Here is a 57,671-nt window from a genome sequence, read left to right on the forward strand (position 1 = left end):
AGCCCGAGGGTTCGCACCAAACCCAGCAGCGGAATCAACAGGAACCCGCAGAGCATGACCCCGATGATCCCGCCCAGGGTGTTGAACGCCACCACCGCCCCGACATCCCGGCCCACCCGATCCTGGCCCACGCACAGGCGCAGGGCCAGGGGAAAAGCGGCGCCAAGCAGCAAGGTCGGGACAAACACGATGCACAGCGCGGCCACCGCGAAGCGCACGCTCATCGCCACCAGCTCGCTGGCGCCCATGGCCAGGGCAACCGCTTCGCCCTGGGTCTGCAGCAACACCAGCCAACGCCCGAGCAACGCCACTTCCAGCAAGGCCAGCAGCCCGGCAGCGGCGATCAACAAGCCGAACACGCCCCACGGATCACGCACCCGCTCGACCCGACGGGCCATCCACACACTGCCAAGGAACAGCCCGAGCAAGTAAGTCGCCAACACCACGGCGAAGGCATAGGTGCGGGTGCTCATGAACTGCACGATGGACTGCGACCAGACCACCTCATAGCCCAGCGCCACGCCGCCGGCGATCGCGTACAGCCAAAGCGCAAGGCGTGCCGGGGCGGCGGGCGCGGCGAGTTCGTTTGGCGCTGATTCAGCGGGTAGCGGGCCCTGACGCTGAAACCACAGCAGTGCGCCGGCGGCGGCCAGCAGGTTGAGCATGGCGGCGAAAATCGCACTGCCGCGCACTCCCAGCGTCGCAATCAGCAAAAAGGCCGCCAGCAGGGTTCCGGCGATGGCGCCCAAGGTATTCGCTGCATACAACTGGCCGCCGGCCTTGCCCGAATGCCGGGGATCGCTCGCCAGTGCTCGCACCAGCACCGGCAGGGTGCCGCCCATCAGCACCGCCGGCAAACCCACCAGGGCAAACGGCAACACCCAGGCCGCGAGGCCAATCTGCTGTTCCAGCCAGGCGAACGGCGCGGCGGCCAGGCTCATCCCCAGGGTCGCTGCGACACCGAGCACCGCCACCAGCACTTCCAGTCCGGCGTACAGCAGCACGGGGCGCCGCAAGCGGTCGGCCAGGCGCCCGAACAGCCAGCCGCCGAGGGCCAGGCCGGCAAAGAACGCGCTGATACCGGTGGTGATCGCATACACCTCGACGCCGACCACTAAAGACAACTGTTTGATCCACAGCACCTGATAAACCAGCGCCGCTGCGCCCGAGACCACCAGCAGCAGGGCCGGGATCAACAGGGCAGGGGCGCGGGTGTGAGAGGCGGGAATGGCCGACGACTTGCTGGCGACTCGTGAAGACATGGGCATTGCCTTGTACAGGACCGGGGAGAAAGCTGCTCGATACTACTATTGCTGCTGCTTGGTGCCAGGGGCGTCGAAGGGATAGATGCGGTTCCACTCTTTGCTCATGTCGACCACACTCCAGCCGCGCTTGTTGGCCTCATCCAGGGCCTTGTCCAGGCGGCCGATGTTCGACTGCCGATCATAAGCCCATTCGCGCTTGGCGTCGGTGTGATGCACCAGGCCCATGAAGCTTTTGCCCGGCCCGGCTGCGGTCCACTGCAGCATCTGCAGGTCACCGTCGGAGTTGCCAAAGGCGAGGATCGGCCGGCGACCGATGACCTGCTGGATGCTCTCCGGTTTGCCCGGACCGTCATCGTTATGGGCGAGCTTGGGCAGGCGCAGGATCGAGGCATCGTTGCCATTGAGCTGGAACTGGGTGGCGAAGGTGGTGCCGATCACCTGCTCCGGTGGAATGCCGTAGACCTGCTCGGCGAAGGCGCGCATGAACTCGACTTCGCCGCCGGAGACGATGTACGTCTTGAAGTCCTGGCTGCGCAGGTAGTCGAGCATTTCCAGCATCGGCTGGAAGATCATCTCGGTGTAGGGCTTACCGGTTTTCGGGTGACGGGCCTGGCTCAGCCAGGTCTTGGCGTTGTCCATGAAGGCGGCGGTGGTGATCCCGGTGTGGGTCGCGCCGATGATTTTCATCAGGCCGTCCATGCCGCTGGCGGCCAGTGCCTGGTGGTCATTTTCCAGCACGGCCTTGAACGGTTGCTCGGTTTTCCATTGCGGATGCTGCGGCGCCATGCGCTTGACCTCTTCCAAGGCGAACAGCACCTGGAAGTACATCGGCTGCTCGCTCCACAAGGTGCCGTCGTTATCGAACACGGCGATTCGTTCTTCTGGCTTGACGTAGTCCTTCGAGCCTTGGGTGGTCACGGCTTCGACGAATTCGATGAGGTTCTTTTTCGTCGGTCCGTCATTCCACGAGGGTAGCGCGTCGGTCGCGCTGGCCAGCAACGGCAGGCTTAGCGCCAAGGCCAACAGCAACTTCAGGCCGTGACGCTGGTAGCGGGCGTTCAGTGGGTTCATGAGTGATCCTTCTCGTGACGTGGATTGAGGGGACGCAAGGCCTGGGGCTCGGTTGCGCGTTGTGCGGCGACCTGAGCCTGTAGCGTAGTCAAGGTTGGCTTGAACTGCGTCAGCGCTTGCTGATCGTCTGCGTCGCCTGCGTAACGGCGGCGCAGCAGCTGTTGCGCCGAGCCGCCGAGCCCACTGATCTTGAGCCCCTTGCCGCTGCGCCGGGCCCACAGATACAGGGCACTGAACTGCGGCGGTTGGCCTTCCAGTTGTGCTGGAATCTGCTGCCAGGCGTAGTCGGCGCAGGCCAGCCAGGCGGCATGCCGGGCTTGGCGGCGCGCCTGCAATGCGCGCCAGGCGCGTTGGCACCAGGGTCTGAGCAGGTAACCGGCAATCACCACCAGCAGCAGTCCTGCGGTCCACAGTAGCCCGTGCCGCGACAGGTGCAGGCGACCCTTCTGGCCCAGCCGCTCAAGGTCTTCGGCAATCGAAAACACCGGTTTATAGCCGGGATTGGCTGCCGCCTCGAAATTCACCGCCGGCACTTCGGTCACACGTATTTGCCCAGCCGCCGCATCCCACCAGCGCACTTGAATCGCCGGTAGGCTGTAGTGGCCCTGGCGCTGGACCTGATAAGTCGCGCTGTCGATACGCTGGCCGCCATTCAGGTGCCCACGGCCATCGTCCAGATTGCTGACCTGCGGGGTTTTCAGGTAGCGCTTGAGGCCCTCGACGTCGCCCAGTTGCGGCGCCGGCAAGGCCATGGCCAGGGCGCCGTCGGCCTGCAAGGTGAGCTGGCGGGTCAGGCTGTCACCGGCCTTGAGTGGCGTGGCCGAAGGCTGGATCACCTGGGTCAGGCGCAGGCCCTGGGCGACTAGCACCGGTTCCCCCGGGGCGAATCCCGGCGGCTGCTCGGCGCGGAACTGCAGCGGCTGGCTCTGCGCGCTGAGTGCCTGGCTGGCCTGGCCCGGCGTCGCCCGTACGGTCAGTGCCGGAATGTCGAAGGCCTGGGCCTGATTGGGGGTGATGAGGTAGCTGTAACGCATGCCCGAGTAGGATTTGCCGTCGAGGGTCTGGGTGGTGTGCTCGGACTCGCCGTTGGGTGGCATGACCAGCGCGCCGTCGAGTTTGAGCTCCGGCAGGTTGGGGGCGCTGGTGAACCAGGTGTCGGTCAGCACCTCCAGTTGCAAGCGCACCAGACCGCCGACCATCACCGGTTCGGCAGGTTGCAGGCGTGCTTGCACCCGCAGGTCGGGTTCGGTGGCATTCGCTGATAGAGCGAGCAGCAGCCCGCCAGTGATCAATAAGGTTTTCATGGTTGGCCCGCCTGATCCTGGATGCGGAATTTCTGCTGGAGGAACTTCGCCGGTGAAGTGGTCAGGTTCTGTAGCCACTGTGCGTCGGACGCCGCCTGTGGCGTTTGCACCGCCTTACTTTGGCCCTTGCCGGCCGGCTTGTCGTACTTGACCTCGTCGGGTTTGACTTCGGGGGCGTTCTGCTCGGCGCTCTCGGTGTCTTTGAGCAGTGCCTGGGCCAGTGCCAGGTTGGCGGTGGCCTCGGGGAACTGCGGTTGCAGTTTCAGGGCCTGGGTGTAGGCGGCGATAGCCGCATCGAACTTGAAGCGGCGCACGTAGATATTGCCCAGGTAAAAGTAGGCTTGCGGCGTATCGAGGCGGGCGAAGGTGGCCAGCGCCAGGTCAAAGTCGGCGGCGTTATAGGCAGCAATGCCTTTCCAGTACGGATCCTCGAACAGCGCGGCTGCCTTTGGAAAATGCTGGTGCTCGAAGGCCCAGCGACCCTGTTGGTCGGGACTGAAAAAGGCATCGGTCAGGGCGTTGGCCTCGGCGTCAGCCGGTTGCCCAGCGAGCCCGACGCCGAGCAGCAGGGCGGCGGTCCAGTTCAGGCTCCAGCCGCGTCGCACGGCGAGGAACGCCAACAGCAACAGCGGCCAGCACAGCCAGTAGCCGGCGTCTTTCCAGTGCAGTTGCTGCTGCTCGGCGCTGGCGCTCTGGAAATGCTGCTGGGCGTGTAGTTCGATCCAGTCCAGATCGTCATCGTTGAGGGTCAGGCTGCCCAGCGGCGCGTCGAGCGCCGAGGCCAGTTGCTTGAGCGCCGCCTGATCGAAACTGCCCAGTACCGGCCGGCCGTTGCTGTCGGTGCGCGGTTGGCCGTTGGCGTCGGTGACCACGCCACCGGCGCTGTTGCCCACGGCCAGCACCAGCACTTGCAGCGGACTGTCGCCCAGGTGCTTGTCCAGTTCGGCCAGTTGCCCGGTGTCGGCACCGTCGGTGATCAGCAGCAGGGTGCCCGGGGTCTTCTCCGCCTGAAGCAGGGTTTTTGCCTGATCGATCACCGCCGCGACGTTCTTGCCGGGTTTCTGCAACAGTTGGGTGGCCAGGGCCTGGATAAAGCTGTCGAGCAGCGCCGGGTCATCGGTAGGCGGCAATACCAGGTGCGCGCTGCCGGCATAGGCGAGCAGAGCGGTACGCGCGCCGCTGCGCCGCTGCAGCAGATCGAGGAGCTTGTGCTTGGTGGCTTCGAGACGGGTGGGGGCGACGTCGCTGGCGTCCATCGACGGCGACAGGTCGACCGCGACGATCAGCGGCGCACGGTTTTCCAGGAAGTCCGGACGATCCTGTTCCCAGGTCGGCCCGGCCGCCGCTAGCGCGCCGAGCACCAGCAGCGCGCAGGTCAGGTGCACCGGGCGCCAGCGATGAGGGTCCTCGGGGGTGATCAGCAGGTGTGGCAACAGATGCGGGGCGATGGTCCCGCGCAGGTGCCGTTGCAGGTCGCGACTGCGCCGCCAGAGCCAGGGCAGCAGCGCGCCGAACAGCGCCAGCAGGAGCCAGGCCGGGCGCAGGAAGTGAAAATCACTGAGGTTGATCTCCATCTCAAGCCTCCTCGGGTTGCCGGCCAGTGTGCAGCCGTGGCCACAGCAGGGCGATCAGGTGATACAAGGCGAGCAGGCTGATGGCTGCGCCCAGCGGCAACCAGAACAGCTCGCGCTTGGGTTGATGGCTGAAGGTCTGGACCCGGTGCGGGGTGATCTGGTCGAGGGTGGCGTAGACCTGATCCAGGGCCTGGCGGTCTTCGGCGCGGAAGAAGCGTCCGCCGGTGGCCGTGGCGATTTGCTCGAGCCCTTGCAGATTGACCTTGGCCTCGCCGCTGGCGCCGGGGTCACCGATGCCGATGGTGTGAATCACCACGCCCTTGGCGGCGGCCATGCTCGCGGCGTGCTCGGGGGTAATCGCACTGCTGGTGTCGTTGCCGTCGGTGAGCAGGATCAGCACTTTTTCCTGCTCGTGGGCCTGGTCGAGCATCTTCAGCGCCAGGCCGATGGCGTCGCCAATCGCGGTGTTGGGCCCGGCCATGCCGATGCCGGTGTCGTCCAGCAGCAGCGACAGGCTGGCGTGATCGAGGGTCAAGGGTGCTTGCGGATAGGCGCCGCTGCCGAACACGATCAGGCCCAGGCGATCGTCCTTGCGCCGCTCGATAAAGCCCTGGACCACTGCCTTGACCGCGGCCAGGCGATTGGTCTTCTGCCCGTTGCTGTCGGTGTAGTCAGGGGTTTCCATGGACTGCGAGATGTCGATGGCGAGCATCAGGTCGCGCACTGGTTGCTGGCGCTCGATGGGTTTTTCCACCAGCACCGGACGTGCCACGGCCACGACCAGCAGGGCCCATACAACGATATTGAGCAACAACTGCAGACGATTGCCACGCCCCCCGGCCTGGTTCGGTGTTTGTCCTATTGCTCGACTCATCGCGGCAAAAAACGGCACCCGCAGCGCACTGCGCGCCTCACGGTAATCCGCCAGGTAGTGATAGCCCAGCCACACCAGCGGCAGCAGGAGCAATAGCCAGGGGTAGTCAAACTGCCACATGATGCTGCTCCAGCCATTGCTTGCAGGTTGCGAACAGCGCTTGGCGCTGCTCGTCGGGTATCGCCAGCAGCGTCGCCTGCGGGGCGTAGGCAAGTAACGCCAGTTGCCGGCTGAAATCCTCCGGCAACGGCGTCGCGCTGTGGCGCTGCAAAAATGCCTGCCACTGATCATTCCCCAACGCACCCGGCCCCCGTAGGAGCGAGCTTGCTCGCGAAGGCGGTGTATCAGGTGCCATTGAAGGTGAATGTGACGACGCCATCGCGAGCAGCCGCAAGCGGGAGACCGCTCCTACAGGGGTGGGTGGTTCTGGCATCGACAGCGCCGCGCGCTTGAGCAACTCCGGCAACTCACGCAGCGCATTCAAATCACTGCTGCGCCGTTGCAACTGCGCCAGCCGCTCCAGCGCTTCGCGCCGATAAGCATCGCGCCGCCACTGCCAATAACGCCGTGCCCCCCAAACCAGCAATCCCACCAGCAACAGCCCTAGCACACACCACCAGCCCCAGGTCTGCGGCATGTAACTGACCGGCGCCGGCAGGGCCATTTCCTTGAGCTGATCGATACTTGGCACCTGGCTGCTCATCGCCGCCCCCCGACGAGCTTGCCCAGCTCGGCACGCAACTGTTCATGGGCCGGCAGCGCGGTACTGAACATCATCAGCGGCACCCGGCTGCGTCGCAGCAAGGTGGCAACGTCCTTCAAGCGACCACTGAGAAAGTCCCCCAGCGGTTGGTGCACCTGGCGCTGGCCCACCGCCAATTCGACCTGCAATTGCCCTTGGGTCACCAGCACCTGGCCGTTGTTCGGCAGCTTGAGGGCCAGCGGGTCGTAGACCTGCATGGCGATCACATCGTTATGCGCACTGAGCTGGCGCATCAGTTGCAGCGTGCGCGGACCGGCGCCGGCGAAATCGCTGATGATGCAGATCAGATGGTCGTGCCCAGCCACGGCCAGGGTCCGTTGCAGGACCTTGTCCAGTTGGTCCTCGCCTTCGCGATCCGGGTTGCGCGCGCTGAGTGCCTGATTCTGCCGGGCAATTAGCGTGCACAACGCTTCCAGGCGTTTGCGGCTGCGCAGTGGGGCGACGCTGTCGATGCTCTGGTCATCGAACACCAGGCCGCCGACCCGGTCGCCGGCGTTGAACACCATCCACGCCGCCAGTGCGCCCAGCTGAGCGGCCAGCGCCGACTTGAAGCTGCGTTGCGAGCCAAAGAACATCGACATGCGCTGATCCACCAGGATCAACGCCGGCCGGTCGCGCTCTTCGGTAAAGGTGCGTACCACCGGCTTGCCGGTGCGCAGCGAGGCGCGCCAGTCAAGGTGGCGCAGGTCATCGCCGGGTTGATAGCGGCGCAGCTCATCGAAATTCAAGCCGCGCCCGCGCAGGCGCGATGCATGATTGCCGGCAAGGATGCTGCCCTGGGGCTGGCGCGCGGTGAAGCTCAGGTCACGGGCCTTGAACTCGAGGGACATCAGCTGCTTCAGCGATACGTACACCAGGCCATCCAGTTCCTGAGTGTTCATCGGCATGGCCTCAGGCGGGAATGGCGACGGTGTCGAGCAGGCGGTCGAGCACCTGGTCGGTGCTGACCCCGTCGGCCACTGCGTCGTAACTCAATTGCAGGCGATGACGCAGCACCGGGTGGACCACGCTGCGTACGTTATCGGGGGTGACGTAATCCTGGCCCTGCAGCCAGGCATCGGCCCGCGCGCAGCGGTCCAGGCCAATGCCGCCACGGGGGCTGGCGCCGATGGCGATCCAGCGCGCCAGGTCGGCATCGTAGTCGGCCGGGTGGCGGGTGGCGTTGATCAGATCGATCAGGTAGCGGTCGATGGCCGGCGCGACGCTGACCGCACTGACTTCGCGGCGAGCGGCGAAGATCACGTCCTGCGGCAATTGGAACCCCGGGGCCGACGCAGTTGTGCCAGCCTGGGCCTGTTCTTCGTCACGCAACAGGCCCAGCACCTGGCTCTCGTTATCGGCGCTGGGGTAATCCAGCAGCACCTTCATCAGGAAACGGTCCATCTGCGCTTCCGGCAGCGGGTAGGTACCTTCCTGTTCGATCGGGTTTTGCGTGGCCACCACAATGAACAACGGCGGCAGCGCGTGGCTGTTGCCGGCCACGGTGATCTGCCGCTCCTCCATGGCTTCGAGCAGCGCCGCCTGGACCTTGGCCGGCGCCCGGTTGATTTCATCGGCGAGGATCAGGTTGCCAAACAGCGGCCCGGGCTGGAACAGGATCTGGTTCTGCCCGTCGACCTGGTGCAGCACCTCGGCGCCGGTGATGTCCGAGGGCAGCAAGTCGGGGGTGAACTGGATCCGGCTCATCTTCGCGTCGAGGTGTTTGGCCAAGGCCTTGACCGTGCGGGTCTTGGCCAGCCCCGGAAGGCTTTCGAGGAGTAAATGCCCGTTGGCCAGCAGGGCGAGCATGATCTGCCGGATCACCTGATCCTGACCGAGTACCGCCTCGGCGATGTTCGCTTGCAGGGCATTGATATCAGTCAGTGCGGTCATGGGGGCGATCCTTTGCAGTGGGACGATCAGTTGATCGGGGTCAGCGCCGGCAGTTTCCACTGGCCATTGGCGACCTCGGGTTTGGGCAGATACAGACGCAATACCGCGTAAAACGGGCCGTGGGGCGCTGGCAGCCAGTTGCTGCGCTGGTCCTTGATCGGCACCGAATGCTGCAGGTACAGGGTCAGTCCGCCGTCGGCGTCGCGTTTGAGCTTGGGCAACATGCGCGAATTGATCAGGTAGCGATTCTGGTGATTGGGCACCAGCAGTTTGGTCTTGCCGTCGTACATCGTCAGCGACCAGAACGCGTCCGCCGGCGGCAACTGGTCCTTGGCGAAGTGCAGGCTGTAACTGCGCTTGGCGCCATTGAGTGGCTTGCCGGTGCTGTCGACGAAATAGCCCATGTACGCGGCTTCATCGGCGGAGTTGCCGAAAATCCCGATGTTGGCGCCGGCGTAGCGGTACAGGTAATTGTTCTGCAAGTGCTCACGGGTGCCGAAGAAGTCACCGCTGCTGAGTTGGTGAGTATCGATTTTTTCCTTCTTGAAGGTCGCAAATTCGGCCTGGGCATCGCTGATTCCGTCTTCCAGGGCCTGGCGCTGTTCATTGCTCAGGGTCTTGAGGTCGAATGGTTGGCCGGCGACGACACCGATTTTGGCAAAGCGCGCGAGGACCTCCTGCTCCGAATCAACGGCCGGGGCGAAGGCCAGCATGAAATTCAGGTACTTGAACAGCTCCGGGCTGTCGCTCATGTGCGCGCTGGGCTTGGGCCAGTTGATCTTCGCCGCCGCCGGCGCTGCCGGTTGCTTGAGGTACTGGCTGAGGGTCTGGACCTTGTAGCCGTTCTGGATGCGCTTGACCTTCTCCAGGTCCTTCTCACCGAACAGCTGAGTGCGATACAGCGCGTAGGCGATGTTGCTTTCGCTGCGCACCAGGCGATCGATGTTGACCGGCTGCTGACCTTTCCAGTCCGGACCGACGATCATGAACCGCCCACCTTTATTGCCGGTGCTGCGGGTGCCCAGGTAGGCGAAATTCTGCGTGTAAAGGTCGATCAACTGCACCGAGTAGTAACGCTCCTCGGCAATCTGCGGCAGGGTCAGCACCACCGGCTCGGCGCGCAGGTCCAGCCAGACGAAGGAGTAGGGCGTGTCGGAATTGGGGGTGATGACCGCCGTGTCCTTGGGCGTGAACACCCGCGCGGTGTTGCCGATATGGTTCAGCGGCGCCTTAAAGCTCGGCCCGCCTTTATCCACGGCCTGGGCATACAGGGTCTTGTACATCTCTACTACCGGGAAGCCGTACAGGTAGGCTTCCTTGGCGATGCTGCGGGCTTCTGCGGGGCTGGCGGTAAAGTCCGCCCAGCTGGTGGCGCTCAATAACAGGCAAAGGCCGCCCAGTAGCAGGCGAGTCGGGGTCAATCGGGTCATTGCACAATCCTGTGGGTGAGCGTGGGTATGGCGTGAACTGATCGTCAGAAATCGACGAGTGCGCTGTGGGATATACCCCTCTGCGCTGTAAGGTTCAACTAAGCAAGTTAGCAGTCAGCACGGTTACGGCCAGTCAGAAGGTTAATTATTTCAATGAATTCGGAAATATCTATCTAAACGTCGAGATAGGCTCGACCGCTCATTCGTGGTTAACTTCGCCTCCTTGCGAGATCCACCGATGGTTCATTACACCCACTACTAATAAGGACACTGATCATGGCTCAAGTCACTCTCAAAGGCGGTCCGGTTCAAGTCAACGGCGAGCTGCCTCAAGCCGGCTCCCAGGCGCCAGCCTTTTCCCTGGTCGCAGGCAACCTGTCCGACGTTACCCTGAAAGACTTCGCTGGCAAGCGCAAAATCCTGAACATCTTCCCAAGCGTTGACACCCCGACCTGCGCTACTTCGGTTCGCAAGTTCAACGCCCAGGCCAATGACATCGCCAACACCGTGGTGCTGTGCATTTCCGCTGACCTGCCATTCGCCCAGGCGCGTTTCTGCGGCGCCGAAGGTCTGGAAAACGTCCAGAACCTGTCGACCCTGCGTGGCGCTGAATTCATCCAGAACTACGGCGTGGCCATTGCCGACGGTCCACTCAAAGGCCTGACCGCCCGCGCGGTAGTCGTGCTGGACGAAAACGACAAGGTGCTGCACAGCGAGCTGGTCGCGGAAATCGCTGACGAGCCGAACTACGAAGCAGCGTTGGCCGTGCTCAAGTAACAGGCATTACAATTATTAACGGCCTGGCTCTGTCCAGGCCGTTTTCATTTGTGCTTCAGTCATTTAGCGAATACCCGCAAAAACAGGCCGAAGGTAAATTGCCGGTAAAGGCGCTTTGCTAATCGGCCGTCAGTGCTTATCGTTCAGCCTCCCGTATAAAGATGCCCACGCGCCCAATGGTTAATCACTCCATGCAATCTTCCGCTCCCCGTCACTCTCGTCGCTGGCTGTTCGGCCTGCTGGTCCTGTTGGTCATCGCTGCCCTGTGCTGGAAATTCTGGCCGGCCGGCAGCGCCAGCAAGGACGCTCCCGCACAAAAGGCGGCGAGCGGCCACGTCGGCCGTTCGGGGAGCATGCGCCCCGGTTTCGGTGGCGCGGCGGGCGCGGTGCCGGTACGCGTGGCGCCAGCGGTAGTGGGCGACTTCCCGCTGTACTACAAAGCCCTTGGCACCGTGACGGCGCTGAACACCATCAATGTGCGCAGCCGGGTCGGCGGCGAACTGGTGAAGATCAGCTTCGAGGAAGGGCAGATGGTCAAGGCCGGCGATCTGCTGGCCGAGATCGACCCGCGTCCGTATCAGAACGCCTTGCTCCAGGCCGAAGGCACCCTGCTGCAGAACCAGGCGCAACTGAAAAACGCCCTGGTCGACCTTGAGCGTTATCGCGGGCTGTACGCCGAGGACAGCATCGCCAAGCAGACCCTGGACACCGCTGCGGCGCTGGTGGGGCAATACCAGGGCACGGTAAAGACCAACCAGGCGGCGGTCAACGACGCCAAGCTCAACCTGGAATTCACCAAGATCCGCGCGCCGATCACTGGTCGCGTCGGTCTGCGCCAGCTGGATATCGGCAACCTGGTGGCGGCCAACGACACCACGGCCCTGGCCATCATCACCCAGACCCAGCCGATCAGCGTCGCCTTCACCCTGCCGGAAAACAGTCTGGATGTGGTGCTCGCCCGTTATCGCAGCGGCGCAAAATTGCCGGTCGAAGCCTGGGACCGTGGCGATACCAAGTTGCAGGCCAACGGTGTCCTGCAAAGCCTCGACAACCAGATCGACACCACCACCGGCACCCTGAAATTCAAGGCCCGTTACGATAACCGCGACCAGGCGCTGTTCCCCAACCAGTTCGTCAACGTGCGCCTGCTGGCCGACACCCTGAAATCGGTGATCCTCGCGCCATCGGCGGCGATTCAATTCGGTACCAACGGCACCTTCGTCTACGCCATGGACGGTGACAAGAAAGTCACCATCCGCCCCTTGAAAATCGGCGCCAGCGACGGTGACCACACGGTGATTACCGAAGGCCTCAAGCCCGGCGACCGCGTGGTGCTGGAGGGCACCGACCGCCTGAAGGAAGGCAGTGAAGTCGAAGTGGTCAACGACAGCAACCAGGTCCCGGCCACCCCGGCCGACAACCTGCACAGCCAGGCCGGCGATACCGACCCTGCAGCCAAGGCCAACGGCAAGGCGCATAAGGGCGGCGCATGAACATCTCCCGCCTGTTCATCCTGCGACCGGTCGCGACCACCCTGAGTATGCTGGCCATCGTCCTGGCCGGCCTGATTGCCTACCGCTTGCTGCCGGTCTCGGCACTGCCGCAGGTGGATTACCCGACCATCCGGGTCATGACCCTGTACCCCGGTGCCAGCCCGGACGTGATGACCAGTGCGGTCACCGCGCCGCTGGAGCGCCAGTTCGGGCAGATGCCCGGCCTGACCCAGATGGCGTCCACCAGTTCCGGCGGCGCCTCGGTGCTGACCCTGCGTTTCAACCTCGACATCAACATGGACGTCGCCGAGCAACAAGTGCAGGCCGCGATCAACGCCGCCAGCAACCTGCTGCCCAGCGACCTGCCGGCGCCGCCGGTGTACAACAAGGTCAACCCGGCGGACACCCCGGTGCTGACCCTGGCCATCACCTCGAAAACCATGCTGCTGCCCAAGCTCAATGACCTGGTCGACACGCGCATGGCGCAGAAAATCGCCCAGATCAGCGGCGTCGGCATGGTCAGCATTGCCGGCGGCCAGCGCCAGGCGGTGCGGATCAAGGTCAACCCCGAGGCCCTGGCGGCCAACGGCTTGAACCTGGCGGACGTGCGCACCCTGATTGCCGCGTCCAACGTCAACCAGCCCAAGGGCAACTTCGACGGCCCGACCCGGGTCTCGATGCTAGACGCCAACGACCAGTTGACCTCGCCCAAGGACTACGCCGAGCTGATCCTCGCCTACAAGAATGGCGCGCCGTTGCGGCTCAAGGACGTCGCGACCATCGTCGACGGCGCCGAGAACGAGCGCCTGGCGGCCTGGGCCAATGAGAACCAGGCGGTGCTGCTGAACATCCAGCGCCAGCCCGGGGCCAACGTGATCGAGGTGGTCGACCGGATCAAGGCGCTGCTGCCGAGTATCACCGACAACCTGCCGGCTGGCCTTGACGTTACGGTCCTCACCGACCGCACCCAGACCATCCGCGCCTCGGTCACCGATGTGCAGCACGAATTGCTGATCGCCATTGCCCTGGTGGTGATGGTGACGTTCCTGTTCCTGCGTCGGGCCAGCGCTACCATCATCCCGTCGATTGCCGTGCCACTGTCGCTGATCGGCACCTTCGGTGTGATGTACCTGGCCGGTTTCTCGGTCAACAACCTGACCCTGATGGCCCTGACCATCGCCACCGGCTTCGTGGTCGATGACGCCATCGTCATGCTGGAAAACATCTCGCGGTTCATCGAGGAGGGTGACAGCCCGTTGCAGGCGGCGCTCAAGGGCGCCAAGCAAATCGGCTTTACCCTGATCTCCCTGACCCTGTCGCTGATCGCGGTATTGATTCCGCTGCTGTTCATGGCCGATGTGGTGGGCCGCTTGTTCCGCGAATTCGCCATCACCCTGGCGGTGGCGATCCTGATTTCCCTGGTGGTCTCGCTGACCCTGACGCCGATGATGTGCGCGCGCTTGCTCAAGCGTGAGCCGAAGCCTGAAGAGCAGGGGCGTTTCTACCGCGCCAGCGGTGCCTGGATCGACTGGTTGATCGCCGCCTACGGCCGTCAGTTGCAGTGGGTGCTCAAGCACCAGCCGCTGACCCTTCTGGTGGCCATCGCCACCCTTGGCCTCACCGTGTTCCTCTACCTGATCGTGCCCAAGGGCTTCTTTCCGGTGCAGGACACCGGGGTCATCCAGGGCATTTCCGAGGCGCCGCAATCGGTGTCCTTCGCCGCCATGAGCCAGCGCCAGCAGGAACTGGCGAGCATCATCCTGCAGGACCCGGCGGTGCAAAGCCTGTCTTCCTATATCGGCGTCGACGGCGACAACGCCACGCTCAACAGCGGCCGCTTGCTGATCAACCTCAAACCGCACAAGGAACGCGACCTCAGCGCCGCCGAGGTGATCGCGCGCCTGCAGCCGCAACTGGACAAGCTGGTGGGCATCCGCCTGTTCATGCAGCCGGTGCAGGACTTGACCATCGAGGACCGGGTCAGCCGCACCCAGTATCAGTTCAGCATGTCCTCGCCGGATGCCGCCTTGCTCAGTGAGTGGAGCGGGCGCCTGGTCGAGGCCCTGCAGCAGCAACCGCAACTCACCGACGTCGCCAGCGACCTGCAGGACAAGGGCCTGCAGGTGTACCTGGTGATCGACCGTGACGCCGCCTCGCGCATTGGCGTGTCGGTGGCCAACATCACCGACGCACTCTACGACGCCTTCGGCCAGCGGCAGATTTCGACCATCTACACCCAGGCCAGCCAGTACCGAGTGGTGCTGCAGGCCAAGGACGGCGAGAAGATCGGCCCGCAGGCGCTGCAGCAGATCTACGTCAAGACCACCGATGGCGGCCAGGTGCGGCTGTCGAGCCTGGCGCGCATCGAAGAACGCCAGGCACAGCTGTCGATTGCCCATATCGGCCAGTTCCCGGCGGTGATGATGTCGTTCAACCTGGCCCCCGGCGTTGCCCTGGGGCACGCGGTGGAGCTGATCGAGCAAGTGCAGAAGGACATCGGCATGCCGGTGGGTGTGCAGACCCAGTTCCAGGGCGCGGCCCAGGCGTTCCAGGCATCGCTGTCGAGCACCTTGCTGCTGATCCTGGCGGCGGTGGTGACCATGTACATCGTGCTCGGGGTGCTCTACGAGAGCTACATCCATCCGATCACCATCCTCTCGACCTTGCCCTCGGCGGCGGTCGGCGCCTTGCTCGCCTTGCTGCTCAGCGGCAATGACCTGGGGATGATCGCGATCATCGGCATCATCCTGCTGATCGGCATCGTCAAGAAGAACGCGATCATGATGATCGACTTTGCCCTCGAAGCCGAACGCAACCAGGGCATGGACCCGGCGACCGCGATCTACCAGGCGGCGCTGCTGCGCTTCCGGCCGATCCTGATGACCACCCTGGCGGCGCTGTTCGGTGCAGTGCCATTGATGCTCGCCAGCGGCTCCGGCGCCGAGTTGCGCCAGCCGCTGGGCCTGGTGATGGTCGGCGGGCTGCTGGTGAGCCAGGTGCTGACCCTGTTCACCACGCCAGTGATCTATCTGTACTTTGATCGCTTGGGGCGGCGCTGGCGGCCTGCGCCGCGGACGCTGGAGTCGGTAGAGCAGCCATGAACCTGTCCGGACCCTTTATCAAGCGCCCGGTAGCCACCATGCTGCTGAGCCTGGCGATCATGTTGCTGGGCGGGGTGAGCTTCGGCTTGCTGCCGGTATCGCCGCTGCCGCAGATGGATTTCCCGGTGATCGTGGTCCAGGCAAGCCTGCCCGGTGCCAGCCCGGAGGTCATGGCGTCCACCGTCGCCACGCCACTGGAGCGTTCCTTCGGCGCGATTGCCGGGGTCAACACCATGAGCAGCCGTTCCAGCCAGGGCTCGACCCGGGTGATCCTGCAGTTCGACCTCGACCGCGACATCAATGGCGCGGCGCGGGAAGTGCAGGCGGCGATCAACGCCTCGCGCAACCTGCTGCCCAGCGGTATGCGCAGCATGCCCACTTACAAGAAGGTCAACCCGTCCCAGGCGCCGATCATGGTGCTGTCGCTGACCTCGGATGTGCTGGAGAAGGGTCAGCTCTACGACCTGGCCTCGACCATCCTGTCCCAGAGCCTGTCCCAGGTGCCGGGCGTCGGTGAAGTGCAGATCGGCGGCAGCTCCTTGCCCGCGGTGCGCATCGAACTCGAACCGCAACTGCTCAACCAATACGGCGTGGCCCTCGATGAAGTGCGTACCACCATTGCCAACGCCAACGTGCGCCGGCCCAAGGGCTCGATCGAGGACGATCAGCGGATGTGGCAGGTACAGGCCAACGACCAGTTGGAGAAGGCCAAGGACTACGAGCCGCTGATCATTCGCTACCAGAATGGCTCAGCGTTGCGCCTGAGTGACGTGGCCAAGGTCAGCGACGGCGTCGAGGATCGCTACAACAGTGGTTTCTTCAACGACGACTCGGCGGTATTGCTGGTGATCAACCGCCAGGCCGGCGCCAACATCATCGAGACGGTCAACGAGATCAAGGCGCAACTGCCGGCGTTGCAGGCGGTGCTGCCGGCCAGCGTCAAGCTCAACCTGGCCATGGACCGCTCGCCGGTGATCAAGGCCACCTTGCACGAAGCGGAAATGACCCTGCTGATTGCCGTGGCCCTGGTGATCCCGGTGGTGTTCCTGTTCCTCGGCAATTTCCGCGCCTCGCTGATTCCGACCCTGGCGGTGCCGGTGTCTTTGGTGGGCACCTTTGCGGTGATGTACCTCTACGGCTTCTCGTTGAACAACCTGTCACTGATGGCGCTGATTCTCGCCACCGGCCTGGTGGTGGACGACGCCATCGTGGTGCTGGAGAACATCTCCCGGCATATCGACGAAGGCATCGCGCCGATGAAGGCGGCGTATCTGGGGGCCAAGGAGGTCGGCTTTACGTTGCTGTCGATGAACGTCTCGCTGGTGGCGGTGTTCCTGTCGATCCTGTTCATGGGCGGGATCATCGAGAGCCTGTTCCGCGAATTCTCGATTACCCTCGCGGCGTCGATCGTGGTGTCGTTGGTGGTTTCCCTGACCCTGACCCCGATGCTCTGCGCACGCTGGCTGAAACCCCACGTACCGGGCCAGGAAAACCGCCTGCAGCGCGGCAGCCGCAAGGCCAACGACTGGATGGTCAAGCATTACGCCAGCAGCCTCGACTGGGTCCTGCGCCATCCGCGCCTGACCCTGTTCAGCCTGTTCATCACCATCGGCGTCAACGTCGCGCTGTACGTGGTGGTGCCCAAGACCTTCCTGCCGCAGCAGGACACCGGGCAATTGATCGGCTTCGTGCGCGGCGACGACGGACTGTCGTTCACTGTGATGCAACCGAAGATGGAAACCTTTCGCCGTGCGGTGCTCAAGGATGCGGCGGTGGAAAGCGTTGCCGGCTTTATCGGTGGCAGCAACGGCACCAACAACGCATTCATGCTGGTGCGTCTGAAGCCGATCAAGGAGCGCAATATCTCGGCGCAGAAAGTCATCGAGCGCCTGCGCAAGGAAATGCCCAAGGTGCCCGGCGCGCAACTGATGCTGATGGCCGACCAGGACCTGCAGTTCGGCGGCGGCCGCGAGCAGCAATCGTCGCAGTACAGTTACATCCTGCAGAGTGGTGATCTGGGAGCGCTGCGCGAGTGGTACCCGAAGGTGGTCACCGCACTCAAGGCACTGCCGGAGCTGACCGCCATCGATGCCCGCGAAGGCAGCGGCGCAGCGCAGGTGACCCTGGTGGTCGACCGCGACCAGGCCAAGCGCCTGGGGATCGACATGGCGATGGTCACCTCGGTGCTGAACAACGCCTACAGCCAGCGGCAGATCTCGACCATCTACGACAGCCTCAACCAGTATCAGGTGGTGATGGAGGTCAATCCGAAGTACGCCCGCGATCCGATCACCCTCAATCAGGTGCAGGTGATCACCGCGGATGGTGCGCGGGTGCCGCTGTCGACCATTGCCCATTACGAAAACAGCCTGGAAAACGACCGGGTCAGCCACGAAGGGCAGTTCGCTTCGGAGAGTATTTCATTCGACATGGCCGAAGGCGTCACGGTGGAGCAGGGCGGCGCAGCCATCGAGCGGGCGATTGCCAAGCTCGGCCTGCCCGAGGAAGTGATCGCCAAGATGGCCGGCACCGCCGATGCGTTTGCCGCGACCCAGAAGAGTCAGCCGTTCATGATCCTCGGCGCCTTGCTCGCGGTGTATCTGGTGCTTGGGGTGCTGTATGAAAGCTACGTGCACCCGCTGACGATCCTCTCCACCTTGCCGTCGGCCGGGGTCGGCGCCTTGCTGTCGATCTATGCCCTGGGCGGTGAATTCAGCCTGATTTCCTTGCTCGGCCTGTTCCTGCTGATCGGCGTGGTGAAGAAAAACGCCATCCTGATGATCGACCTCGCACTGGAGTTGGAGCGGCACCAGGGCATGCCGCCGCTGGAGTCGATCCGCAGCGCCTGCCTGTTACGTCTGCGACCGATCCTGATGACTACCCTGGCGGCGATTCTCGGTGCCTTGCCGTTGCTGCTCAGCAGCGCCGAGGGCGCGGAAATGCGCCAGCCGCTGGGTCTGACCATTATCGGCGGGCTGATCTTCAGCCAGGTGCTGACGCTTTACACCACCCCGGTGGTTTACCTCTATCTCGACCGTCTGCGCCATCGGGTCAACCGCTGGCGTGGGGTTCGTACCGATGCTGCTCTGGAAACTGCGCTATGACCGACCGTTATCCCTTCAACCAGCGCGTGCTCGCGGCCCGTGGCTCGCGTCTGCTGAGCCTGTCCCTCAGTGCGCTGCTGCTCAGCGCCTGCGCGGTCGGCCCGGACTATCAGCGGCCAACGGTGGCAGAACCGGCGCAGTACAAGCAGGCCGAGGGCTGGCGCCAGGCCAACCCCAGCGACTCCCTGGCCCGCGGTGCCTGGTGGGAGTTGTATGGCGACCGTCAGCTGAATGCCCTGGTGGAGCAACTGAACAGCTCCAACCAGTCTGTCGCCCAGGCCGAGGCCCAGTACCGTCAGGCCCAGGCCCTGGTGGCCAGCGCGCGCGGGGCGTTTTATCCGTCGGTGGACCTGAGCGTCGGCAAGACCCGTTCCAGCCAAGGCACCGGCAGCAGCAGTTCGAGTTTGAGCAGTTCCAGCAGCGGTATCCGCGACACCTATAACGCGCAGCTTGGGGTGAGTTGGGAGGCGGACATCTGGGGCAAACTGCGCCGGGGCCTGGAAGCCAACGAAGCCAGTGCCGAAGCCAGTTATGCCGACCTCGCGGCGATGCGCCTGAGCCAGCAATCGGAGTTGGTACAGAATTACCTGCAACTGCGGGTGATCGACCAGCAGAAGCGCCTGCTGCAAGCCACTGTGGAAAACTACCAGCGCTCGCTGAAAATGACCGAGAACCAGTACCGCGCCGGGGTTTCCGGGAAAGACGCGGTGGCTCAGGCGCAGACCCAGCTGAAAAGCACCCAGGCCGACATGATCGACCTGATCTGGCAGCGTGCGCAGTTCGAAAACGCGATCGCCGTGTTGATGGGCCAGGCCCCGGCTGCCTTCAGCCTGGCCGAGACCCAGGACATTCCGGTATTGCCTGACGTGCCGGTGAGCCTGCCGTCGCAATTGCTCGAGCGCCGTCCGGACATCGCTTCGGCGGAGCGCTCGGTGATCGCCGCCAACGCCAATATCGGCGTGGCCAAGGCCGCGTACTACCCGGACCTGACCCTGAGCATGTCCGGCGGCTACAGCAGCAGTACCTCGACCGACCTGATCAGCCTGCCGAACCGCTTCTGGTCGGTGGGGCCGAAACTCAACCTGCCGCTGTTCGACGGCGGTCAGCGTTCGGCGGAAGTCGACCGTAACGAAGCGCTGTATGACCAGACCGTGGCCACCTACCGGCAGACCGTGCTCGACGGTTTCCGCGAAGTGGAAAACTATCTGGTGCAGCTCAGGGTGCTGGGCGACGAGGCCGTGGTTCGCCAGCAAGCCCTGGACGCCGCCCGCGAATCCCTGCGGCTGATCCAGAACCAGTACAAGGCCGGGCTGATCGCCTACCTCGACGTGGTCGTGGTCCAGGCCACGGCCTTGAGCAACGAACGCAGCGTGCTGACCCTGCAACAAAGCCGGCTGATTGCCAGTGTCAATTTGATTGCCGCGTTAGGTGGTGGTTGGGATGGCAAGCTGGAGCCTGATCTATAGGAACGGACGTCAACCCCGTAGGAGCTGGCTTGCCAGCGAAGAGGGTATGCCAGCCACCGATGACGTCGGCTGTCCCTGCGCCTTCGCCAGCAAGCTGGCTCCTACAATTTTGCGTCGACCACAGATTCCGTGGTGCTCGCACAATCCCCGTAGGAGCTGGCTTGCCAGCGAAGAGGGTATGTCAGCCACCGATGATGTCGGCTGTCCCTGCGCCTTCGCCAGCAAGCTGGCTCCTACAATTTTGCGACGACCACAGATTCCGTGGTGCTCGCACAATCCCCGTAGGAGCTGGCTTGCCAGCGAAGAGGGTACGTCAGCCACCGATGATGTCGGCTGTCCCTGCGCCTTCGCCAGCAAGCTGGCTCCTACAATTTTGCGTCGACCATAGATTCGGTGGTGCTCGCACAATCCCCGTAGGAGCTGGCTTGCCAGCGAAGAGGGTATGCCAGCCACCGATGACGTCGACTATTCCTCCACCTTCGCCAGCAAGCTGGCTCCTACAATTTTGCGACGACCATAGATTCGGTGGTGCTCGCACAATCCCCGTAGGAGCTGGCTTGCCAGCGAAGAGGGTATGCCAGCCACCGATGACGTCGGCTGTCCCTGCGCCTTCGCCAGCAAGCTGGCTCCTACAATTTTGCGTCGACCACAGATTCGGTGGTGCTCGCACAATCCCCGTAGGAGCTGGCTTGCCAGCGAAGAGGGTACGTCAGCCACCGATGATGTCGGCTGTCCCTGCGCCTTCGCCAGCAAGCTGGCTCCTACAATTTTGCGTCGACCACAGATTCCGTGGTGCTCGCACAATCCCCGTAGGAGCTGGCTTGCCAGCGAAGAGGGTATGCCAGCCACCGATGACGTCGGCTGTCCCTGCGCCTTCGCCAGCAAGCTGGCTCCTACAATTTTGCGTCGACCATAGATTCGGTGGTGCTCGCACAATCCCCGTAGGAGCTGGCTTGCCAGCGAAGAGGGTACGTCAGCCACCGATGATGTCGGCTGTCCCTGCGCCTTCGCCAGCAAGCTGGCTCCTACAATTTTGCGTCGACCACAGATTCCGTGGTGCTCGCACAATCCCCGTAGGAGCTGGCTTGCCAGCGAAGAGGGTACGTCAGCCACAGATGATGTCGGCTGTCCCTGCGCCTTCGCCAGCAAGCTGGCTCCTACGGGATTTTGCGGTGTGCGCACATGTTGTTCCCGACGCAGTGCCAGCCAGCCCGCCACCCTGTTACATCTTTCCCACACACTAATGGCATTTTGCTCACTTAGCAGGTGCGTTCGCCATTGGAATCAGTACAATCGACGGCTTTCGCCCTCCCGCACGGACGCAGTACGGCAAGGCATAGTCGAGAAGTTTGATGCTCATCGGTACCTATTCACCCGCCCTGGTTTTGATTTCGCTCTGCGTGGCTATCCTCGCTTCCTACACCGCTCTGGACCTGACCGGGCGCATCGCCACTGCCAAGGGGCGGGCGGTGCATTTATGGACGGCCGGCGGCGCCTTGGCCATGGGCGTTGGCGTCTGGTCCATGCACTTTATCGGCATGCTGGCCTTCAGCCTGCCCATCGACCTGGGCTATGACTTCGCCATCACCGCCTTGTCGCTGCTGATCGCCATCGGCTCCTGCGGCTTTGCCCTGTGGCTGGTCAGCCAGCCCGAACTGCCGGCGTGGCAATTGGGCTTTGGCGCCTTGGTCATGGGCGCGGGCATCAGCGCCATGCACTACACCGGCATGGCCGCGATGCGCATGACCCCGGGGATCGACTACGACCCAAGCCTGTTCGGCGCCTCGCTGCTGATCGCCGTCGGCGCCTCGGCTGCGGCGCTGTGGATCGCCTTCCGTCTGCGGCAGAACACCCCGTACGTGCGTTTCGCCCGCGGCGGCGCGGCGGTGATCATGGGCATCGCGATTGTCGGCATGCACTACACCGGGATGGCCGCGGCGCGCTTTGCCGATGGCAGCTTCTGTGGCGCGGCGCTCAATGGCTTGAGTGGCAAGGGCCTGGACAACCTGGTACTGGTCACCACCCTGGCGGTGTTGAGCATTGCCTTGCTGACCTCGATTCTCGATGCGCGCCTCGAAGCACGTACCGCCGAGCTGGCCAACTCCCTGACCCTGGCCAACCGTGAGCTGACCCAACTGGCGCTGCACGACACCCTCACCGGGCTGCCGAACCGCATCCTGCTGGCTGACCGCATCGATCAGGCGATGCACATGACCCAGGAGCAGGGCGGTTGTTTCGCGCTGATGTTCATTGACCTGGACGGCTTCAAACCGGTCAACGATGCCTTTGGCCACCACATGGGCGACCAGCTGTTGCGCGAAGTCAGCCTGCGCCTGCGCGAGGACCTGCGCAGCCACGACACCCTGGCGCGGATCGGCGGTGACGAGTTCGTGCTGCTGGTGCAACTCAATGAGCCCACCGATGCCTTGCGCCTGGCGGCGCGCCAGGTCGGCTTGATCTCCCAGGCATTCCGGGTCGGCGAACATGACCTGCAGATCTCCGCCAGCATTGGCATCGCGGTGTACCCGGGCAACGGCCTGACTCCGCAAGAACTGCTGATGAACGCCGACGCGGCGATGTACCACGCCAAGGGCACCGGCAAGAACGGCTATCGTTTCTTCGATGCGTCGATGAACACTGATGCACGGCGTCACCTGCAGTTGCTGCAGGACCTGCGCAGCGCGGTGGAGCAGCAGCAGTTCCGCCTGCATTACCAGCCCAAGTTCGATGCCAGCAACGGTCAGCCGGTCGGCGCCGAGGCCTTGCTGCGCTGGGAGCATCCGACCCAGGGGCTGCTGATGCCGGACAAGTTCATTGAACTGGCGGAAAAAACCGGGTTGATCATCCCGATGGGCGAATGGGTACTCAACGAAGCCTGTCGGCAGATGCGCATCTGGCACCAGCAGGGTTTCAGCCACTGGCGAATTGCGGTGAACCTGTCGGCCTTGCAGTTCTGCCACGCCGGTCTGGTCCAGAGCGTGGCCATGGCCCTGGCGAGCCACGGCTTGCCGGCGAACAGCCTGACCCTGGAAATCACCGAAACCACCGCCATGAGCGACGCCGATGCCAGTATGGCGGTGTTGCAGCAGTTGTCGGATATGGGCGTGGACTTGTCGATTGATGACTTCGGTACTGGCTATTCCAGCCTGATGTACCTCAAGCGCTTGCCGGCCAACGAGTTGAAAATCGACCGTGGTTTTGTGCGGGATCTGGAACGCGACAGCGACGACGCGGCGATCGTCTCGGCCATCGTCGCCCTAGGTCAGGCATTGGGCTTGCGGATTGTCGCCGAAGGCGTGGAAACCGGGGTGCAGCAGGATTTTCTGACGCAGCTGGGCTGCGATTCGCTGCAGGGTTATCTGTTGGGGCATCCGTTGCCGGCTGATGGGTTCATGGCCAATATCAATCGGGGGCAGCAGCCGCTGGTTGGATAGATAACGATGGGGCCCGGACTTCTGTAGAAGCGAGCCTGCTCGCGATGAGGCCATCATCGACACCCGCGTCAACTTCATCGCGAGCAGGCTCGCTCCCACAGGGGGCTTTACGCCAAGTCCACCAGGACAATCTCACTGTCCTCGATCGCCGTCACCCGCAGCAGCCGCTCTTCAGCCACCGCCACACCATCCCGGGCTTCGGCGCGCAGGCCATTGACCTCGATCACCCCGGTCGCTGGCACCAGGTAGGCGCGCCGTCCGGCATCCAGTGAATACTCGGCGGTTTCCCCAGCCTTCAGATTGGCTGCCACCAAACGCGCATCGGCGCGAATCTGCAGGCTCTGGTCGTCGCCGGCCTTGCCGCTGGCCAGGGTCACGAAACCTTCACGTTGCCCTTTTGGAAAGGGTTTAGCGCCCCACGAAGGGGCCAGGCCGGTCTGGTTGGGCACGATCCAGATCTGGAAGATTCGCGTCGCCGTCGACTCCAGGTTGTACTCGCTGTGGGCGATCCCGGTGCCGGCGCTCATCACCTGCACGTCGCCAGCCTCGGTACGGCCTTTATTGCCGAGGTTGTCGGCATGGCTGATGGCACCTTCGCGAACGTAGGTGATGATTTCCATGTCGCGATGCGGGTGGGTCGGGAAGCCGGTGCCCGGGGCGATCACGTCGTCATTCCACACCCGCAGGTTGCCCCAGTTCATGCGTTTGGGGTCGTAGTACTCGGCGAACGAAAAGTGATGGTGGGCATCCAGCCAGCCGTGGTTGGCGCCGCCCAGGGAGGCAAAGGGTCTGAGTTCAAGCATGATCGTCTCCTGAAAAGGTTCGTCATCAATCGAGAACCGTGGTTGATGGCGAGCATCATCTATCAATAAATAATCGATAAAAAGCGTAAAAACTGCGTCAAAACAATCGAATCGATCGATTTATAATTGGGCCCTTTACATCCCTCACAACATTCACTTCATCCCTTAAACCAATGATCGACAAGCATTTGACTAGAACTCAACGGCAAATGCAGACACCATAGCCAACAACAGCCTCACACCCTGGAGTCAGCGTGCCGCGTCACATCCCCGATCTTCCTCCCGAGCTTTTGCCCCTGGCCGAGATGCCCTGGTTCAAACGCCTGGCCGCGCGTTTCTTCGGCCATGGCCTGACACGCCTGCGCGCCCAGCACCGCGCGTCGTGGCTGCACGGTCAGGCCGACGGCTTTCGCAGCGGCCATACCGCGGGCGTCGACTACGGCTTCAAGGAAGGCAAGGCCGAAGGCCTGGAAGAAGGGCGGCAGGTCCTGCTGATTCGCGACAGCCGTTGCACCGAGCACCCGGCGCCCAAGGTTGACGAGCACCTGTTCGATGATTGGCGGTTGCCACTGACGGCCGACATCAAGAAGCGCATGAAAGCCGACGTGGCGCGCCTGCTGTCAGCGAACGGGCAACCGAGTGCGGCGCAATGGAAGATGATCTTCAGCGATACGCCGTCAACCTCGGTGATCGCCGGGGCAGGCGCCGGCAAGTCGAGCACTTTGGCGCTACGCATCGTATTACTGGTGCACTACCTCGGTTTCGAGCTCGATTCGCTGACCGTGGTGACGTTCACTCGCGAATCGCGCAAGGACTTCATCAACAAGCTGATCGATCTGTTCGGCCTGTGGCAGCGCCCGCTGGATCAGAAGGCGGCGCGCGAACTGGTGCGCACCTTTCACTCGAGGATCCTGCCGATGGTCCGCAGCCTGCCGGGTTTCGAGCGTCTGCAAGCCTTCGAAAACCTCAACGAACGTTCACTTTTCGACGACGCCGAAGGCGACAGCAATCCGTTCGACCTGCGCATCAACGACACTCAGCGCCAGCGCCTCAACGCCTGCTTCCATCGTCTGTTCACCGACAATCAGCGCTTTCGTGAGCTGATTACGCCTTTATCGCGCCATGCCCTGCAGCTCAAGGAGCTGGAGCGCGACCACCCAGACGTGCAGAAACGCATGGCGGTGACCGAACTGGCGGCCAAGCGCGACGAAGAACTCTGCGATACCGTCGAGGACCTGTGGCTGCGCGCCGGTGCCTGGCCGATCAAGGGCATCGAACCCAAGCGTCAAACCTTCGAAATCAATGGCTCGACCTTCCATTGCCATGGCTACATTCCTTCGCTGGATGCCTGGGTGGTATTGGGTTTCGATCCCCGGGAAAACCCCCAGCTCTGCCGGCCAAACGCCAAGCTGACGGTGCGCGCGGAATGGGCGGTAAAGCGCACCCTGTTTCAAGCTTTCTGTCGTAAGCCATTGATTTGGTTGGATGTTTACGAGTCATCTAAACGGGTGCTCGGTACTCTGGCCGGTGATGCCAGCGCCGGTCCCGGCTTCGATTACAAGGTCAAGGGGGAGCTGGCCAGCGCGCCGTTGCTCGATTGTTTTGTCGCGGCGGCAAGCTTTATCGAGAACCTCGGCCTGGATGTGCCTGCGGCAGTCGGCCAGATGGCCTTCGCCAAGGACGATCCGGACCGGTTTTTCTTCGAGGCGCTGAGTCTGTTCTGGCGCGCCTTCGAAGACCACCTGCTGGATCAGTCGCCGCCGGTCATGACCTATAACCGCATGTTCGCGCTGTTCAGCGAGCACTCGCCGGAAAACCTCAAGCTGTTGCCGGATGACCTGCTGCGACCGATGTCGCACTTGATGATCGACGAATTCCAGGACGTTTCGCCGCAGATCGTCTCGTGGATTCGCGCCACCCTGGGTGAGATTCGCCGACGCGGCCCGGCCATGCACGTCGGGCGCGGGGCCCAGCGCTCGTCGCTGCTGTGCGTCGGCGATGACTGGCAATCGATCTACGGCTGGCGCGGCAGCTCGCCCAAGTACTTTATGGAGTTCAACAAGGAATTCCCTTCACCGAGCACCACCCGGGTGATGCTCAGCGATAACTACCGCAGCCACCAGCACATCATTGATGCTGCCGAGCACATTGTGCGCGCGGCGCCGGCCATCCCGGGCAAGAAAGCCAAGGCTTGCGGCGAGGTGGGGGAATTGTGGCCGGTCAACATCCATGATCGTGATGAAGTCGCCCTCGCTCAGCGCCTGGCCGAACACTATCGAAACGGCGATTCAATCTTGATGTTGTATCGAAAAGGCAGCGATAAGCTATTGATAGAAAAGCATATTTCATCTGTAGTTAATGTTGATTCTAGCTTGCCGTACCCACAGCGGCGCCTCAAACAATTGACCTACCACAGTGCCAAGGGGCTGCAGGCCGATGCGGTATTCCTGTTGGGCGATTGCCAGCACCTGACCAGTTCACCCTACAAGAACCAGGTCTATCGCATGGCGGGACTCGGCAAGGACGGTGACGCCGAGCCGTACGACAGCGCGCAGAAAGACGAGATCCTGCGCCTGGCCTATGTCGGAATTACCCGGGCGGTGAAGCATTGTCATTGGTACGTTGACGCTCAGGAGGGCACGGCGGTGAATATGCCCAGGGCCTCTGACCGAATCCCTGCCGGCAAGCCGTTTTTTGCTGATCTACGCAATGCTGGCAACGAACCGGCGCGCCAGGGGCGGCAACGCTAGCGCTCAGGCAATGTGCCGGAGCGCGGCGGGGGGAATGAATGCTTCCAGTTCATCCTCGACCGCTTCGATGATGCGCTCGACGTCAGCGGCATTCATCACCGTGGCGCAGGGAATGCCGGCGATGGCAATCAGGGTTTCGCCGCTGACCCGATCAAACAGCCGGGCGATCATGCTGCCCGGCGCATCCATGTGCGCTTCGAAGCCCACGGGATGGAAATGCCAGCGCATCAACTGGCAGGCGTTGGGGAATGTCACCTTGCTGAACGAAGCCCTGTTCATCTGTTGCCCACCTTCGACATCGAGCCGTTCCGTCAACTCATGGGAGGAGAGAAGTGCCATCAATGGCCCAACCGCTTGAATGATCAAAAATAGCATTCATTTTCATGGGTGTTGCCGGGTTTTTAAGCTCGATTGGCGATAGATTACGGTTCTTTGCGCTGCATCACGTTCCGTGCTGTGATTGCGCCCGGCAAGCTCGTCATTTACCTCGTTGAGAACGTCATGTCCGTCCCTGAAGATGGCCCCCTGCAAACCCAGGCCACCGGTGAAACCGTGTTGCGCTATCACCTGTGCTGGAAAAACCGCGACCTCGACGGCGTCATGGCGCTGTACCACCCGGACATCCAGTACCACGACTTTTTCCAGAACCTGGTGCTGGGCCTGAGTGAGCTGCGCGAGTACGTGCGCAGCAGCATGCCGCGCGACCCGCAGGAGGCGCTGGAGCATTCCGACCGGATTCGCCTCGACGGCGATACCGCCTTCATTCAGTACCGCATGACCTTGCGCGGTGGCGAAGGGCTGGTGTCGTTTCGCTCCAGCGAAGCCATTACCGTGCGCGACGGATTGATCTGGCAGGTCAATGAATACGCCTCGCTGGTCCGTGAGCAGCCTTCCAGCCGGGCGCCGGCCAGCAGTCGCCCGGCGGCCAGTCGCCTGGGGTTGTCGCCACGGCAACTGAGCTTTATGGCGCAGGACCTGCAGCAGTATTTCGAGCGCCAGCAACCCTATCTCGACCCGCAGCTGGACCTGCAGCGGGTGGCCGAGGCCTGTGGTTACAGCCGCAACCAGCTGTCCTATCTGTTCAATCAGGTGCTGGGCCAGAGTTTCTACCGGTACGTCAACCAGGCGCGCTTGCGCCATTTGCTGGCGGCGCTGGAACACGCCACGCCGCCGCTGCGCACCGACGAACTGGCCTTCGCCGCAGGTTTCAATTCACTGTCGGCGTTCTACAGTTGTTTTCGCCAGCACACCGGCCTGTCGCCCAAGGCCTATGTGCAGCAAATTTCCTTGCGTGCACGCGCGCAAGACAAGCCCTGAGGCCACGCACTAGGATCAACGCCATCGAAACTTTCAGTGGCGGAGACTTGCATGCCAGCGTGGCGCTCGATCAGTTTATGGATGGACCAGCTCGAAGAGCCGCTGCTGCCGCGGCCAGCGCTGGAGCACGACCTGGATGTCGATGTGGCGATCATCGGCGCAGGCTACACCGGGCTCTGGACCGCCTACTACCTCAAGCGCCAGGCGCCGGAACTGAACATCGCCATCGTCGAGGCGCAAATCGCCGGTTTTGGCGCTTCTGGCCGTAACGGCGGCTGGCTGATGGGCAATCTGCTGGGCGAAGACCGGCTGTTGGCCGGGCTGCCTGCCGAACAGCGGCGCGAGTCCTTCGATCTGCTGCACGGCATTCCTGATGAAGTAGAGATCGTCATCGAACGTGAAGGCATCGACTGTGATTACCGCAAGGGCGGTGTGCTCTATTGCGCTGCGCGCTACCCGGAGCAGGAGTACAGCCTGCGCGGTTATCTGGATGCCTTGTACGCCCAGGGTCTGAACGAGGCCGACTACCGCTGGTTGAGCCCTGAACAGCTTGAACAGCAGTTGCGCGTCGCCAAGCCTTACGGCGGCATTTTTGCCCCGCACTGCGCGACCATTCAGCCGGCCAAACTGGTGCGTGGCCTGGCCCGTACGGTCGAGCGCATGGGGGTAAAGATCTATGAAAACAGCCCGGTGACGGCCTGGCAGTCCGGTAGCGTGCGCACCGCCAAAGCCAACGTGCGCAGCCGTTGGGTGGTGCCAGCGGTGGAAGGCTATGCCGTGTCGTTGGGATCCTTGGGCCGTTATCAGTTACCGGTGCAAAGCCTGCTGGTGGCCACCGAACCGCTGTCGGCAGCCACTTGGGAAACCATCGGCCTTGAGCGGGGTCAGGCGTTCAGCGAGAGCAGCCGTCAGGTCACGTACGGCCAGCGCACTGCCGACAATCGCCTGGTGTTCGGTGCCCGTGGGGGTTACCAGTTCGGCGGCAAATTGCGCCACAACTTCGACCTGACCAGCAGTGAGGTCGAATTGCGGCGCTACCTGTTCGGTGAGCTGTTCCCGCAGTTGAAAAACGTGCAGATCAGCCATTCCTGGGGCGGCAACCTGGGCATGTCCCGCCGCTTCAAGCCGCACATGCTCTGTGACCAGCGCACTGGCATCGCGCTGTCAGGCGGCTATGGCGGCGAAGGCGTCGGCGCCAGCAACCTTGGCGGCCGCACCCTGGCCGAGCTGATCCTGGGCCGCGACAGTGAGTTGGTCCACCAGCCCTGGGTCATCCCCGAAGGCGGTCTCGATGCGCTGCGCGCCTGGGAACCCGAGCCGCTGCGCTGGCTGGGCTACAACGCGATCATCCGCAGCTTTGTCCATGAAGATCAGGTCCTGGCCAATCCCGACAGTGCGCCCTGGCGGCGCAAGTTGGCGATGGGGGTGGCGGGGTTCATGGAAGGTTTCATGCACTAAAAGCGTTCAATTCAACGACAGGTATCAGCATGAGTATTACCCAGTTCAAGAACACCTCCCACGTCAGTCTGGATGAATCGGCGCCGGTTGCCGTGCCCCTGGGCGAGCCGGTCGCCATCACCTCGAGCACCAGCGTCGAACGCAGCGATGGCGTCGAAACGGGCATCTGGGAGTGCACCCCGGGCCGTTGGCGGCGGCAGATCGTTGCCCAGGAGTTCTGCCATTTCATCCAGGGCCGCTGCACCTTCACCCCGGACAATGGCGAAACCCTGCATATAGAAGCGGGCGATGCACTGATGTTGCCTGCCAATAGCACCGGTATCTGGGACATCCAGGAAACCGTGCGCAAGACCTACGTCTTGATTTTCTGATCCTCTGATCACCCGAAACCTGCCAATAACAACGCCATACAGGACTCGAATCATGATCCGCTTGCCCTACGCAGCTTTGTTGCTCGCCCCCTTGACCCTGGCCGCCACCTTCAGCCAGGCGGCCGAGACCGTGAAGGTCTACAACTGGTCGGACTACATCGCGCCAGACACGATGAAAAACTTCCAGAAAGAAACCGGCATCGGTTTCAGCTACGACGTCTACGACAGCAACGAAACCCTGGATGGCAAGTTGATGACAGGCAAGTCGGGGTATGACGTGGTGTTTCCCTCCAACCACTTCATGGCGCGGCAGATTGCCGGGGGCGCATTGAAGAAGCTCGACAAGAGCCAGTTGCCGAATTGGCAGAACCTCAATCCGGTGCTGCTCAAGGCCTTGCAGACCAACGATCCGGGCAACGAACATGGCTTCCCGTACCTGTGGGGCAGTACCGGGATTGGCTACAACGTGGCCAAGGTCAAGGCGGTATTGGGGGATAACGCCCCCGTGGACTCCTGGGACCTGATCTTCAAGCCGGAGAACATGCAGAAGCTGCAGAAATGCGGGGTGGCGATTCTCGACAACGGTCCGGAGCTGTTACCGGCGGCCTTGAATTATCTCGGTCTGCCGCACCACAGCAAGGACCCGGCGGACTACAAGAAAGCCGAAGCCCTGCTGATGAAAGTGCGGCCATACGTCAGCTATTTCCATTCATCCAAGTACACCAGCGACCTGGCCAACGGCGATATCTGCGTTGCGGTGGGCTTCTCCGGTGACATCCTGCAAGCGGAAAGTCGCGCCAAAGAGGCCAACAACGGCGTCGAAATCGGCTACGCCATTCCCAAGGAAGGCGCGGCGATCTGGTTCGATATGGTGGCAATGCCGGCGGACGCACCGGACGAGAAGGCCGGCTACGCCTTCATGAACTACCTGCTGCGCCCGGACGTAATGGCCAGCATCAGCAATCACGTGCATTACGCCAATGGAAACCAGGCGGCCGACAGCCTGGTCGACCCAGCGATCAAAAGCGACACCAAGGTCTACCCGAGCCCGGAGATGATGGGCAAGTTGTTCGCTCTCGAAGCCATGCCGCTGAATATCGATCGGATTCGTACGCGCTTGTGGAACAAGATCCGAACCGGCAGTTGAGTGGACTCAATCCTCCTTGCGGATGGTGGCCACATCATCCGCCTTGACCTTCGCCCCGGAAATGCGCTGAAAGTTTTATCGAACTGGCTGGGTTATTTCGAATGGGTATTAAAAACTGTCAATACTGACAGTGTCGTGATCGTAAGCGAGGTCCACATAATGCGCTCTCCATCCAGCAAAGCGGAGAACGATTATGAACACTCACATGGGAGAGTTTGGCAGCGACACTCTGGATCAATTGACGAAAAACGTCCGCGTGCTGCTTGAAGCATGGGCAGATCAATTCGATCGCGCGCCCATCTGGACGCTGGACGTTGTATTGCGTGGCGCAAATCGTGGGAAGTGGAAGATTACAATCAGCCTGGGCAGTGCCAAAAACACCATGGCGCTCGACAAACTGGTAAAAGAATTTTATGACCGGGCAACTATTGCTGGCCTTGCTCGTGCTACCGACCCAGTTCTCTCCGCACAGCAGCGAAAGAATATGGCCTATCACTATGGAAAAGAGACCTTTGATAGCGATGCCCCCTACAAAGAGATCCCTGCTATGTCTTCTTATTCCCCGCCCGCGGCCAGAAGTACAGGAGCGGACGAAGATGTCGCTGCCCTCGTGCTGGACGATGGCAGTGGGGGGATAGATCTACGCGCATTGGAATTCGATCGGATCATGCGGGAAGATTTCAGTAGCTTCGATCGCTGCGTCGAATGCAGTGAGAAAGTGGCAAAGGTCCAGATTACAAAAATCTAGTGGGCGGCCGACAGTCCGACACGCCCACACTCATCAGTGGCGGCTTTCAAGTTACCGCTCAATCCTCCTTGCGGATGGTGGCCACATCATCCGCCTTGACCTTGACCTTCGCCCCGGAAATGTCCCGGAACTCGACGAAGCCCGTATCGTCGCTGGTCCTGGGCATGTCCTCGGTGAGGTACTGAGTACCGTTCTGCAGGGTCACTACCGTCGGTGTCGAGCAACCGGCCAGCGCCAGCAGGGCGGTGAGGGCCAAAGGCGCGCTGAGTGTGCGGATGTTCATGTCGTAATCTCTCGTTGCCTGAATATCGTCTGACTGTTTGGTCCTGAGTTCTTCAGGAAAGTTCGCTTACCCCCTGAAAATGCAGGTGAAACCGCCATTGATCCCTTTGCGGTTGCCAGCGCGGCGTGAAAGCTGATATCTGTATGCATAACCAGTATTCATTTCGCCATGGCCCTTTCTACTTGTGACCGCCAATCCGCTCGAAGATCCGTTCTACTATCTGAATAACTTCCGGCAGGTGCTTGCCTGGCTGGAGCAACGCTATGCCGACGTGCTGAGCCCGCAGGAACAAGCCTTCATCGACAGTTTTGCCGAGCTGCCCCGTGCGTCCCAGGCGCTGCTGGTGCGGATGGTCATGCGCAAGGGCGAGCATTTTCGCCTGGGCAAGCTGCAGTACGCGGAAATCGGCGACCCGGCGCTGGCGGTCGAGCCGCTGTTGGCGTTGGGGTGGGTCGACGAACAGGCGCCATTGAGCCTCGATCAGGTATTCGACGTACTGCTCAAGACAGAAATTCTCGCCTGCTTCGGCACGGCCATCGAACAGCCCAAGGCGAAAAAAAGCCAATGGCTGGAAGATTTGCGTTTGCGCCTGGACCCACCGCAGGCACTGAAAGCCTGGTACCCGGAACTGGACGATCGCTTGTTCAGCCTGACCATCATGGCGCTGTGCGATCGCCTGCGGCTGATGTTCTTCGGCAACCTCTATCAGGACTGGTCGGAGTTCGTCCTGGCTGACCTCGGTATCTTTACCTACGAGAAGGTCGAGATCGGCAGCGAGTCCCGGGGCTTGCGCAGTCGGGATGACGTCGATGCCTTCCTCTATCTGCATGAATGCCAGCAGCGCTTCGAGGCTGGCGAGGCACTGGACGAGGTGGTGGCGCAGATTGTTGCGCTGGACACCGCCAACCCCTGGCTGGAGCGGCGTCGCGCTAAATTGCTGTTCCAGCTGGGCCAGCATTGTGAGCGGGTGGCCGATTGGCCGGCGGCGCTGGGCCTCTATCGCCAGAGTGCTTACCCCGGCGCGCGGGGGCGGTTGATCCGGGTGCTGGAGCGTTGCGCCGAATACGAATTGGCGCTGGCGCTGGCCACCGAGGCCGAGCGGGCGCCGCAGAGCGCTGCCGAGCTGCAGCAACTGGCGCGGGTGTTGCCACGCTTGCGGCGCAAGCTCGGCGGGCCGCCCACACCACGGCCCAAGCCCCGGCAAATGGAACGTCTGGACCTCGAGCTGCTGCGGGTCGACCCGGCGTTGTCGGTGGAGTTTCATGTGCAGGCCCACCTCCATCAGCCGGATGCCCCGGTGCACTACGTCGAGAACAGCCTGATCAACTCGCTGTTCGGCCTGTTGTGCTGGCCGGCAATTTTTGCGCCGCTGCCCGGGGCCTTTTTCCACCCGTTCCAGCGCGGTCCGGTGGACCTGTTGAGCGAGGATTTCCAGACCCGCCGCAGCGAACTGTTCCAGGCCTGCCTGGCGGAGCTGGACGATGGCCGCTACCGCGATACCCTGCGCCAGCGTTTTCGCGACAAGGCCGGGGTGCAGTCGCCGTTCCTGTTCTGGGGCGTCTTGACCGCAGAACTACTGGAACAGGCGCTGCTGTGTTTGCCCGCCGAGCACCTGCGGCACTGGTTCGAACGCCTGCTGCTGGACGTCAAGGCCAATCGCGCCGGGATGCCCGACCTGATCCAGTTCTGGCCCGAACAACGCCGCTACCGGATGATCGAGGTCAAGGGCCCGGGCGACCGGCTGCAGGATAACCAACTGCGCTGGCTGGAGTTCTGCCAGGAACACCAGATGCCGATTGCCGTGTGCTATGTGCAGTGGGCGGAACCCGCGGCGTGACGTATCGCATCGCCGTGCGGGCGTTATGCGAGTTCACCGCCAAGGCTGGCGACCTCGACCTGCGCTTCACCCCGTCGCCCACCGCCCTGGAGGGCATCGCCGGGCATCGCACCGTGGCCTCGCGGCGCAGCGCCAGCTACCAGAACGAGGTGGCCCTGCAAGGTGAATACCGCGAGCTGACGGTCAAGGGCAGGGCGGATGGCTACGACCCCGAGCAAAACCGCCTGGAGGAAATCAAGACCTACCGTGGCGACCTGCAACGGATGCCGGCCAACCACCGCCACCTGCACTGGGCCCAGGCGAAGATCTACGGTGCCTTGCTGTGCCAGACCCTGCAATTGCCGGTGGTCAATCTGGCATTGGTGTACTTCGACATCGTCAGTGAAAAGGAAACCAGCCTGGTCGAGACCTGGAGCGCCGAGGACCTGCAGGCATTTTTCCAGCAGCAATGTGAGTTGTTCCTGAAGTGGGCTGCGCAGGAAATGGCCCATCGTACGGCGCGTGACCAGGCGGCGCAGGGCTTGCGCTTCCCGCACCCGGATTTTCGCCCCGGTCAGCGCCATCTGGCGGAATCGGTGTTCAAGGCAGTCAGCACCGGGCGCTGCCTGATGGCACAAGCCACCACCGGCATCGGCAAAACCCTCGGCACCCTGTTTCCAATGCTCAAGGCCCTGGCGCCGCAGCAACTGGACAAACTGTGGTTTCTCACGGCCAAGACCCCGGGACGCAAATTGGCCCTGGACGCCGCCCAGGTGCTCATCGACAGCACCGAGACGTTACCGTTGCGGGTGCTGGAAATGGTTGCCCGCGACAAAAGCTGCGAGCACCTGGACAAGGCCTGCCATGGCGAATCCTGTCCGTTGGCCAAGGGCTTCTACGACCGCTTGCCCGCCGCCCGCCAAGCCGCCAGCCAGGTCGCGCTGCTGAACCAGGCGGCGCTGCGCGAGATCGCCCTGGCGCATCAGGTCTGTCCCTATTACCTCAGCCAGGAAATGGCGCGCTGGGCCGACCTGGTGGTCGCCGACTACAACTATTACTTCGATTTCAGTGCGCTGCTGTTCGGCCTCGGCCAGGCCAACCAGTGGAAGGTCGCGGTACTGGTGGACGAGGCGCATAACCTGGTGGAGCGCGGCCGGCAGATGTACAGCGCGAGCCTCGATCAGGGCAGTTTCAATGCCATGCGCAAGCTCGCACCCGAGGCGCTGAAGAAGAGCCTGCAACGGCTCAACCGCGAATGGAATGCGCTGCACAAGGAGCAGATCGCGGCCTATCAGGCTTACCCCAAGCCGCCGGACAGACTGCTGCAGGCCTTGTCGCTGTGCACCGCGGCCATCGGTGACTACCTCAACGACCATCCCCAGGGCCTGGACGGCGAGGTGCAACGTTTCTATTTCGACGCGCTGCAGTTCAACCGGGTCGCCGAGTTGTTCGACCAGCAGTTCCTGTTCGACATCAGCAAGCGCGAACCGAAGGCCGGGCGCAGCCTGTCGCAGCTGTGCCTGCGCAACGTGGTACCGGCCGGTTTCATCCGTCCACGGCTGACCGCGGCACGCAGCGTGGTGATGTTTTCCGCGACCCTCAATCCGCAGCGCTACTACGCCGACCTGCTGGGGCTGCCGGCGGACACGGTGTGGATCGACGTCGAATCACCGTTTCGCGCCGAGCAACTCAAGGTGCAGGTGGTCAGCCAGATTTCCACGCGCTTCGTCCATCGCCAGGCGTCGCTGGCGCCGATCGTCGAGTTGATGGCGCGCCAGTTCGAGGCGCGGGCGGGTAACTACCTGGCGTTTTTCAGCAGCTTCGACTACCTGCAACAAGTGGCGCAATTGTTCGCCCAGCGCTATCCGCACATTACCTTGTGGTCGCAGTCACGGGGCATGGACGAAGGCAGTCGCCAGGGGTTTCTCGAGCAATTCACCGAGTCCAGCCAGGGCATTGGTTTTGCCGTGCTTGGCGGGGCGTTTGGCGAGGGTATCGATTTGCCCGGGGCGCGTTTGATTGGCGCGTTTATCGCGACCCTCGGGCTGGCGCAATTGAACCCGGTCAACGAGCAGCTCAAGCAGCGCATGGCGATGATGTTCGGTGCCGGCTATGACTACACCTATCTGTATCCGGGCCTGCAAAAGGTTGTGCAGGCAGCTGGAAGGGTAATCCGCACCCAGCAGGACCAGGGCGTGGTGATGTTGATCGATGACCGCTTTGCCGAGCCGAAGGTGCAGCGGTTGTTGCCGGGGTGGTGGTCGGTGGGTGGTGGTTAGGGTAAGCCCTGTAGACCGCCCATCTGCCGGGCCCTGTAGGAGCTGGCAAGCCAGCTCCTACGGGTTGCTGCCATCAGCCCAGCATCTCCTTCACCCGATACCACGCCATCCCCAACGCCAGCAGCGGCGTGCGCAACGCACGCCCACCAGGAAAGGTCAGGTGCGGCACTGCACTGAACACATCCAGGCCCTGGCTGTGGCCGGCGTGGATCGCCTCGCCCAGCAGGCGCGCGCACCAGTGGGTGACGTTCAGCCCGTGCCCGGAGTATCCCTGGGCGTAATACACATTGGGGTGCGCCTGCAAGCGACCGACCTGGGGAAAGCGGTTGGCGGAAATGCCGATCCGGCCGCCCCATTGGTAGTCGATCCGGGTATTGGCCAACTGCGGGAACACCTTGAGCATCTGCGGACGCATGTACGCAGCGATGTCTGCCGGATCGCGCCCGGAGTAGTGGCAGGCGCCGCCGAACAGCAAGCGCCGGTCCGCCGAGAGCCGGTAGTAGTCGAGCCCGACTTTCTGGTCACAGAGCGCCAGGTTCTGCGGGATCAACTCAGCAGCCTGCTGCTGCGTCAGCGGCTCGGTGGCGATGATGTAACTGCCTGCGGGCAGCACCTTGCCGCTGAGCTTTGGCTCCAGTTCTTCCAGATGCGCGTTGCAGGCCAGCACCAGATGCCCGGCACGCACCGTCCCCGTGGCACATCGCACCCGGACTGTGCTGCCGTGGACAATCTCCAGCACCGGGCTCTGCTCGAAGACCCGCACCCCCAGCGCTTCGGCGACCTGCGCCTCGCCCAACACCAGGTTGAGCGGGTGCAGATGCCCTGAGCCCATGTCCACCAGGCCGCCGGCGTACACCGACGAATTCACCACCTGGCGCATGTCCTGCGCGGCTACAAGGCGGGTTTCGTGGGCATAACCCTGAGCTCGCAGACTGTCCTGCTCCTCCTTGAAGGCGGCAAATTGCGCCGGGGTGTTGGCCAGTTCGCAAAAGCCCCAGCGCAAGTCGCAATCGATGTCGTGGGCATTGATACGGTCGGCCACCACCTGCACCGACTCGATGCCGGCGCGCTCCAGATAACGCACGCCGTCTTCACCGACATAGCGGCTGAAGCCCGAGACGTCATGGCCGATGCCGCGAATCAGCTGCCCGCCGTTGCGCCCACTGGCGCCCCAGCCGATGCGCCGGGCTTCCAGCAGGATCACCGAGAGCCCGCGCTGGGCCAGTTCAATGGCCGTGTTGACGCCGGTAAAACCGCCGCCAATCACGCAGACATCGGCATCCAGATCACCGCTCAGCGCCGGGCGCGACTGCAAGCCCTTGGCGGTGGCGGCGTAGTAGGAGCGGGCGTGCTCCTGGGCCGGGTTGAGGTCAGTGAACTGATTCATTTGTTGGACTTCACTTTGCTCCAGGAACGGGTCATCAGGCGCATGATTTCCGGACTCGGGGTGGTCGAGATGTAGAGTTTGTCGAGCACGGCCTGGGGCGGATAGACCTCGGGATTGTTCACCAGCTCCTGGTCCATGAACGGCTTGGCCGCCGGGTTCGGGTTGGCGTAGCCCACGGTGGCGCTGACCTTGGCGATCACCTCGGGTTCGAGCAGGTAGTTGATGAACTCATAGGCTTGCTGCGGGTTGCCGGCATCGGCCGGGACGGCCAGCAGGTCGAACCACAGGTTGCTGCCTTCCTTGGGAATCGCGTAGGCGATATTGACGCCGTTCCCGGCTTCCTTGGCCCGGTTGGCGGCCTGGAACACATCGCCCGAGTAACCGAAGGCAATGCAGATATCACCGTTGGCCAGGTCCGAGACGTACTTGGAGGAGTGGAAGTAGGTGATGTACGGGCGCAGGGTCAGCAGCTTGGCTTCGGCTTTTTTATAGTCTTCGACTTTCTCGCTGCGCGGGTCCATGCCCATGTAGTTGAGGATCGCCGGGTAGACCTCGTCGGCCGAGTCCATCATCGACACGCCGCACTGGCTGAGTTTCTTCAGGTTTTCCGGCTCGAACATCACCGCCCACGAGTCGATGTGGTCGACCCCCAGCACCTGCTTGATCTTGTCGACGTTGTAGCCGATGCCGTTGGTGCCCCACAGGTACGGCACCGAGTGCGCGTTACCCGGGTCGTTTTTCTCCAGCAGGGTCAGCAGTTTCGGGTCGAGGTTCTTCCAGTTCGGCAGTTGCTCGCGGTCGAGCTTGAGGAACGCCCCGGCCTTGACCTGGCGGGCAAGGAAATGGTTGGAAGGCACCACCACGTCATAGCCGGTGCGCCCGGCGAGCAGCTTGCCTTCCAGGGTTTCGTTGGAGTCGAACACGTCATAGACCACCTTGACCCCGGTTTTCGCGGTGAAGTCGGCGAGGGTGGTTTCGCCGATGTAGTCGGTCCAGTTGTACACGCTGACACTGGGTTGGGCCTGGGCCACTGCGCTGCACAACAGCGCGAGGGTGGCGGGGACCAGGGTTTTCAATAGACGCATAACGACACCTCTTGGAATTATGGGTTTGTCTGGGGTGTTCACCGACACACCACTGTAGGAGCGAGCTTGCTCGCGATGGACTCGAGGACGCCGCGTCTCTTCAGGATGATCGCGTACCTTCGCTGGCAAGCCAGCTCCTACAGGGATCGGGGTTGGTTTGGGTTAGACGCTGAGCATCAGGAACTCACGCTCCCACGAGCTGATCACCCGCTTGAAGTTCTCATGCTCGGCGCGTTTGACCGCGACGTAGCCGCGCACGAACTTGCTGCCCAGGTAGCGTTCGATGGTCGCGCAGTCTTCCATGTGCGCCAGGGCGTCTTCGATGGTGATCGGCAGGCGCAGGTTGCGCCTCTCGTAGGCGCGGCCTTCGACGGCGGCGCTCGGTTCGATCTGTTCGATCATCCCCAGGTAACCGCAGAGCAGGCTGGCGGCGATTGCCAGGTAGGGGTTGGCGTCGGCGCCAGGCAGGCGGTTTTCCACGCGCATCGCTTCCGGGCTGGAAGTCGGCACTCGCAGGCCGACGGTGCGGTTTTCCATGCCCCATTCGACGTTGACCGGGGCCGAGGTGTCCGGCAGGAAGCGGCGGAACGAGTTCACGTTAGGGGCGAACATCGGCAGCAGTTTCGGGATGTATTTCTGCAGGCCGCCGATGTGGTGCAGGAACAGCTCGCTCATGCTGCCGTCGGCATTGGCGAAGATCGGCTTGCCGGTGACGCTGTCGACCACGCTCTGGTGCAGGTGCATGGCGCTGCCCGGCTCGTCGCCAATCGGCTTGGCCATGAAGGTCGCGGCAACGTTGTGCTTGAGCGCCGCTTCGCGCAGGGTGCGCTTGAACACGGTGATCTGGTCGGCGAGGTCGAGGGCGTCGCCGTGACGGAAGTTGATTTCCATCTGCGCCGGGCCGTCTTCGTGGATCAGCGTGTCGAGGTCCAGGCCCTGGGCTTCGCACCAGTCGTAGACGTCTTCGAACAGCGGGTCGAATTCGTTGGCGGCGTCGATGGAAAACGACTGCCGGCCACTTTCCGCACGACCCGAACGACCCAGCGGCGCCTTGAGTGGCAAGTCCGGGTCTTCACAGCGCTGGGTCAGGTAGAACTCCATTTCCGGCGCGACAATCGGCTGCCAGCCCTTGTCGGTGTACAGCTGCAGGACTTTCTTCAGCACGTTGCGCGGCGACAGCTCGATCGGGTTGCCGAACTTGTCGAAGGTGTCGTGGATCACGATGGCCGTCGGCTCGATCGCCCAAGGGATCACGTACACCGAGTCCGCCACCGGATTGCAGACCATGTCGATGTCGGCCGGATCGAGCAGGTCGTAGTAGATGTCGTCGTCGACAAAGTCCCCGGTTACCGTTTGCAACAGCACACTTTCCGGCAGGCGCATGCCTCGCTCATGCAGGAACTTGTTGGTGGGCGCTATCTTGCCGCGAGCGATACCGGTCAGGTCACTGACCACGCATTCGACTTCGGTAATCTTGTGATCTTTCAGCCAGGTGGAGAGCTGATCGAAAGGGGCGTTCATAAAGACCTCGTTATTGGTTTTATACCGCGCCAGGGTCCGGCAGGCTTTGCACAGAGGCTTCCCCTGAAGCGCGTTGAGGTCTATCTTGGGCGACAGTTATGGTCCTTATCTATCCACTTTCCGCAGCCGCAAAGCGCACCAAAAGAGTGCGCGGACTTTCTCATGACAGCGCCAAACCCGTTGCACGTGCAGGCTTTCACCACCGCCGATGTCGCCGACCAGATCCGTGCCACCCCTGGCTGGGTGCAGCACTACCAGCAGATGTCGCCGGGGCATTTCGCCGGCCGGGTGCGCTATCTCGACCTGCAGGGTGTGGAGATCTACGAGGAGTGCATGAACACCCGGGTCGAGCAGAATTTCAGCGCGCCACCGGGGGCGCTGGCGTTCTGTTTTGATCGCAGTGACAACGCGCTGTATGTGTTGAATGGCGAGTGTCGCAACATCTGGATCACCCCGGAGAACTACCAGGAAGTGGCCGTGGTGTTCGGTCCCGAGTTCGTGCAGCGTCATGGGTTGTCCAGCGAGCGCCTGGAGGGATTGTTCCTCGCGCCGCTCAATTGCCAGCAGAACGCGCTGTTCAGCCGCTGGCTCAGCGGCACCCTGACCCGACTCTCAGAGACCCTTGATCCGCCCAGCCGTGAAGTCCTCACCGAGCAATTGCTGGACGATTGCCTGTTCATCCTCGACAACGCCTGTGTGCGCCTCGACCCGGGCGCGTTGCAGCGTCGCGCCGGGGAGCGGGTGATCATGCAGCGAGTAGGCGAGTGGGCGGCGGACACCCCGGAAGAAAACCTCAACCTGCTGGAACTGGCCAGTGTCGCCGGGGTGTCCCTGCGTCAGTTGCAGCACGCCTTCAAGACATTCACCGGCATGGCGCCGAGCCAATGGCTGCGCCTGCGCCGCCTCAACAGCGCGCGCCGCGACCTGCTCAGCCGCGACCCCGAGCAAACCACTGTCGCCGAAGTGGCGATGCACTGGTCGTTCTGGCATTTGGGGCGTTTTTCCAGCAGCTACCGTGCCCTGTTCCAGGAGCTGCCCAGCGACACCCTCAAACGCGCACCGGTGGTGCAGGTCGCCGGAAGAGGGCGGCGCTAGAAAGTCGGCGGAGTAATCACCCAGATCACCACGGCATCTACCTCGCCGGGGTTGCCGTAGCGGTGCGGCTGCTGGCTGGGGAAGCTGAAGCTGTCGCCTTCGCTGAGCTGGAAATGTCGCTCGCCGACCCACAACTCGAAAGTGCCGGACAGCAGGTAGCCGGCTTCGTCGCCTTCGTGGCTGTAGCTCTGCTGGCTGTAGGTGCCGGGGGGGAAGCGCGAGTGGAGCATTTCCAGTTGGCGGTTGGGTTGCGGGGTGAGCAACTGGTCGACGATGCCGTCTTCGTAATGCACGCTCAGGCGACTGTTCTTGCGCACCACCACGCCGTCGTCTTCGGGAGCGGTGTTGGCTTCGCTGGCGAAGAACCACTGGATGGTCACACCCAGGCTGCGGGCGATATTGAACAACGCCGGGATCGACGGGTAGGCGAGGTTGCGCTCCAGTTGGCTGATGTAGCCGGCGGTCAATTCACTCAGCTGCGCCAACTGCGCCAGGGTCATGCCCCGACGCTTGCGCAGGCCACGGATGCGGGTGCCGAGGAAATGCGGTGAGGCGCTGTCGGGTTGGGGCGTGGTGGTGGTGGTGCTCATGCTTGATTCCGTACCAGAGGCTACGCTGCGCGAAAACCTGTAGGAGCGAGCTTGCTCGCGAAAGCGGTTGTCCAGCCAACTGAGATGTTGACTGCACTGGCCTCATCGCTGGCAAGCCAGCTCCCACAGTGTTTTGTAATGAACACAAATCCTGTGAACAACCCAAAACCCCTGTAGGAGCAGCCCGGGCGGCGTTCCGCTGCTCGCGATGGCGGTTGTCCAGCCAACAGAGATATTGACTGCACTGCCCTCATCGCTGGCAGGCCAGCTCCCACAGGTTTGTGAGGTTGCGCAGGACTGGAGGTGAACCCACAAAGCCCCGGAGTATAAACAGCCTCAAAGCTTCCAGGCGACTTTCAGTCCTTCATAAATCGCTTCTTCAGCCGTGCGCGGGGCCAGGCAGTCGCCGATCCGGCGGATCTGCACCAGGTCCTGCACCTCGCTGCCGAGCGTATCCACTGGTTGATGCCCCTGGCACAACACCAGGGTGTCGATGTTTTCCAGCAACATCGGCTCGCCGCTGGCGGTGTGTTGCAGGTACACCGTGTTGTCGTCGCAGCCATAGAGCCGGGCGTAGGGGGTGATCGGCACGCCGAGCTTGTGCAGCTCGCCGGCCAGTTGATCGCGCACGTACAGCGGCAGGTTTTCCCCGCAATGGGTGCCGTTGACCGCCAGTTGCACCTGATGCCCGGCGCGCACCAGGCGTTCGGCGATGCCGGGGCCGATCCAGTCGCAACGCCAGTCGACCACCACCACCGAACGGCCCACCTGCACTTCGTCGCGCAGCACCTGCCAGGCATCCACCACCTGCAATTCGCCACCGCGTTCGAAAGGCGGCCAATAGGGCTGGGCGCCGGTGGCGATGATCAGCACATCGGGTTTCTGCTGCTCCACCAGCGCTCGGTCGACCCGGGTATTGCGCACCACACGCACCCCGGCCAGCTCCATTTCACGCTGCAGGTTGGTGCTGGCACCGCCAAATTCAGCCCGGCGTGGCAGCAATTGCGCCAACAGCACCTGGCCGCCCAACTGCGCGCTGGCTTCGTACAGCGTTACTTCGTGTCCACGTTGAGCCGCCACGGCGGCGGCTTTCATCCCCGCCGGGCCACCGCCGGCAATCATCACTCGCTTGCGCCGTTGCGCCGGCTGGCGTTGCGCGTAGATCAACTCGCGGCCGGTTTCCGGGTGCTGGATGCAGGAAATCGGCAGGCCCTTGTGGAAGTGGCCGATGCACGCCTGATTGCAGGCGATGCAGGCGCGCACGTCTTCGGCGCGGCCGGCGTCGGTCTTGTTCGGCATCTGTGGATCGCAGATCAGTGCGCGGGTCATGCCGCAAACGTCGGCTTGGCCACGGGCGAGGATCAACTCGGCTTCCTGGGGCTGGTTGATGCGCCCGGTGACGAACAGCGGAACCGACAAACCGGCCTTGAAGGTCCCGGCTTCCCGGGCCAGATAGGCGGCTTCGATGGCCATCGGCGGCACGATGTGCACCGCGCCGCCCAAGGACGCCGAGGTGCCGGCGACGATGTGCACGTAATCCAGTTCGCCCTGCAGCGCTTGCACGGCGAGCAGCGATTCGTCTTCGGTCAGGCCTTCGGGGTCGCGCTCATCGGCCGAAATCCGCAGGCCGATGATGAACTGCTCGTCGGTGTTGGCACGCACGCAGGCGATCACTTCCCGCAGGAAACGCAGGCGCAGTTCGAGGTCGCCGTTGTAGCCATCGGTACGGCGGTTGACCCGTGGGTTGATGAATTGCGCCGGCAGGTAACCGTGGCTGGCAACCACCTCGACGCCATCGATCCCGGCCTGATGCAGACGCCGGGCTGCAGCGCCGTAACCGGCAACGATCTCATCGATCATCCCTTGGTCGAGCGCACGCGGCATCACCCGGAAACGCTCGTTGGGCACCGCCGACGGCGAGAAGGCCACCGCCAGCAGCCCATCGCTGGACTCCATGATTTCCCGACCCGGATGGAAAATCTGCGACAGCACCACGGTGCCGTGGGCATGGCAGGTTTCGGCCAAGGCGCGATAGCCGGCAATGCACGCATCATCGGTGGCCATCAGCACATGGGAGGTGTAGCGCGCACTGTCATGCACCCCGGCCACCTGCAACACAATCAACCCGACACCGCCTTCGGCACGCGCCCGGTGATAGGCGATCAACTGCTCGTTGACCAGGTTATCGGTGGGCATCGACGTGTCGTGACCGCTGGACATGATCCGGTTTTTCAGGCGCTTGCCACGGATCTGCAGCGGTTCGAACAGGTGGGCGAAGGCGGTGGACGACATGGTGCGCATACTCCAGTCAGGCTGATCCCCAGCATCCCCTGTAGGAGCGAGCTTGCTCGCGAAGAACTCGCAAACGACGCGTTTAACCAGGCAGCACGCGTCATCGTTAACGTTCATCGCGAGCAGGCTCGCTCCTACAAAAGCAACAGCGGCAGACGCATAGGGTTGTTGTTATTTGCGCCTATAGAAATTTACTGACAGTAAAAAATCAACCTATTTATTTACTCGCATGACCATTTCTCGCACGCAGGAAGTTTCTGATAAGCGCGTAGTCCCCGTCTGGATTGCAGGGTAAGGGGATGCCGTCATGGCATTTCATGGTCAAACTCCCGGCCGTTTCGAACTTCCCCTTTCAGGTTGTCGGAGTGGGCCTTTGTCCCATTCAAGTCACCCTGACCACTGCATGGACACCTGCGGACTCAAGGACTGATATGAACGATACCCACCACCGTACGGACACCCTGAACCCGTTCAAGACGGTTATCTGCGGCAAACAAATCAAGCACTGGATAGAGTTTCAACTGCTGGACGAATTGGGCGAGCCCCTGGCGAATGTGCCTTACCGCGCGGTGAACGAAGCCACTTGTGTGGGGCTTGCGAAAGAGTCGACAGGGCGCAGCGATGCGCAAGGCGTGATTCGCATCGAGGGCCTGTTCCCGATTCCGCTGACCTTGCTATTGGAAGCCAACCCACTGGCCGAACTGCTGCAAGGCCGCCGCCTGCGTGCCGTGCGTCCGGAGCCGGATCGGCCCAACATCAGTCATCGATTCCCTATGCATCAAGCGCAACGCCCGGGGTTTTCGCCCCTGGAAGCGCAGGCCAGCGCTGCCGGGCAGGCGTATCACTACCTGCGGATCGGTCAGGTTTGCGATGGATTGCCGGAGTTCGACCCGCCTCTGACCGACCCTGCTCAATTGCCGGCCTATCACTTTCCGGACCCAAGTTTCAGTGGCTTTACCGTCGATTACGAAGGCCTGGATCGTCGTCATCTGCTGGAGCTGTGTCCGCTGCGCGCCTGGTCATTGACCTTGCACCATCAACCGAATTACAGCCTGGTCAACGCCTATAACCTGGCATTGATGAGCATTCTGGCCTACAGCACCATGGAGCAAAACAGTCTCGGCTCGGTCGAAGAATTCTTCCTGCAGCAGTGCCTTGATCTGTCGCGCACGCCACGGGTCTGGGATAACGGCCAGAACCTGCTGTGTATCGTCACCGATGTACCGTTCAATCAGCGCTACACCAGAGGGTTGATGCTCGACACGAAAAAGGCGGTGCCGCCCGAGGGGGATACCCAGCTGTTTTATGCCATCAGCGCCACCCAGGTGCTGGTGGCCTGGCGCGGCACGGAAATGGATGGCTTCGCTGATCTGAAAACCGACGCAACCTTCCGCCCGGTCCAGCCGACAGTCGAGAGTTTGTGCGAGCCCAAGGCGCGCTGTGCCGATCTGACGCCCGAAGGCAGTGTGCACCTGGGTTTTCGCGACGCGTTTGATTTGGCAAATAGGATTTATGCCAGGGATCTGGCTGAAATAATTCACTCTGAGTCATTCAATAAAGACCTGTTCATTTGCGGCCACAGTCTCGGCGGCGCCCTAGGTTTGGTCCATGCGGCCGCTTTGAAAGCGCGAAACCCGCTTCTATACACCTACGGCATGCCCCGCACCTTCACCCTCAAGGCCGTCCAGGGACTGAGCGAGATCGTGCATTTTCGTCATGTCAACGACATCGACCCGATCCCCAGCGTGCCGCCCGAAGCGGCGCTGGACAACCATCTGTACGACCTCTACGGCCCCCTCGGTACGACCCTGGGGTTCGGCTGGTCGCTGCTGCAACTGCTCGCCAGCCAGGTCTTCAAACATGGCGACCCCTTCTGTCATCACGGTGAAATCGCCATGTTTTTCCGCGCCGAACAGCACATGAGCGAGCAGGGCTCGCGCTACCCGGCCTACCGCAACAAGGAAGGACTCGGGGCGCCGTACTACACCACCGTCACCCGCCGCCTCATGGAAAAAACCAAGCTGTACCTGGTGCCCAGCCTGAGCCCCGACGAAGACCAGCAGGCAGAACAATCCCAGCAACGCTTGACCCGATCACTGACCGCCGAGAGTCGGGCGACCTTTTTTCCGCCTTTCGCCAACCCCAGGGCAGGACGGATCCTGGGGATCGGCAAGCACCTGATGAACGACTACCAGCCGTACATTCACGGCCAACTGCTCGAGGCGCTCAACCCGGCGCGTACGCCGTTGCTGGAGCGCCAACGGACCCGGCAGAAATTCGAAAAAGAGACCGCCGAGTGGTACGCCCACCTGGTCGAGGACGAACGGGCACGCAACCAGGTGTTTCTCGAATTGCAGGGCATGGTCAGTGCGACCCTGCGCAGCACCCTTCTGGCCGACGGCGGCGCCCAGGCCCTGCAACGTTTCGATGCGGTCGCAGATCCCCGGGACAGCTACGAACGTACCTACAGCTGAATGTGCAGCGCTCACAAGGACCTGACCATGATCAAGGAAATGCCTATTGCGCTGCTCGGCCTGCTCGTCAGCCTGGGCGGTTGCGCCAAGGATCGAAGCCTGTCGCCACCGGCTGACAGCGAGCAGATGACCATCACCGTCAAAGTGCCCGAGGAACTTGAAGCGGAAACCCTGAACGCGATGTATCGCTCGGCGGTATGCAAGTACATCACCCATGGCGCGAGCGGCCAGCGCGTAGAGCTGGAGGGTTATCACGGCATCGATGTGCAGTTGCAGCGAGTGGGACTAAGCGATTTGTTCCAGGTCAAGCTGCCGATGGATGGTGGCGGTGCCTGTCAATGGCATTTGAGCAATGTAATGTTCGGTGTCGCCTATGCCGATCCCGGCCGATTTGGTGAGAACGTGAGATATGGAGCGGGAGGGGGCGTGGTGGTGATGTTTGACCATAACCGACCCTCTAGAAGTGGTGGGTACACTTTCAGAACGGAGGGCAATTTACGTATAAAGAAGCACTATTACCCGTGGGTTAAAGAAAGCTTTCTGGGCGGCTACCGGAAACGGGTCAGCCTGGCAGGTGCGGGAGATATCTACTTGATGTACGAAGCCCTGCAGGCCCGACAGGTGTATTTCGAACCCATCCTGCACTCCGATTTCCTGGTCACCTCCGTCGAACCCAAGGAAAAGAAAAAAGGCAACTACACCCGCTTCACCTATCCCGACGGCAGCGTCGTCTCGGATGGACGTGCAGAGCCCAATTTCCGCAAGCTTGAAGCCATTCGCCTGGCCGCCGAAGGGAAGCAGTGAGCACTTCAAGGACTCGACCATGATCAACAAAATGCCCCTCGCACTGCTCGGCCTGCTCTTCAGCCTGGGCGGTTGCGCCAAGGATCGAAGCCTGTCGCCACCGGCTGACAGCGAGCAGATGACCATCACTGTCAAAGTGCCCAAGGAACTTGAAACGAAAACCCTGAACGCGATGTATCGCTCGGCGGTATGCAAGTACATCACCCATGGCGCGAGCGGCCAGCGCGTAGAGTTGGAGGGGTATCACGGCATCAATGTGCAGCTGCAGCGAGTGGGGCAAAGCGACCTGTACCAAGTCAGGTTGCCAATGGATGGAGGCGGCACATGTGAATGGCATTTGAGCAACATTGAATTCGGTGTCGTATACGCAAATCCCACTGATTTTGGCGAAAGGGTGTCGTGGGGGGCAGGTGGGGGAATCGGCGTCAGTTTCGATCAAAATCGACCCTCCAGAAGCGGAGGGCTACCCATCCATGTAGAGGGCGAACTATCGGTCAGAAAGGACTACTACCCTTGGTTAAGTGAGGGCTTTCTAGGCGGCTATAGAAAAGATATCAACCTCACGGGAGAGGGGCATATCTATCTGACATACAAAGCGTTGAATGCCCGACAGGTGTATTTCGAACCCGTCCTGCACTCCGATTTCCTGGTCTCCTCCGTGGAACCCAAGGAGAAGAAAAAAGGCAATCACACCCGCTTCACCTATCCCGACGGCAGCGTCGTGACGGATGGTCGAGCAAAGCCCAACTTCCGCAAGCTCGAAGCCATTCGCCTGGCCGCCGAAGGTCGACAGTGAGCGAGTCAAGGACCCGACCATGATCAAAAAAATGCCCCTAGCACTGCTCGGCCTGCTCGTCAGCCTGGGCGGTTGCGCCAAGGATCGAAGCCTGTCGCCACCGGCTGACAGCGAGCAGATGACCATCGATCACAGCGAGGAACTGAAGGAGCGCTTCAACGCCTGGGCCAGCAAGTAAGCCCGCAAGGCTGGACGCGCCTGGGTTATCGATCAAGACAAGGCTGGATCACCTGCCGCAGGCCAAGGTTGTTTTGCGGCAAAGTGAAAACCGCGGTGAGCGACGGGCTATTCGCGGCTGCCGACGCCAGCGAGAGCGTCAGCGTCTGGCCGGGTGAAGCATGGTCTGCCCAATAGGCCAACTCGTCGCGAGGAATACCGGTGGCAATGGCAAAAATACTGCCGACCTGAAGCGCACCGCCGGCTGCCCACATTCCGGCTACCCACTGATCGCTGAAAGCACGATCGCCGATCGTCAGCTTCAAGGGGCCATGAGCACTGGCATCCTTGCCCTCGAAGGGTTGGTAATCAAAACCCAGCGCACGCGGATCGATTTGCAGGGTGAGGCTGGCGCCACGAGTCTGCGGATGACAGCTGATTTGCAAGGTGGCGTGAACCTGATGATCAGCATAAATGCTGGTGCCAGGGGTGCGGGCGGTGAGCAGGGGATTGTCGGTATAAGGCTGCTCGAGCAGCCAGATGGGATGCTTCGCGCTGATGATGCCAGGCCTGTCGCTCGGCAAGTCTGCCGCGAAGGCGCAAAGGCAGGTTGCTGTCAAAGCCGCCAGCGCGAGGGCCTGGGAAGCGCGTTTCGAGTCGGACATGTCGACGGTTTCCGAACATTGGGGGTGGCCACGATAGGCACTTGATTGCGCTCGGTCGTGGTCAGTCCTGTAAGTTAATTTCTCTGCATCGGGTCTACGTAGCGACTGGACGAGCCTGTGCGTCCAGCCTTACTGTCTGCGCCTGCCGTTCAGACTGGGGGAGCACCATGAATAACAATGCCACAGAGCAACACCTGCGTGAGGAACTGGCGGCCTGTTACCGCCTAATCGCGCACTTTCGCATGACCGACCTGATCTTCACCCACATCTCGGTGCGCCTGCCGGGGCCGGAGCATCACTTCCTGATCAACCCTTATGGCCTGATGTTCGACGAAATCACCGCGTCCAACCTGGTCAAGATCGACCTTCAAGGCCGCGCGGTGGAACCGTCGCCGTACCCGGTCAATCCCGCCGGTTTCGTGATCCACAGCGCGATCCATGGCGCCCGTGATGATGCCCAGTGCGTGCTGCACACCCATACCAAGGCCGGTTGTGCGGTAGCGGCCTTGAAGTGTGGATTGCTGCCGGTGAACCAGATTTCCATGGAATTCTATGGCCGCGTCGCCTACCACGACTATGAAGGCGTGGCGCTGGACCTGAGCGAACAGCAGCGACTGGTGCAGGACCTGGGCGACAAGTCGGTGTTGATGCTGCGCAACCATGGGTTGCTGACTGTGGGCGAGACGGTGAGCCAGGCGTTCCTGCGCATGTATTACCTGGAAAAGGCCTGCGAGATTCAACTGGCGGCGCAGGCGGCCGGCGAACTGCTGCTGCCACCCCATGAGGTCTGTGCGCACACCGAGCGTCAGTTCAACGACCCGGGGCGGCCGCTGGAAGAAGGGCAGTTGAGTGATCCGGATGGCATGCAATTGGCCTGGGCGGCGATGTTGCGGTTGCTGGATCGGGTGGCGCCGGGGTATCGGGATTGATCGGTGATTCTGGGTATTGTTGTTGACCCTGTAGGAGCTGGCTTGCCAGCGAAAGCGGTGGTTCAGTCAGCAGATATATTGACCGTGCAGGCCTCATCGCGAGCAGGCTCGCTCCTACAGGGGGGGGCGGTACAGATTTTTTAGCGTCCACAAACCCCTCATCCTGCTGTACAGTCGTTCAGCTCGCCAGCCCCATCGCGGGCCTACGATTACAACCAGGAGCGTGTCGCGGATGAATCAGGAAGCCCGTTTTTCTCGTATGGAGCCGGAGCTGCGCAAGGCCAAGCTGATCGAAGCGACGTTGGTGTGCCTGCAGCAACACGGCTTCCAGGGCGCGTCGATCCGCAAGATCTGCGCCGAGGCCGGGGTCTCGGTGGGGCTGATCAGCCATCACTATTCCGGCAAGGACGAACTGGTGGCCGAGGCCTATCGCTCGATCACCGCACGGGTCATGAATCTGCTGCGCGAGGCCATGGCCGAGGCCGCGCCGAATGCTCGCGAACGGCTGTCGGCGTTTTTTCGCGGCTCGTTCTCCGCTGAATTGCTCGACCCGCAACTGATCGATGCCTGGCTGGCGTTCTGGGGCGCGGTGAAAACGGCCGAGGCGATCAACCAGGCCCACGAACACTCCTACGGTGAATACCGCAGCATCCTGCGCAAGGTGCTCAGCGAGCTGGCCGACGAAGAGGGCTGGGAGCAGTTCGACGCCGACCTCGCGGCGATTGGCCTGAGCGCCTTGCTCGATGGCCTGTGGCTGGAGTCCGGGCTCAATCCGGGAACCTTCAGCCCGGAGCAGGGCATTCAGATCTGCGAGGCCTGGGTCGACGGTCTGCAGGCCGGTGGCCGGCAGCGTTACTGCCTGCCGATCGCTAGCTGTTGATCAGTTGTTCAGCAATGGATAGGATCTAGCGCAACACGCTTCACCCCCCTAATAAGAAACAGGCCTACGGCCACACGCAGGACACCAGGCGATGACTCCTCGGGTACTGATCGTCGATGACGATCCGCTGATTCGCGAACTGCTGCACGCCTACCTCTCCCAGGAAGGCTATGACGTCCACTGCGCCGCCACGGCGGAACTGGCGGAAACCTTCCTGGCGAGCCAGGCGGTCGACCTGGTGATGCTCGACATCCGCCTGCCGGGCAAGGACGGCCTGACCCTGACCCGCGAACTGCGGGTGCGCTCGGAAGTGGGGATCATCCTGATCACCGGACGCAACGACGAGATCGACCGTATCGTCGGCCTCGAATGCGGCGCCGACGACTACGTGATCAAACCCCTCAATCCACGGGAACTGGTGTCTCGGGCGAAGAACCTGATTCGCCGGGTCCGGCATGCACAAACCCCGCAGGCTCCGGTGGCCGCGGTCAAACCGGTCAAGCAGTTTGCCGCCTGGGCCCTGGACACCGACCGCCGACGCCTGATCGACCCCGACGGCAGCGAGACCTTGCTGACCCACGGTGAGTACCAGTTGCTCAGCGTGTTCCTGCGCAACAGCGGCCACACCCTGAGCCGCGACCAGTTGATGGACCAGATCCGCAACCGCGAATGGGTGCCCAACGATCGCTCGATCGACGTGCTGGTTGGCCGCCTGCGACGCAAGCTGCATGACGACCCGGCCGAACCGCAACTGATCATCACCATTCACGGCGCCGGCTACCTGTTTACCGCCAGCGTGGCGGCCTGAGCCCCATGCGCCTCCTGCTCGGCCTGTGGCTGGCGCTGCTGGCCGGCAACGCCATGGCACAACAGACCGTGCGTTACTGCGATTACCCGGTGTACCCGCCGATTTCCTGGAGCGACGGCAAGCAGGTGCGCGGCCTGGCGCCCAGCGTGGTCAAGCAGTTGTTTGCCGAGCTGGGGTATCAGGTCGAAATCGTCGTGCTCGGCAACTGGAAGCGCTGCCTGCTGGACGCCGCCGAAGGTCGGGTCGACGTGGTGTTGGCCTACAGCACCGCGCAGCGCGAACAAAACCTGATGTTTTCCAACGTGCCGGTACTGCGCGAAGAAGTCGCGCTGTTCATCAATCGCCAGCACCCGGTGCAGTTCGAGCGCCTCGAGGACCTGGCGCGCTATCGCGGGGGCCTGTTGTTCGGTGAAAGCTATGGGGTTGAGTTCGATCGCATGGTCGCCGCGCACGACAACATCGAATGGGTCTCCGACAGCGGGCAGAATTTCGGCAAGCTGATTCGCGGGCGCATCGACTTCATCACCCAGGAACGGCGCACCGGTGAGCTCTACGTCGAACACCTGGCCGGAGCCCAGGACATCGTCGCCTTGCCCAAGGCCCTGAGCGTGGATTATCTGCGGGTCGCGGTGTCGCGCCGCTCGGCGCTGGCCAGCCAGATGCCGCGGATCGACGCGCAGTTGCAGCGCATGGTCGAGGCCGGCGACATCGAGCGCTGGCTCAACGAAAGCGAGGTCACCTACCGCGACATGATCAGCCTGCCGGCGGACGCCCGATGATCGGCGCAAGGCCCGGTGGCCTGCTGCGTCGGCTGCTGCTGTTTATCCTGCTGTTCAGCCTGTGCTTCACCGTGCTCGCCAGCAGCGTGCAGCTGTATTTCGAGTACCGCCGCGAAATGCGCGATATCGATGCGCGCATGGAACTGATCCGCGCCGGCTATCTGGCCAGCCTGGAGCGCAGTCTGTGGGATCTCAATCAGGAGCAGTTGAATGTGCAATTGCGCGGCCTGGTGGATTTTTCAGACGTGGCGCGTGTGCGCCTGAGCAGCCCTGACTTCGACCTGCTGCAGGGCAATCCGGCGCCGGTCGGGCCGCTGCGTATCGAGCGATTTTCGTTGGATTACCAACCGCCCAGCGGCGAAAAAAGACACCTGGGCGAGCTGGAAGTCAGCACCGATCTGGGCGCGGTACACCAGCGGCTGTACGCCACCGGCCTGACCAGCCTGCTGTGGATGGGTGTGTTTTTGTGCGGCCTGGCGGTGGCGTTGTCGGGGTTGTTCTATCGCCTGGTCACCCGGCACCTGCAAGTGATGGCCGAGTTTGCCCGGCGAATTGCCGCGGGCGACTGGCAGGAACCGCTGCACCTGGACAAGAGCCGCAGCCGCGTCGCCGACGAAATCGATACCGTGGCCCATGCCCTGGATGACATGCGCCGAGCGATTCTCAGCGATATCGAGCGTCGCGAAACCGACCGCCTGGCCCTGCAGGACAAGCGCGACGAACTGCAGCGCATGGTCGAGCGGCGCACCGCCAGTCTGATGCATGCCAAGGAAGAGGCCGAGGCGGCCAACCTCGCGAAGTCACGCTTTCTCGCGACCATGAGCCACGAACTGCGCACGCCGCTCAACGGCATCCTCGGCATGGCGCAACTGCTGCGCGGCGCCAGCCTCGACCCGCGCGACGGCAAGCGCCTGGATGCCCTGTACAAGGCTGGCGAAGGCTTGTTGGCGATTCTCAACGAAGTGCTGTACTTCGCTCGGCTGGAGGAGGGCGAAAGTCATCCGGAGCCGGTGAGTTTCTCGATTCGCCAGTTGCTCGATGAGGTGCTGACCCTGCTCGAACCCCGAGCCTCGAGCAACCACACTCGGCTCGATTGGCAGATCGATCCAGCGGTTGGCCAACGCCATCAGGGCGCCGAACAATTCCTGCGCCAAGTGCTGAGCAATCTGCTGGCCAACGCGATCAAGTTCACTGAGGGCGGGTTGGTCAGTGTGCGGGTACAGGTGCTGGCGTCTGTTGCGCAACAGGGCGGACAGCGCCTGCGGATCAGCGTCACGGACAACGGCATCGGTATTGCCGAAGACATGCAGGCGAAGATTTTCGAGCGCTTTACCCAGGCCAGTGAGGAGGTGGCGCAACGATTCGGTGGCACCGGGCTGGGCCTGGCGATCTGCAAACACCTGGTGGAGAAGATGGGCGGGGTGATGGGTGTCGACAGTCAGCCGGGGCGTGGCAGTTGTTTCTGGTTCGAACTCCAATTGCAGCCGGCCGCTGCTGCCGCCGAAGTCGAGCTGGTCAACAGACCGGGGACGGCCTTGAAGATCCTGGTGGTCGAGGACGTGGCGCTCAATCGCGAGGTGGTCAGTGGTTTGTTGCAACGCGACGGGCATCAGGTGTGGTTGGCCGAAGAGGCTGTCCAGGCCTTGGCCGAGTGTGCCGCACAGGTCTTCGATGTGTTGTTGCTGGATGTGCATTTGCCGGGGCTCAGTGGCGTCGAGCTGTGCCAGCGGATCCGCGATGGGGGCGGTCCGAACGCGACCACACGGATTTTCGCCCTGACCGCCAGCGTGCAACCGGCGGCGGTGCGCGGCTACCTGGAGGCCGGGATGGACGGCGTGCTCGCCAAGCCGTTGCGGCTCGACGATCTGCGGCGGGCGCTGGCTGGCGAGTCTCGCGCAGCGATTGTCGAAGCGACTGACTCGACCGTTGACTGGCCGCTGTTGAATAACCATCGGCTGTTGCTCGGCGAGCAGAAGGTCCAGGGCCTGTTGCGAGTGCTGCACACCTCGATCATTGCCCATCGCACGGCGCTCGGCGAAGCCATTGCCGCGGACGATTGCACCGAAGTCGCGCACCTGGCCCACCGATTGGCCGGGAGCAGCGATTCGCTGGGGTTGCGTGGATTGGCTGGGTGCCTGCGTGAGCTGGAGGAGGCGGCCTTGGGCAATGCCGAGGCTCGGGTGCAGTCGTTGGCGTCTGGGGTGGATGAGCAGATGGAGCGGGCGCTGGAGGTGTTGGAAGGGTTGATGTGAGTGTGTGTCCCGGCGGCCCCCCTGTAGGAGCTGGCTTGCCAGCGAAGAACCCGAGGCCGCCGCGTGCATCCAGGACAGCTGCGTCATCGTTGACGACCATCGCGAGCAGGCTCGCTCCCTCAGGGATCGATTCATTCTGCTGCATCGCGTTTGAACTGTAGGAGCTGGCTTGCCAGCGAAAAACCTGAGACCGCCGCGGGCATCCAGGATAGCTGCGTTATCGTTGACGACCTTCGCTGGCAAGCCAGCTCCTACAGTGCATGTAATAGTCCAGGTTGTATCAACCCCCTACATCTTTGTTACGACTTCGCACAACTTCGATCCTCCGGGTCAACAGCGCCTTACATGACCTTCCAATAATCGAGGCAACCGCCCCAGCGCGGTCTTCGAAGCTTATTGGAGATAATAATAATGAATGGCCGCAAAGCCGACATGAGCGAAGCAAACGAACGCAACGGCATCCACCTGACCCGCGCCCTGAAAAGCCGGCACATTTTCATGTTGTCCCTGGGCGGGGTGATCGGCACCGGGTTGTTCATGGGATCGGGGGTGACGATCAACCAGGGCGGGCCGGTGGGGGCGATCCTGGCTTACCTGGTGGCGGGATTCCTGATGTACCTGGTGATGGTCTGCCTCGGCGAACTCTCGGTACAGATGCCGGTCTCCGGCTCGTTCCAGACCCACGCCACCAAATTCATCGGCCCGGCCACCGGCTTCATGATCGGCTGGGTCTACTGGATGAGCTGGGCCACCACCGTCGGCCTGGAATTCACTGCCGCCGGCATGCTGATGGTGCGCTGGTTCCCCGAGGTGCCGATCTGGTATTGGTCGGCGCTGTTCGTGGTGGTGCTGTTCGGCCTCAATGCCCTGGCGACCCGCGCCTTCGGTGAAGCCGAATACTGGTTCTCCGGGATCAAGGTGGCGGCGATTCTCGGTTTTATCGTGGTCGGCGTGCTGGTGATCTTCGGCGCGATCCCGCTGAGCAGCGGCGAACCGGCGCCGATGATGAACAACCTGATCGGCGACTCGCTGTTCCCCAACGGCCTGTCGGCCGTGTTCGCGGTGATGATGACCGTGGTCTACGCCTTCCAGGGTTGCGAGATCATGGGCGTGGCGGCGGGGGAAACCGACCAGCCGGAAAAAAGCATCCCCCGTGCGGTGCGCAACGTGGTGTTCCGCGTGCTGATTTTCTACGTGCTGGCGATCGTCGTGCTGTCGGCCATCGTTCCGTGGCAGCAGGCGGGCCTGATGGAAAGCCCGTTCGTCCAGGTATTCGACATGGTCGGCATTCCCTACGCCGCCGACCTGATGAACTTCGTCATCCTCACTGCGATCCTGTCAGTGGGCAACTCGGGACTGTACGCCTCGACGCGGATCCTCTGGGCCATGTCGAAAACCGGTATGGCGCCAAAGAGCCTGTCGCCCCTGAGCAAACGCGGCGTACCCCTGCGTGCCCTGAGCATCACTCTGTGCTTTGCCCTGGTGTCGCTGATGACCAGCTTCATCGCCGCCGACACCCTGTTCATGGTGTTGATGGCGGTCAGCGGCATGTCCGGTACCGTGACCTGGATCGTCATTGCCCTGGCCCAGTACAAGTTCCGCAAGGCCTACCTGCGTGACGGCGGCCAGCTCAGCGACCTGAAATACCGCGCGCCCTGGTTCCCGGTGCTGCCGCTGACCTGCATTGCCCTGTGCTGCTCGCTGTTCGTGTTCCTGGCGCTGGATGAAACCCAACGGCCGTCGCTGTACTGGGGCTTCGGCTTCATCGCCCTGTGCTACGGCGCGTACTTCCTGATCCACCGCAAACGCCAGGGCGTGTTGGCGCCAAGCCTGCCGGCGGCATGACGGCGGACGCCAGCTAGACTGCACGGCACACCCCACACCGAGGAGTGCCCGCCGTGCCGGGTTCGACATGGATGCACTGATCACGGCCGCCGCTCGCGCACTGGCGGCCGGTGATCCGCTGGCCGCGCTGGACCGCGTGGCCCTGCGCGATGATCCACCAGCGCTGGCCCTGCGCGGCATCGCCATGGCGCAGCTGGGCGACTTCGCCCGTGCCCGGACCCTGTTGCGCAGCGCCGCCCGGGCCTTCGGGCCGCAGCAGACCCTGGCCCGGGCCCGTTGCGTGGTGGCCGAGGCGGAGATTGCGTTTGCCGCCCGTGATCTCGCAAAGGGGCACAACACCCTGGACGCTGCCCGCGCCGTGCTCGAACGGCATGGCGATTGGGCCAACGCCGCCCATGCCCGTTTCGTGGCGATTCGTCGACTGTCATTGCTCGGCGCCCTCGACCAGGCCGAGGCACAACTCAACGAAATCGACGCCACTCGTTTACCGGCTGCGCTGCAGGCCATTCACGGCTTGACCCGCGCCGGCCTGGCGATCCGCAGGCTGGACAGCGCCACCGCCCGCAGCGCCCTTACCCGTGCCAGCGACGCCGCGCACCAGGCCCATATCCCGGCCCTCAGCGCGGAAGTGCAGGCCGCCTGGCAGGTGCTCGAAACCCCGGCGGCGCGCATCACCGGGCCAAGCGAGGAACGCCTGTTGCTGTTGGCGCAGATTCAGGCACTACTGGATTCACCGATGCTGGTGATCGATGACCGCCGGCAGCTCCTGCGAGATGCCCATCACCAGGTATCCCTGGCCGCTCGCCCGGTATT

The 57,671-nt window shown here is 62.6% G+C and carries 44 protein-coding genes (2 of these 44 cut by a window edge); 26 read left to right on the forward strand and 18 right to left on the reverse strand.

Annotated features, from left to right (window positions below; translation table 11 throughout):
- The 9 genes in view from ACZYR5_RS13220 to ACZYR5_RS13260 are tightly spaced (at most 45 nt apart) and all read right to left on the reverse strand, a layout consistent with a single transcriptional unit that may run on beyond the window.
- On the reverse strand, positions 1-1,262 hold the 5' portion of the coding sequence (locus tag ACZYR5_RS13220) for a fused MFS/spermidine synthase (protein WP_489090417.1). Its footprint begins 1,258 nt before the window's first position; 1,262 of the gene's 2,520 nt are visible here — the first part of the coding sequence; it begins with the start codon at positions 1,260-1,262; its stop codon lies beyond the left edge, outside the window.
- Positions 1,263-1,307: 45 nt separating this feature from the next.
- The gene (locus tag ACZYR5_RS13225; RefSeq protein ID WP_489090418.1) at positions 1,308-2,336 is read right to left on the reverse strand and encodes an HAD family hydrolase; all 1,029 of its coding nucleotides are present in this window, start codon (positions 2,334-2,336) and stop codon (positions 1,308-1,310) included.
- Complete coding sequence (locus ACZYR5_RS13230) at positions 2,333-3,640, reverse strand: BatD family protein (protein ID WP_489090419.1); 1,308 nt, start codon at positions 3,638-3,640, stop codon at positions 2,333-2,335. The genes ACZYR5_RS13225 and ACZYR5_RS13230 overlap by 4 nt, the downstream gene beginning before the upstream one ends.
- Complete coding sequence (locus ACZYR5_RS13235) at positions 3,637-5,214, reverse strand: VWA domain-containing protein (RefSeq protein ID WP_489090420.1); 1,578 nt, start codon at positions 5,212-5,214, stop codon at positions 3,637-3,639. Before ACZYR5_RS13235 ends, ACZYR5_RS13230 begins: the two co-directional genes overlap by 4 nt.
- A 1-nt stretch (position 5,215) precedes the next feature.
- Entirely contained in the window at positions 5,216-6,208 is a 993-nt protein-coding gene (locus ACZYR5_RS13240) for a vWA domain-containing protein (protein ID WP_489090421.1), read from the reverse strand.
- Positions 6,195-6,791 (reverse strand): DUF4381 domain-containing protein, encoded by a 597-nt coding sequence (locus tag ACZYR5_RS13245; RefSeq protein WP_489090422.1) that lies wholly within the window; start codon positions 6,789-6,791, stop codon positions 6,195-6,197. Before ACZYR5_RS13245 ends, ACZYR5_RS13240 begins: the two co-directional genes overlap by 14 nt.
- Complete coding sequence (locus tag ACZYR5_RS13250; protein ID WP_489090423.1) at positions 6,788-7,732, reverse strand: DUF58 domain-containing protein; 945 nt, start codon at positions 7,730-7,732, stop codon at positions 6,788-6,790. Before ACZYR5_RS13250 ends, ACZYR5_RS13245 begins: the two co-directional genes overlap by 4 nt.
- Positions 7,733-7,742: 10 nt before the next feature.
- Positions 7,743-8,723: an AAA family ATPase gene (locus tag ACZYR5_RS13255; RefSeq protein WP_489090424.1), complete on the reverse strand. Its 981-nt coding sequence runs from the start codon at positions 8,721-8,723 to the stop codon at positions 7,743-7,745.
- A 26-nt stretch (positions 8,724-8,749) separates the two neighbouring features.
- A complete protein-coding gene (locus ACZYR5_RS13260) occupies positions 8,750-10,153 on the reverse strand; it encodes a DUF1254 domain-containing protein (protein WP_489090425.1) in 1,404 nt (467 codons plus the stop codon).
- A 276-nt stretch (positions 10,154-10,429) separates the two neighbouring features.
- Here ACZYR5_RS13260 and tpx point away from each other — a divergent pair, with 276 nt between their 5' ends.
- The 6 genes from tpx (at position 10,430) to ACZYR5_RS13290 (ending at position 23,528) form a co-directional block, all read left to right on the forward strand.
- Positions 10,430-10,930 carry a thiol peroxidase gene (gene tpx, locus ACZYR5_RS13265; protein WP_489090426.1) on the forward strand — a complete coding sequence of 167 codons (501 nt, stop codon included), beginning with the start codon at positions 10,430-10,432 and terminating at the stop codon, positions 10,928-10,930.
- A gap of 176 nt (positions 10,931-11,106) precedes the next feature.
- Positions 11,107-12,423, forward strand: coding sequence for an MdtA/MuxA family multidrug efflux RND transporter periplasmic adaptor subunit (locus tag ACZYR5_RS13270; protein ID WP_489090427.1), 1,317 nt, complete (start codon positions 11,107-11,109; stop codon positions 12,421-12,423).
- Positions 12,420-15,524 (forward strand): MdtB/MuxB family multidrug efflux RND transporter permease subunit, encoded by a 3,105-nt coding sequence (locus ACZYR5_RS13275; protein WP_489090428.1) that lies wholly within the window; start codon positions 12,420-12,422, stop codon positions 15,522-15,524. Before ACZYR5_RS13270 ends, ACZYR5_RS13275 begins: the two co-directional genes overlap by 4 nt.
- Positions 15,521-18,628 carry an efflux RND transporter permease subunit gene (locus tag ACZYR5_RS13280; protein ID WP_489090429.1) on the forward strand — a complete coding sequence of 1,036 codons (3,108 nt, stop codon included), beginning with the start codon at positions 15,521-15,523 and terminating at the stop codon, positions 18,626-18,628. Before ACZYR5_RS13275 ends, ACZYR5_RS13280 begins: the two co-directional genes overlap by 4 nt.
- The gene (locus ACZYR5_RS13285) at positions 18,625-20,094 is read left to right on the forward strand and encodes an efflux transporter outer membrane subunit (protein ID WP_489090430.1); all 1,470 of its coding nucleotides are present in this window, start codon (positions 18,625-18,627) and stop codon (positions 20,092-20,094) included. Before ACZYR5_RS13280 ends, ACZYR5_RS13285 begins: the two co-directional genes overlap by 4 nt.
- A 1,352-nt stretch (positions 20,095-21,446) precedes the next feature.
- A complete protein-coding gene (locus tag ACZYR5_RS13290; RefSeq protein ID WP_489090431.1) occupies positions 21,447-23,528 on the forward strand; it encodes a putative bifunctional diguanylate cyclase/phosphodiesterase in 2,082 nt (693 codons plus the stop codon).
- A 107-nt stretch (positions 23,529-23,635) separates the two neighbouring features.
- On the opposite strand, the gene ACZYR5_RS13295 is transcribed toward ACZYR5_RS13290, so the two are convergent.
- Positions 23,636-24,331, reverse strand: a complete 696-nt coding sequence (locus ACZYR5_RS13295; RefSeq protein WP_489090432.1) for a pirin family protein — start codon at positions 24,329-24,331, stop codon at positions 23,636-23,638.
- Between the two features lie 254 nt (positions 24,332-24,585).
- Between ACZYR5_RS13295 and ACZYR5_RS13300 the strand changes: the two genes are divergently transcribed.
- Entirely contained in the window at positions 24,586-27,081 is a 2,496-nt protein-coding gene (locus ACZYR5_RS13300) for a UvrD-helicase domain-containing protein (RefSeq protein ID WP_489090433.1), read from the forward strand.
- A gap of 3 nt (positions 27,082-27,084) precedes the next feature.
- On the opposite strand, the gene ACZYR5_RS13305 is transcribed toward ACZYR5_RS13300, so the two are convergent.
- Positions 27,085-27,360, reverse strand: a complete 276-nt coding sequence (locus tag ACZYR5_RS13305; RefSeq protein WP_489090807.1) for a DUF1652 domain-containing protein — start codon at positions 27,358-27,360, stop codon at positions 27,085-27,087.
- A 222-nt stretch (positions 27,361-27,582) separates the two neighbouring features.
- On the opposite strand from ACZYR5_RS13305, the gene ACZYR5_RS13310 reads away from it, so the two are divergent.
- From ACZYR5_RS13310 to ACZYR5_RS13330, 5 genes are all read left to right on the forward strand, one after another.
- Complete coding sequence (locus ACZYR5_RS13310; protein ID WP_489090434.1) at positions 27,583-28,398, forward strand: helix-turn-helix domain-containing protein; 816 nt, start codon at positions 27,583-27,585, stop codon at positions 28,396-28,398.
- 51 nt (positions 28,399-28,449) lie between these two features.
- Positions 28,450-29,856: an NAD(P)/FAD-dependent oxidoreductase gene (locus ACZYR5_RS13315; protein ID WP_489090435.1), complete on the forward strand. Its 1,407-nt coding sequence runs from the start codon at positions 28,450-28,452 to the stop codon at positions 29,854-29,856.
- A 29-nt stretch (positions 29,857-29,885) separates the two neighbouring features.
- Entirely contained in the window at positions 29,886-30,227 is a 342-nt protein-coding gene (locus tag ACZYR5_RS13320) for a cupin domain-containing protein (RefSeq protein WP_489090436.1), read from the forward strand.
- 52 nt (positions 30,228-30,279) lie between these two features.
- On the forward strand, positions 30,280-31,374 hold the full coding sequence (locus ACZYR5_RS13325; RefSeq protein ID WP_489090437.1) for a polyamine ABC transporter substrate-binding protein: 1,095 nt from the start codon (positions 30,280-30,282) through the stop codon (positions 31,372-31,374).
- 193 nt (positions 31,375-31,567) lie between these two features.
- Positions 31,568-32,122 carry a hypothetical protein gene (locus ACZYR5_RS13330; protein ID WP_489090438.1) on the forward strand — a complete coding sequence of 185 codons (555 nt, stop codon included), beginning with the start codon at positions 31,568-31,570 and terminating at the stop codon, positions 32,120-32,122.
- A 58-nt stretch (positions 32,123-32,180) separates the two neighbouring features.
- Here ACZYR5_RS13330 and ACZYR5_RS13335 read toward each other — a convergent pair whose 3' ends face one another.
- Positions 32,181-32,405 (reverse strand): YgdI/YgdR family lipoprotein, encoded by a 225-nt coding sequence (locus ACZYR5_RS13335; protein WP_489090439.1) that lies wholly within the window; start codon positions 32,403-32,405, stop codon positions 32,181-32,183.
- Positions 32,406-32,589: 184 nt separating this feature from the next.
- Between ACZYR5_RS13335 and ACZYR5_RS13340 the strand changes: the two genes are divergently transcribed.
- Both ACZYR5_RS13340 and ACZYR5_RS13345 read left to right on the forward strand, forming a co-directional pair.
- Entirely contained in the window at positions 32,590-34,242 is a 1,653-nt protein-coding gene (locus ACZYR5_RS13340) for a VRR-NUC domain-containing protein (protein WP_489090440.1), read from the forward strand.
- Positions 34,239-36,500 carry an ATP-dependent DNA helicase gene (locus ACZYR5_RS13345; protein WP_489090441.1) on the forward strand — a complete coding sequence of 754 codons (2,262 nt, stop codon included), beginning with the start codon at positions 34,239-34,241 and terminating at the stop codon, positions 36,498-36,500. Before ACZYR5_RS13340 ends, ACZYR5_RS13345 begins: the two co-directional genes overlap by 4 nt.
- A gap of 73 nt (positions 36,501-36,573) precedes the next feature.
- Here the strand turns inward: ACZYR5_RS13345 and ACZYR5_RS13350 are convergent, their stop codons facing one another.
- From ACZYR5_RS13350 to ACZYR5_RS13360, 3 genes are all read right to left on the reverse strand, one after another.
- Complete coding sequence (locus ACZYR5_RS13350) at positions 36,574-37,887, reverse strand: NAD(P)/FAD-dependent oxidoreductase (RefSeq protein WP_489090442.1); 1,314 nt, start codon at positions 37,885-37,887, stop codon at positions 36,574-36,576.
- Positions 37,884-38,972 carry a polyamine ABC transporter substrate-binding protein gene (locus ACZYR5_RS13355; protein WP_489090443.1) on the reverse strand — a complete coding sequence of 363 codons (1,089 nt, stop codon included), beginning with the start codon at positions 38,970-38,972 and terminating at the stop codon, positions 37,884-37,886. The genes ACZYR5_RS13350 and ACZYR5_RS13355 overlap by 4 nt, the downstream gene beginning before the upstream one ends.
- A gap of 162 nt (positions 38,973-39,134) precedes the next feature.
- Positions 39,135-40,493: a glutamine synthetase family protein gene (locus ACZYR5_RS13360; RefSeq protein ID WP_489090444.1), complete on the reverse strand. Its 1,359-nt coding sequence runs from the start codon at positions 40,491-40,493 to the stop codon at positions 39,135-39,137.
- 162 nt (positions 40,494-40,655) lie between these two features.
- Between ACZYR5_RS13360 and ACZYR5_RS13365 the strand changes: the two genes are divergently transcribed.
- On the forward strand, positions 40,656-41,588 hold the full coding sequence (locus ACZYR5_RS13365; protein ID WP_489090445.1) for a helix-turn-helix domain-containing protein: 933 nt from the start codon (positions 40,656-40,658) through the stop codon (positions 41,586-41,588).
- On the opposite strand, the gene ACZYR5_RS13370 is transcribed toward ACZYR5_RS13365, so the two are convergent.
- Positions 41,585-42,178 (reverse strand): cupin domain-containing protein, encoded by a 594-nt coding sequence (locus ACZYR5_RS13370; protein WP_489090446.1) that lies wholly within the window; start codon positions 42,176-42,178, stop codon positions 41,585-41,587. The two genes, ACZYR5_RS13365 and ACZYR5_RS13370, sit on opposite strands and share 4 nt — an antisense overlap.
- Before the next feature lie 336 nt (positions 42,179-42,514).
- Positions 42,515-44,470 carry an oxidoreductase gene (locus ACZYR5_RS13375; protein ID WP_489090447.1) on the reverse strand — a complete coding sequence of 652 codons (1,956 nt, stop codon included), beginning with the start codon at positions 44,468-44,470 and terminating at the stop codon, positions 42,515-42,517.
- 431 nt (positions 44,471-44,901) lie between these two features.
- Here ACZYR5_RS13375 and ACZYR5_RS13380 point away from each other — a divergent pair, with 431 nt between their 5' ends.
- The 4 genes from ACZYR5_RS13380 to ACZYR5_RS13395 are packed head-to-tail and all read left to right on the forward strand — an operon-like array spanning position 44,902 to position 48,722.
- On the forward strand, positions 44,902-46,944 hold the full coding sequence (locus tag ACZYR5_RS13380; RefSeq protein WP_489090448.1) for a lipase family protein: 2,043 nt from the start codon (positions 44,902-44,904) through the stop codon (positions 46,942-46,944).
- A gap of 27 nt (positions 46,945-46,971) precedes the next feature.
- On the forward strand, positions 46,972-47,748 hold the full coding sequence (locus ACZYR5_RS13385; RefSeq protein WP_489090449.1) for a hypothetical protein: 777 nt from the start codon (positions 46,972-46,974) through the stop codon (positions 47,746-47,748).
- Positions 47,749-47,767: 19 nt separating this feature from the next.
- Entirely contained in the window at positions 47,768-48,544 is a 777-nt protein-coding gene (locus ACZYR5_RS13390) for a hypothetical protein (protein WP_489090450.1), read from the forward strand.
- Positions 48,545-48,563: 19 nt separating this feature from the next.
- A complete protein-coding gene (locus ACZYR5_RS13395; RefSeq protein WP_489095171.1) occupies positions 48,564-48,722 on the forward strand; it encodes a hypothetical protein in 159 nt (52 codons plus the stop codon).
- A gap of 25 nt (positions 48,723-48,747) precedes the next feature.
- Here ACZYR5_RS13395 and ACZYR5_RS13400 read toward each other — a convergent pair whose 3' ends face one another.
- On the reverse strand, positions 48,748-49,365 hold the full coding sequence (locus ACZYR5_RS13400) for a hypothetical protein (RefSeq protein ID WP_489090452.1): 618 nt from the start codon (positions 49,363-49,365) through the stop codon (positions 48,748-48,750).
- Between the two features lie 167 nt (positions 49,366-49,532).
- Between ACZYR5_RS13400 and ACZYR5_RS13405 the strand changes: the two genes are divergently transcribed.
- The 7 genes from ACZYR5_RS13405 to ACZYR5_RS13435 form a co-directional block, all read left to right on the forward strand.
- Positions 49,533-50,294: a class II aldolase/adducin family protein gene (locus tag ACZYR5_RS13405; protein WP_489090453.1), complete on the forward strand. Its 762-nt coding sequence runs from the start codon at positions 49,533-49,535 to the stop codon at positions 50,292-50,294.
- Positions 50,295-50,526: 232 nt separating this feature from the next.
- The gene (gene betI / locus ACZYR5_RS13410) at positions 50,527-51,174 is read left to right on the forward strand and encodes a transcriptional regulator BetI (RefSeq protein ID WP_489090454.1); all 648 of its coding nucleotides are present in this window, start codon (positions 50,527-50,529) and stop codon (positions 51,172-51,174) included.
- A gap of 91 nt (positions 51,175-51,265) precedes the next feature.
- A complete protein-coding gene (locus ACZYR5_RS13415) occupies positions 51,266-51,982 on the forward strand; it encodes a response regulator (protein ID WP_489090455.1) in 717 nt (238 codons plus the stop codon).
- A gap of 5 nt (positions 51,983-51,987) precedes the next feature.
- Entirely contained in the window at positions 51,988-52,761 is a 774-nt protein-coding gene (locus ACZYR5_RS13420) for a substrate-binding periplasmic protein (RefSeq protein WP_489090456.1), read from the forward strand.
- Entirely contained in the window at positions 52,758-55,013 is a 2,256-nt protein-coding gene (locus tag ACZYR5_RS13425; RefSeq protein WP_489090457.1) for an ATP-binding protein, read from the forward strand. Before ACZYR5_RS13420 ends, ACZYR5_RS13425 begins: the two co-directional genes overlap by 4 nt.
- A 432-nt stretch (positions 55,014-55,445) precedes the next feature.
- Entirely contained in the window at positions 55,446-56,858 is a 1,413-nt protein-coding gene (locus ACZYR5_RS13430) for an amino acid permease (RefSeq protein WP_489090808.1), read from the forward strand.
- Between the two features lie 67 nt (positions 56,859-56,925).
- On the forward strand, positions 56,926-57,671 hold the 5' portion of the coding sequence (locus ACZYR5_RS13435; RefSeq protein WP_489090458.1) for a helix-turn-helix domain-containing protein. Its footprint extends 475 nt past the window's final position; only the first 746 of its 1,221 coding nucleotides appear in the window; it begins with the start codon at positions 56,926-56,928; the stop codon falls past the right edge of the window.

The organism is Pseudomonas sp. F007 (assembly GCF_057814275.1).

Coding starts and splice junctions, on each gene's coding strand:
- ACZYR5_RS13225 (WP_489090418.1), bottom strand. CDS start 2,336: ATGAACCCACTGAACGCCCGCTACCAGCGTCACGGCCTGAAGTTGCTG.
- ACZYR5_RS13230 (WP_489090419.1), bottom strand. CDS start 3,640: ATGAAAACCTTATTGATCACTGGCGGGCTGCTGCTCGCTCTATCAGCG.
- ACZYR5_RS13235 (WP_489090420.1), bottom strand. CDS start 5,214: ATGGAGATCAACCTCAGTGATTTTCACTTCCTGCGCCCGGCCTGGCTC.
- ACZYR5_RS13240 (WP_489090421.1), bottom strand. CDS start 6,208: ATGTGGCAGTTTGACTACCCCTGGCTATTGCTCCTGCTGCCGCTGGTG.
- ACZYR5_RS13245 (WP_489090422.1), bottom strand. CDS start 6,791: ATGAGCAGCCAGGTGCCAAGTATCGATCAGCTCAAGGAAATGGCCCTG.
- ACZYR5_RS13250 (WP_489090423.1), bottom strand. CDS start 7,732: ATGAACACTCAGGAACTGGATGGCCTGGTGTACGTATCGCTGAAGCAG.
- ACZYR5_RS13255 (WP_489090424.1), bottom strand. CDS start 8,723: ATGACCGCACTGACTGATATCAATGCCCTGCAAGCGAACATCGCCGAG.
- ACZYR5_RS13260 (WP_489090425.1), bottom strand. CDS start 10,153: ATGACCCGATTGACCCCGACTCGCCTGCTACTGGGCGGCCTTTGCCTG.
- tpx (WP_489090426.1), top strand. CDS start 10,430: ATGGCTCAAGTCACTCTCAAAGGCGGTCCGGTTCAAGTCAACGGCGAG.
- ACZYR5_RS13270 (WP_489090427.1), top strand. CDS start 11,107: ATGGTTAATCACTCCATGCAATCTTCCGCTCCCCGTCACTCTCGTCGC.
- ACZYR5_RS13275 (WP_489090428.1), top strand. CDS start 12,420: ATGAACATCTCCCGCCTGTTCATCCTGCGACCGGTCGCGACCACCCTG.
- ACZYR5_RS13280 (WP_489090429.1), top strand. CDS start 15,521: ATGAACCTGTCCGGACCCTTTATCAAGCGCCCGGTAGCCACCATGCTG.
- ACZYR5_RS13285 (WP_489090430.1), top strand. CDS start 18,625: ATGACCGACCGTTATCCCTTCAACCAGCGCGTGCTCGCGGCCCGTGGC.
- ACZYR5_RS13290 (WP_489090431.1), top strand. CDS start 21,447: ATGCTCATCGGTACCTATTCACCCGCCCTGGTTTTGATTTCGCTCTGC.
- ACZYR5_RS13295 (WP_489090432.1), bottom strand. CDS start 24,331: ATGCTTGAACTCAGACCCTTTGCCTCCCTGGGCGGCGCCAACCACGGC.
- ACZYR5_RS13305 (WP_489090807.1), bottom strand. CDS start 27,360: ATGAACAGGGCTTCGTTCAGCAAGGTGACATTCCCCAACGCCTGCCAG.
- ACZYR5_RS13310 (WP_489090434.1), top strand. CDS start 27,583: ATGTCCGTCCCTGAAGATGGCCCCCTGCAAACCCAGGCCACCGGTGAA.
- ACZYR5_RS13315 (WP_489090435.1), top strand. CDS start 28,450: ATGCCAGCGTGGCGCTCGATCAGTTTATGGATGGACCAGCTCGAAGAG.
- ACZYR5_RS13320 (WP_489090436.1), top strand. CDS start 29,886: ATGAGTATTACCCAGTTCAAGAACACCTCCCACGTCAGTCTGGATGAA.
- ACZYR5_RS13325 (WP_489090437.1), top strand. CDS start 30,280: ATGATCCGCTTGCCCTACGCAGCTTTGTTGCTCGCCCCCTTGACCCTG.
- ACZYR5_RS13330 (WP_489090438.1), top strand. CDS start 31,568: ATGAACACTCACATGGGAGAGTTTGGCAGCGACACTCTGGATCAATTG.
- ACZYR5_RS13335 (WP_489090439.1), bottom strand. CDS start 32,405: ATGAACATCCGCACACTCAGCGCGCCTTTGGCCCTCACCGCCCTGCTG.
- ACZYR5_RS13350 (WP_489090442.1), bottom strand. CDS start 37,887: ATGAATCAGTTCACTGACCTCAACCCGGCCCAGGAGCACGCCCGCTCC.
- ACZYR5_RS13355 (WP_489090443.1), bottom strand. CDS start 38,972: ATGCGTCTATTGAAAACCCTGGTCCCCGCCACCCTCGCGCTGTTGTGC.
- ACZYR5_RS13360 (WP_489090444.1), bottom strand. CDS start 40,493: ATGAACGCCCCTTTCGATCAGCTCTCCACCTGGCTGAAAGATCACAAG.
- ACZYR5_RS13365 (WP_489090445.1), top strand. CDS start 40,656: ATGACAGCGCCAAACCCGTTGCACGTGCAGGCTTTCACCACCGCCGAT.
- ACZYR5_RS13370 (WP_489090446.1), bottom strand. CDS start 42,178: ATGAGCACCACCACCACCACGCCCCAACCCGACAGCGCCTCACCGCAT.
- ACZYR5_RS13375 (WP_489090447.1), bottom strand. CDS start 44,470: ATGTCGTCCACCGCCTTCGCCCACCTGTTCGAACCGCTGCAGATCCGT.
- ACZYR5_RS13380 (WP_489090448.1), top strand. CDS start 44,902: ATGAACGATACCCACCACCGTACGGACACCCTGAACCCGTTCAAGACG.
- ACZYR5_RS13385 (WP_489090449.1), top strand. CDS start 46,972: ATGATCAAGGAAATGCCTATTGCGCTGCTCGGCCTGCTCGTCAGCCTG.
- ACZYR5_RS13390 (WP_489090450.1), top strand. CDS start 47,768: ATGATCAACAAAATGCCCCTCGCACTGCTCGGCCTGCTCTTCAGCCTG.
- ACZYR5_RS13395 (WP_489095171.1), top strand. CDS start 48,564: ATGATCAAAAAAATGCCCCTAGCACTGCTCGGCCTGCTCGTCAGCCTG.
- ACZYR5_RS13400 (WP_489090452.1), bottom strand. CDS start 49,365: ATGTCCGACTCGAAACGCGCTTCCCAGGCCCTCGCGCTGGCGGCTTTG.
- ACZYR5_RS13405 (WP_489090453.1), top strand. CDS start 49,533: ATGAATAACAATGCCACAGAGCAACACCTGCGTGAGGAACTGGCGGCC.
- betI (WP_489090454.1), top strand. CDS start 50,527: ATGAATCAGGAAGCCCGTTTTTCTCGTATGGAGCCGGAGCTGCGCAAG.
- ACZYR5_RS13415 (WP_489090455.1), top strand. CDS start 51,266: ATGACTCCTCGGGTACTGATCGTCGATGACGATCCGCTGATTCGCGAA.
- ACZYR5_RS13420 (WP_489090456.1), top strand. CDS start 51,988: ATGCGCCTCCTGCTCGGCCTGTGGCTGGCGCTGCTGGCCGGCAACGCC.
- ACZYR5_RS13425 (WP_489090457.1), top strand. CDS start 52,758: ATGATCGGCGCAAGGCCCGGTGGCCTGCTGCGTCGGCTGCTGCTGTTT.
- ACZYR5_RS13430 (WP_489090808.1), top strand. CDS start 55,446: ATGAGCGAAGCAAACGAACGCAACGGCATCCACCTGACCCGCGCCCTG.